This window comes from Mammaliicoccus sp. J-M41 (assembly GCF_022385935.1).
Taxonomy (GTDB): domain Bacteria; phylum Bacillota; class Bacilli; order Staphylococcales; family Staphylococcaceae; genus Mammaliicoccus; species Mammaliicoccus sciuri_A.
In genome coordinates, this window is sequence record NZ_JAJNIR010000016.1 from 1 (window position 1) to 50,909 (window position 50,909).

General features: G+C 33.3%; 40 protein-coding genes, 4 pseudogenes and 1 riboswitch. Of the genes and pseudogenes, 20 read left to right on the forward strand and 24 right to left on the reverse strand.

The window, feature by feature from the left end:
- The 4 genes and pseudogenes from LQ686_RS07635 to LQ686_RS07650 all read right to left on the reverse strand — a co-directional run.
- Positions 1 to 705 (reverse strand): annotated as a pseudogene (locus LQ686_RS07635) (IS3 family transposase); the annotation flags it as partial.
- Positions 706 to 819: 114 nt separating this feature from the next.
- Positions 820 to 2,178 carry a branched-chain amino acid transport system II carrier protein gene (gene brnQ / locus LQ686_RS07640; protein WP_119493918.1) on the reverse strand — a complete coding sequence of 453 codons (1,359 nt, stop codon included), beginning with the start codon at positions 2,176 to 2,178 and terminating at the stop codon, positions 820 to 822.
- Positions 2,179 to 2,431: 253 nt separating this feature from the next.
- A complete protein-coding gene (locus LQ686_RS07645; protein ID WP_119593839.1) occupies positions 2,432 to 3,709 on the reverse strand; it encodes a hydroxymethylglutaryl-CoA reductase, degradative in 1,278 nt (425 codons plus the stop codon).
- Entirely contained in the window at positions 3,709 to 4,866 is a 1,158-nt protein-coding gene (locus LQ686_RS07650) for a thiolase family protein (RefSeq protein ID WP_119593841.1), read from the reverse strand. Before LQ686_RS07650 ends, LQ686_RS07645 begins: the two co-directional genes overlap by 1 nt.
- A 102-nt stretch (positions 4,867 to 4,968) precedes the next feature.
- On the opposite strand from LQ686_RS07650, the gene LQ686_RS07655 reads away from it, so the two are divergent.
- A complete protein-coding gene (locus LQ686_RS07655; RefSeq protein WP_119593843.1) occupies positions 4,969 to 6,138 on the forward strand; it encodes a hydroxymethylglutaryl-CoA synthase in 1,170 nt (389 codons plus the stop codon).
- Between the two features lie 225 nt (positions 6,139 to 6,363).
- Here the strand turns inward: LQ686_RS07655 and LQ686_RS14355 are convergent.
- Positions 6,364 to 7,750: pseudogene (locus tag LQ686_RS14355) on the reverse strand (MFS transporter).
- A gap of 163 nt (positions 7,751 to 7,913) precedes the next feature.
- Here LQ686_RS14355 and LQ686_RS07665 point away from each other — a divergent pair.
- A complete protein-coding gene (locus LQ686_RS07665; RefSeq protein ID WP_025907524.1) occupies positions 7,914 to 8,657 on the forward strand; it encodes a glycerophosphoryl diester phosphodiesterase in 744 nt (247 codons plus the stop codon).
- A 98-nt stretch (positions 8,658 to 8,755) separates the two neighbouring features.
- On the opposite strand, the gene LQ686_RS07670 is transcribed toward LQ686_RS07665, so the two are convergent.
- Together LQ686_RS07670 and LQ686_RS07675 are read right to left on the reverse strand one after the other, a co-directional pair.
- Entirely contained in the window at positions 8,756 to 10,099 is a 1,344-nt protein-coding gene (locus LQ686_RS07670) for a dihydrolipoyl dehydrogenase family protein (protein WP_103361658.1), read from the reverse strand.
- Positions 10,100 to 10,119: 20 nt separating this feature from the next.
- Positions 10,120 to 10,557 (reverse strand): MarR family transcriptional regulator, encoded by a 438-nt coding sequence (locus tag LQ686_RS07675; RefSeq protein WP_049320318.1) that lies wholly within the window; start codon positions 10,555 to 10,557, stop codon positions 10,120 to 10,122.
- Between the two features lie 196 nt (positions 10,558 to 10,753).
- Between LQ686_RS07675 and LQ686_RS07680 the strand changes: the two genes are divergently transcribed.
- Complete coding sequence (locus tag LQ686_RS07680; protein WP_025907530.1) at positions 10,754 to 10,939, forward strand: hypothetical protein; 186 nt, start codon at positions 10,754 to 10,756, stop codon at positions 10,937 to 10,939.
- Between the two features lie 48 nt (positions 10,940 to 10,987).
- On the opposite strand, the gene mecA1 is transcribed toward LQ686_RS07680, so the two are convergent.
- Entirely contained in the window at positions 10,988 to 12,988 is a 2,001-nt protein-coding gene (gene mecA1, locus LQ686_RS07685) for a PBP2a family beta-lactam-resistant peptidoglycan transpeptidase MecA1 (protein WP_107572959.1), read from the reverse strand.
- Positions 12,989 to 13,278: 290 nt separating this feature from the next.
- Here mecA1 and LQ686_RS07690 point away from each other — a divergent pair.
- From LQ686_RS07690 to fadH, 7 genes and pseudogenes are all read left to right on the forward strand, one after another.
- Positions 13,279 to 15,104: pseudogene (locus tag LQ686_RS07690) on the forward strand (APC family permease).
- Between the two features lie 522 nt (positions 15,105 to 15,626).
- The gene (locus tag LQ686_RS07695) at positions 15,627 to 16,775 is read left to right on the forward strand and encodes an ROK family transcriptional regulator (RefSeq protein ID WP_107596591.1); all 1,149 of its coding nucleotides are present in this window, start codon (positions 15,627 to 15,629) and stop codon (positions 16,773 to 16,775) included.
- 157 nt (positions 16,776 to 16,932) lie between these two features.
- A complete protein-coding gene (xylA, locus tag LQ686_RS07700; RefSeq protein ID WP_025907538.1) occupies positions 16,933 to 18,255 on the forward strand; it encodes a xylose isomerase in 1,323 nt (440 codons plus the stop codon).
- A 5-nt stretch (positions 18,256 to 18,260) separates the two neighbouring features.
- On the forward strand, positions 18,261 to 19,751 hold the full coding sequence (gene xylB, locus LQ686_RS07705) for a xylulokinase (RefSeq protein ID WP_025907540.1): 1,491 nt from the start codon (positions 18,261 to 18,263) through the stop codon (positions 19,749 to 19,751).
- A 20-nt stretch (positions 19,752 to 19,771) separates the two neighbouring features.
- Entirely contained in the window at positions 19,772 to 21,226 is a 1,455-nt protein-coding gene (xylE, locus tag LQ686_RS07710; RefSeq protein WP_025907542.1) for a D-xylose transporter XylE, read from the forward strand.
- Between the two features lie 220 nt (positions 21,227 to 21,446).
- Positions 21,447 to 22,787, forward strand: a complete 1,341-nt coding sequence (locus LQ686_RS14265) for a hypothetical protein (protein WP_308447182.1) — start codon at positions 21,447 to 21,449, stop codon at positions 22,785 to 22,787.
- 184 nt (positions 22,788 to 22,971) lie between these two features.
- Positions 22,972 to 23,736, forward strand: coding sequence for a 2,4-dienoyl-CoA reductase (fadH, locus tag LQ686_RS07720; protein ID WP_048540465.1), 765 nt, complete (start codon positions 22,972 to 22,974; stop codon positions 23,734 to 23,736).
- Between the two features lie 53 nt (positions 23,737 to 23,789).
- Here the strand turns inward: fadH and nadA are convergent, their stop codons facing one another.
- From nadA to LQ686_RS07735, 3 genes are read right to left on the reverse strand one after another with little or no spacing between them, the layout of a single operon-like run.
- Positions 23,790 to 24,890, reverse strand: coding sequence for a quinolinate synthase NadA (gene nadA, locus LQ686_RS07725; RefSeq protein WP_070369363.1), 1,101 nt, complete (start codon positions 24,888 to 24,890; stop codon positions 23,790 to 23,792).
- Entirely contained in the window at positions 24,891 to 25,724 is an 834-nt protein-coding gene (nadC, locus tag LQ686_RS07730) for a carboxylating nicotinate-nucleotide diphosphorylase (protein WP_119593888.1), read from the reverse strand.
- Positions 25,675 to 27,249, reverse strand: a complete 1,575-nt coding sequence (locus LQ686_RS07735) for an L-aspartate oxidase (protein ID WP_107634185.1) — start codon at positions 27,247 to 27,249, stop codon at positions 25,675 to 25,677. The genes nadC and LQ686_RS07735 overlap by 50 nt, the downstream gene beginning before the upstream one ends.
- Positions 27,250 to 27,337: 88 nt before the next feature.
- Between LQ686_RS07735 and LQ686_RS07740 the strand changes: the two genes are divergently transcribed.
- The 5 genes from LQ686_RS07740 (at position 27,338) to LQ686_RS07760 (ending at position 33,573) form a co-directional block, all read left to right on the forward strand.
- A complete protein-coding gene (locus LQ686_RS07740) occupies positions 27,338 to 28,429 on the forward strand; it encodes a cysteine desulfurase family protein (RefSeq protein WP_239733248.1) in 1,092 nt (363 codons plus the stop codon).
- Position 28,430: 1 nt separating this feature from the next.
- The gene (locus tag LQ686_RS07745; RefSeq protein ID WP_103361838.1) at positions 28,431 to 28,949 is read left to right on the forward strand and encodes a transcription repressor NadR; all 519 of its coding nucleotides are present in this window, start codon (positions 28,431 to 28,433) and stop codon (positions 28,947 to 28,949) included.
- A gap of 177 nt (positions 28,950 to 29,126) precedes the next feature.
- Positions 29,127 to 31,463 (forward strand): immune inhibitor A domain-containing protein, encoded by a 2,337-nt coding sequence (locus LQ686_RS07750; RefSeq protein ID WP_239733255.1) that lies wholly within the window; start codon positions 29,127 to 29,129, stop codon positions 31,461 to 31,463.
- A 143-nt stretch (positions 31,464 to 31,606) separates the two neighbouring features.
- Positions 31,607 to 32,119 (forward strand): YfiT family bacillithiol transferase, encoded by a 513-nt coding sequence (locus LQ686_RS07755; RefSeq protein WP_239733249.1) that lies wholly within the window; start codon positions 31,607 to 31,609, stop codon positions 32,117 to 32,119.
- A gap of 146 nt (positions 32,120 to 32,265) precedes the next feature.
- Positions 32,266 to 33,573, forward strand: a complete 1,308-nt coding sequence (locus tag LQ686_RS07760; protein ID WP_345772676.1) for a CitMHS family transporter — start codon at positions 32,266 to 32,268, stop codon at positions 33,571 to 33,573.
- An 81-nt stretch (positions 33,574 to 33,654) separates the two neighbouring features.
- Here LQ686_RS07760 and trhO read toward each other — a convergent pair whose 3' ends face one another.
- From trhO to LQ686_RS07780, 4 genes are all read right to left on the reverse strand, one after another.
- Positions 33,655 to 34,602: an oxygen-dependent tRNA uridine(34) hydroxylase TrhO gene (gene trhO / locus LQ686_RS07765; RefSeq protein ID WP_239733250.1), complete on the reverse strand. Its 948-nt coding sequence runs from the start codon at positions 34,600 to 34,602 to the stop codon at positions 33,655 to 33,657.
- A gap of 237 nt (positions 34,603 to 34,839) precedes the next feature.
- Positions 34,840 to 35,259 carry a MarR family winged helix-turn-helix transcriptional regulator gene (locus LQ686_RS07770; RefSeq protein ID WP_239733251.1) on the reverse strand — a complete coding sequence of 140 codons (420 nt, stop codon included), beginning with the start codon at positions 35,257 to 35,259 and terminating at the stop codon, positions 34,840 to 34,842.
- Between the two features lie 248 nt (positions 35,260 to 35,507).
- Complete coding sequence (gene spn / locus LQ686_RS07775) at positions 35,508 to 35,840, reverse strand: SPIN family peroxidase inhibitor (protein ID WP_107565939.1); 333 nt, start codon at positions 35,838 to 35,840, stop codon at positions 35,508 to 35,510.
- Between the two features lie 96 nt (positions 35,841 to 35,936).
- Positions 35,937 to 36,428, reverse strand: a complete 492-nt coding sequence (locus tag LQ686_RS07780) for a GNAT family N-acetyltransferase (RefSeq protein WP_025907567.1) — start codon at positions 36,426 to 36,428, stop codon at positions 35,937 to 35,939.
- A 173-nt stretch (positions 36,429 to 36,601) separates the two neighbouring features.
- Between LQ686_RS07780 and LQ686_RS07785 the strand changes: the two genes are divergently transcribed.
- Positions 36,602 to 37,426 (forward strand): class I SAM-dependent methyltransferase, encoded by an 825-nt coding sequence (locus tag LQ686_RS07785; RefSeq protein WP_239733252.1) that lies wholly within the window; start codon positions 36,602 to 36,604, stop codon positions 37,424 to 37,426.
- 25 nt (positions 37,427 to 37,451) lie between these two features.
- A complete protein-coding gene (locus LQ686_RS07790) occupies positions 37,452 to 37,922 on the forward strand; it encodes a peptide-methionine (S)-S-oxide reductase (RefSeq protein WP_025907571.1) in 471 nt (156 codons plus the stop codon).
- 213 nt (positions 37,923 to 38,135) lie between these two features.
- Here LQ686_RS07790 and LQ686_RS07795 read toward each other — a convergent pair whose 3' ends face one another.
- The 5 genes from LQ686_RS07795 to fni form a co-directional block, all read right to left on the reverse strand.
- Positions 38,136 to 39,212, reverse strand: a complete 1,077-nt coding sequence (locus tag LQ686_RS07795; RefSeq protein WP_037589206.1) for a phosphomevalonate kinase — start codon at positions 39,210 to 39,212, stop codon at positions 38,136 to 38,138.
- A gap of 12 nt (positions 39,213 to 39,224) precedes the next feature.
- Positions 39,225 to 40,208 carry a diphosphomevalonate decarboxylase gene (gene mvaD, locus LQ686_RS07800; RefSeq protein ID WP_204168531.1) on the reverse strand — a complete coding sequence of 328 codons (984 nt, stop codon included), beginning with the start codon at positions 40,206 to 40,208 and terminating at the stop codon, positions 39,225 to 39,227.
- A gap of 5 nt (positions 40,209 to 40,213) precedes the next feature.
- The gene (gene mvk, locus LQ686_RS07805; protein ID WP_037589207.1) at positions 40,214 to 41,137 is read right to left on the reverse strand and encodes a mevalonate kinase; all 924 of its coding nucleotides are present in this window, start codon (positions 41,135 to 41,137) and stop codon (positions 40,214 to 40,216) included.
- Between the two features lie 118 nt (positions 41,138 to 41,255).
- Positions 41,256 to 42,230 carry an SMP-30/gluconolactonase/LRE family protein gene (locus tag LQ686_RS07810; RefSeq protein WP_204195776.1) on the reverse strand — a complete coding sequence of 325 codons (975 nt, stop codon included), beginning with the start codon at positions 42,228 to 42,230 and terminating at the stop codon, positions 41,256 to 41,258.
- A 199-nt stretch (positions 42,231 to 42,429) separates the two neighbouring features.
- Positions 42,430 to 43,476, reverse strand: coding sequence for a type 2 isopentenyl-diphosphate Delta-isomerase (gene fni / locus LQ686_RS07815; RefSeq protein WP_239733253.1), 1,047 nt, complete (start codon positions 43,474 to 43,476; stop codon positions 42,430 to 42,432).
- Positions 43,477 to 43,677: 201 nt separating this feature from the next.
- Here fni and LQ686_RS07820 point away from each other — a divergent pair, with 201 nt between their 5' ends.
- Entirely contained in the window at positions 43,678 to 44,589 is a 912-nt protein-coding gene (locus LQ686_RS07820) for an osmoprotectant ABC transporter substrate-binding protein (protein WP_107572955.1), read from the forward strand.
- 228 nt (positions 44,590 to 44,817) lie between these two features.
- Here LQ686_RS07820 and LQ686_RS07825 read toward each other — a convergent pair whose 3' ends face one another.
- Positions 44,818 to 46,062 (reverse strand): Glu/Leu/Phe/Val family dehydrogenase, encoded by a 1,245-nt coding sequence (locus LQ686_RS07825; RefSeq protein WP_210136199.1) that lies wholly within the window; start codon positions 46,060 to 46,062, stop codon positions 44,818 to 44,820.
- A 675-nt stretch (positions 46,063 to 46,737) separates the two neighbouring features.
- Here LQ686_RS07825 and LQ686_RS07830 point away from each other — a divergent pair.
- Positions 46,738 to 47,661, forward strand: coding sequence for an AEC family transporter (locus tag LQ686_RS07830; RefSeq protein ID WP_058592100.1), 924 nt, complete (start codon positions 46,738 to 46,740; stop codon positions 47,659 to 47,661).
- Here LQ686_RS07830 and LQ686_RS07835 read toward each other — a convergent pair.
- Together LQ686_RS07835 and LQ686_RS07840 are read right to left on the reverse strand one after the other, a co-directional pair.
- Positions 47,658 to 48,965, reverse strand: coding sequence for an NtaA/DmoA family FMN-dependent monooxygenase (locus tag LQ686_RS07835; protein WP_103362037.1), 1,308 nt, complete (start codon positions 48,963 to 48,965; stop codon positions 47,658 to 47,660). The two genes, LQ686_RS07830 and LQ686_RS07835, sit on opposite strands and share 4 nt — an antisense overlap.
- Before the next feature lie 30 nt (positions 48,966 to 48,995).
- On the reverse strand, positions 48,996 to 49,748 hold the full coding sequence (locus LQ686_RS07840) for a 3-oxoacyl-ACP reductase (protein WP_239733254.1): 753 nt from the start codon (positions 49,746 to 49,748) through the stop codon (positions 48,996 to 48,998).
- Positions 49,749 to 49,857: 109 nt separating this feature from the next.
- Positions 49,858 to 49,959: riboswitch (TPP riboswitch) on the reverse strand.
- A gap of 134 nt (positions 49,960 to 50,093) precedes the next feature.
- Between LQ686_RS07840 and LQ686_RS07845 the strand changes: the two genes are divergently transcribed.
- Positions 50,094 to 50,684 carry an FAD/NAD(P)-binding protein gene (locus tag LQ686_RS07845; RefSeq protein WP_107565932.1) on the forward strand — a complete coding sequence of 197 codons (591 nt, stop codon included), beginning with the start codon at positions 50,094 to 50,096 and terminating at the stop codon, positions 50,682 to 50,684.
- Positions 50,685 to 50,819: 135 nt separating this feature from the next.
- Here the strand turns inward: LQ686_RS07845 and LQ686_RS07850 are convergent.
- Positions 50,820 to 50,909 (reverse strand): annotated as a pseudogene (locus LQ686_RS07850) (IS6 family transposase); the annotation flags it as partial.

Sequence of the window (50,909 nt, forward strand, 5' to 3'; positions counted from 1 at the left end):
GTAAATAAGTGATATCTGTTAAAAGTACTTCTAAAGGTTTCTCTGCTTTGAAATTTCTATTCAATAGATTATGTGTCTTATAATATGGATTTCCTGGTCTTTTCGATTTCTTCACGCGTACTTTACAATTTAATTTATGTTTTTGCATAATCCTTTGTACTTTCTTGTGATTAATTGGTTTATTATTTTTTCTATTTAATAAGGCAGCTATTTTTCTATAGCCATATGTAAAACGATGTTTCTTACATAGTTCTATAATTTCTCGTTCATCCTCAGATATACTGAAATCTTTGTTTTTCCATCTGTAATAATTTGATTTTGGAATATCTAAAGTTTCTAAAATGAGTTTCACTGTATATTTAGATTTTAATTCATTTACTAATTCAACAACTACTTCTGGGACCACTTCCTTTCCAATTCCTTGTACTTTTTTAAAATTTCATTTTCTACTTCTTTGCGCTTTAATTGAAATTTGAGCGATTCAACAGTACTTAACTCTTCTATACCTTTTCCATAAGAATATTGTTTACCCACTTGTTGATTAAACCTATGTGTTTCACCATCTCTATACCATTTCCACCACTTATTAACTTGAGATTCATTTTTAATATTTAAAGTATCCATTATTTCTCTTGTGCTAAATCCTTTGAGTTTCATTTCTACTACTTTATATTTTGTTTCAACTGAATATGCCACTCTTTTCATAGAAAAAACACCTCCGTATAAATTCATTTTAATATGAATTCAACGAAAGTGTTTTTATTTTACTCCCACATCCTGGGGTTAATGCATAGTCGAGGTAACTTGCTTTTGTCTGAATTATGTTGTTTTGTATGATGATTTCTTAAATTGATATACGATGAAGCCGATGATAAATCCGACAACGGCTGGTAATACCCAACCCATTCCAATCGTGAAGAATGGTAAGAATTTTTCGCCAAAAATGATAACTGCATGTGCAAAACCTGTATTTGCGATGAATTCAGGACTTGCTTTAATACCATCAACAAATGAAGCGATCATTGTAAAATATGTCGTAAATTGATAAATGATTTTTGAATGATTAAAGAATGAACTGAATAACGTTAGCAAAATAATTGTAATCGCTAAAGGATATAAAAACATTAATACTGGTGTAGAGTATTCAATAATTTTTGTTAAACCAACATTAGCAAAAATACATGAAATAATACTTACAACTGTTGCAAACATTAAATAGTTTTGCTTTGGAAATAGTTCTGTGAATGTTTCTGAAAAGGCTGTGATTAGGCCAATAGCAGTTTTTAAGCAAGCTACGATAATGATGAGTGATAGTAATATGATGCCGTAATCACCTAAATAATATCGTGCGATTTGAGCTAAAGCTATGCCACCATTTTCACTCGCTTTAAAATGACCTAAACTCATCGTACCCATAAATGCTAATAAACTATAAATAATACCCATTAAAATAATACTAATCGTACCAGATTTGAATGTTTCTTTCGCAATATGATTTGGGTTTGTAATACCTAACTTTTTAATAGTTGATACGATAATAATACCGAATGCAAGTGCAGCTAAAGCATCTAGCGTATTATAACCATCAATGAAACCTTTTAATAACGCGCTGTTTTCATAATCAGGACTAATATTAGCATTTGATACTTGTCCAATTGGATTAATAAACGCTAATAAAATCAATAAGCCTAAAAGGACTAAAAATACAGGATTTAAAAATTTACCGATATATTCTAGAATTTTTGAAGGTTTTTTTGAGAAAAACCAAGCAACTAAGAAGAATAAAATACTAAATATCGATAAATATAATGTGACAGATGAATCTGAAATAAACGGTGTAAATGCAATTTCAAACGATGTCGTTGCAAGCCTAGGTAAAGCATAAAAGGGACCAATTACAAGATAAAGTAAAATCGTGAATATATAAGCATATTTGCGATTTACACGTGTCGTTACTTCAAAAATACCATTCGTCTTAGAAATACCAATTGCGATAATTCCTAAGAATGGTAAACCAATCGCAGTAATTAAGAAACCAATATTGGCCGTTAAAACATTTGATCCTGCCAGTTGACCTAAATGAATAGGGAAGATTAAATTTCCCGCTCCAAAAAACAAGCCAAAAAGTAATGATCCGATATATATATTTTCTTTAAAAGTAAGTTTATTTTTCATGATGATAAATTTCTCCTATTTTTTTAATCAACTTCACTATCTTAATGTGTTTTGTAAGAAGATGTCAAATTGATATTGAGGATATACAAAGAAAGAGCCTAGGACAAGGATGAATACTGTTCTAGGCTCTTTTATGTTTACTTTTGTGGCGCTAACGATCAAGAAACGAAAACAAGATCGTTAGAAATTCTAACGTCCAAGAAAGCGAAACAAGATCGTTAGCGCACCGAATCGCATATCTAAGCTCACCAAATTTCTAGTTATTTCTCATCTCATAAAGTAATCCTTGTGCTGCTTCTAGGTTTGGTTTATCCATATTTTTAAGTGCTTCTGTTATTAGTTGGATTTCATTACCTTTTGCACCGATTTTAATTGCTAATGATTTATAGTGTAGGTTCATATGACCATGTTGTATACCTTCTGATACGAGTGCACGACATGCTGAAAAGTTCTGTGCAAGTCCGACTGATGCTACAATATGCGCTAATTCTTGTGCTGTTTTAACGCCTAGTAAGTCTAATGTAACTTTAGATATTGGTAAGAGGTCTATGCTTCCGCCAATAATGCCAAGTGTTAATGGTAATTCTATTGTACCTACTAAAAATTCGTTATTTCTATCATATTTCCAAGTTGTTAAACTTCTATATTGTCCGTCTTTACTTGCATAAGCATGCGCACCTGCTTCAACGCTTCTCGTATCATTACCTGAAGCTAATACAACAGAGCTAATACCATTCATAACACCTTTATTATGAGTCACTGCTCTGTATGGGTCGATGTGCGCTAATACAGATGCTCTCTCCATACGGTGTGCGACTTCTGCACCGCTTACTTCACCTTTTTCTAAGTCTGAAACGGCAATTTTACCTTCGATGCGAATCACAGATGTTGTTGAATAGTTTGAAAGGATACTCATTAATACGTTTGTATCACTTAATTGAGTTTCTAAATAGTGTGCAATACCTTCAAGAATAGTATTGATAATATTAGCACCCATTGCATCACGTGTATCGATATGAACTTTTAAAGAAAGCATGCCTTCTTCAGGGAATTCATCCGTTTCGATTTTGCGGTAACCGCCACCTCTTTTAAGGATAGAAGGGTAGACTTGATCGGCTACTTGGTGTATATCTGATTCTAAATTTAGTATATCCTTAGATAGTTGAGCAGTATCTGTAACATTATCAAATACGATTTGACCTATTTTAATATTGTCACTTTGAACAACTTTAAGACCACCAGATTTGTTGAAAAGTTTAGAACCGAAACTTGCTGCTGCGACTACTGAAGGCTCTTCGACCATCATAGGTACAGCGTATGCTTTATCTTCTACTATAATTTCAGGTAAGACACCTACTGGTAGCGTACCTTGACCAATGACATTTTCGATTAAATTCTCTAAAAGTTCTTTATCTATTTCTGAATTGTTAAGTAATATTTGCTCAGATTCTTCTTTAATCCAACCATGATCTTTTAATTGTTTGATTTTCTCAGGTCGTGATAAGTGTCTGAAATCTTTCGTTAAAGGTTTCATTAAAGTCCTACTCCTTTTTCTATCATTAATGCTATACCTAAGCCACCACCGATACATGCAGTTGCAATACCCGTTTGCTTATCTTCTTGTTTTAAGGCATGTGCAAGTGTTGTAACTAATCTTGAGCCAGTTGAGCCTAGTGGGTGACCTAAAGCAATCGCGCCACCATAAATGTTAAATTTCTCATCTGGAATGTTAAGGTTCTTTTTAACAGGAATGCTTTGTGCTGAGAATGCTTCTGTCATCTCAACTAAATCGATATCTTGAATTGTTTTTCCAGTCTTGTTTAATAGTGACTCTACAGCATAGAATGGTGCATAACCCATATATAATGGATCACAGCCGATTTCAGCGTGTTGTCCGACAGTTGCTAAGATTGTGTAGTCATGTTCTTTCGCGTATGATTCACTCATTAAAATTAAAGCAGAACCACCGTCGCTTAAAGCTGAAGCGTTACCCGCAGTAACTGTACCGTCTTCTTTGAAAATTGTCTTTAATGTTGCAAGATCTTCTATTGTACTTTCAGGTCTGATTAATTCATCTGAAGTTATTGTTTCACCATTAACATCTTCTAATGGAACAATTTCTTCATTGAATTTACCAGCTTTTGTTGCTTTATCAGATTTTAAATGTGAATTTAATGCAAACGTATCTTGTTCTTCACGGGTAACTTCATATTTAGTTGCAATTGCTTCTGCAGTTAAGCCCATCGCCATATTATGAAAGACGTCTGTTAAACCATCATGCATGAAACTTTTAACAGGTGCGTCGCCTTTTTTAAGCACAAGGTCTGGTGTGTTTGTCATGCTTTCGATGCCGCCTACAGCAACAACATTTGCTTCTCCAAGTTGAATAAGTTGTTTCCCTAAAATGATAGATTTAAGTCCTGATCCACAAACTTCGTTTACTGTCATACCAGGTGTTTCATATGGTAAACCAGCATTTACAGCAATTTGTCGAGCAGCATTTTGTCCCGTACCTGCTTGAACAACGTTACCGAAAATTACATTTTCTATATCTTTAGGATCTAGTTGGATTTTATTAATTGCAGATTTTAAAGCAGCAGTCCCTAATTCTACTGCAGAGTAGTTACTCAATTTTCCTCTGAATTTTCCTACAGGTGTTCTTTGAGCACTTACGATTACAACTTTATTCATATTTTATGTTCTCCTTAAAAATTTATTTATTAATAATTGTCAATATTTAATGTAGTTTGATATCATTCAATATATAAAATAACATATTGAGAGGAAATTATTATGGCAATAGGTATTGATAAATTAGATTTTTACATCCCAAGTTTTTATGTAAGTATGGAAGATTTGGCAAATGCTCGTGGAGTAGATCCAAATAAATTTAAAATTGGTATCGGTCAAAATAAAATGGCCGTTAATCCAGTAAGCCAAGATATTATATCAATGGGGATTAACGCTGCTCAAGATATATTATCTGAACAAGATAAAAAAGATATCGACATGGTGATCGTAGCGACTGAATCAGGCGTTGATCACTCTAAAGCAGCATCAATAGAGATTCATAACCAATTAAATATTCAACCATTTGCACGTTGTATTGAAATGAAAGAAGCATGTTACTCAGCTACAGCAGCTATCCAACTTGCTAAAGACTTCTTATCAAACAATCCGAGTAAAAAAGTACTTGTAATCGCATCTGATATCGCACGTTACGGATTAAATTCAGGTGGAGAACCTACACAAGGTGCAGGAGCAGTCGCTTTACTATTGAGTCATAATCCTAGAATTTTAGAATTAAATGACGATAGCGTTGCATATACAAATAATGTATATGATTTCTGGAGACCAACATCTGAAAAATATCCTGTCGTAGATGGTGCTTTATCTAAAGATGCATACATTGAATCATTCAACACAGTTTGGAATGAATACGCTAAACGTACAGGTCATAAAGTAAATGATTTTGAATCATTCTGTTTCCACGTTCCATTTACTAAAATGGGCGAAAAAGCCTTCAAGACTATTTTAAACGAAAACGTAGAAGATTCAATTAAAAACAGATTAATGGATGCATATCAAGATTCTGTACTATGGAATAGAGACGTAGGAAATATTTATACAGGTTCATTGTATTTAAGTTTAATTTCTTTATTACAAAACCATACATTCCAAGCAGGACAAGAAGTATGTCTATTTAGTTATGGTTCAGGTGCAGTAGCTGAAATATTTAGTGGTTCAATCGTAGAAGGTTATGATAAAGCGCTAGATAAAGAAAAACACTTAGACATGCTTGCATCAAGAGAACAATTATCTGTAGAAGAATACGAAACTTTCTTTAATAGATTTGATAACCAAGAATTTGACTTCGAACGCGAACTCAGACAAGCCCCATATTCAAAAGTATACTTACACAGTATCGCAGATCACATTAGAACATATAAAACAGAAGAATAATAAATAAAGCCTAGGACATCTCAAGACGTCCTAGGCTTTTCAAATTTTTAGGTGTATTTTTTGAGTATGAGTTGTAATACTGAAAAGATGTGAGTTAAAGGTGTGATAAACTCACGAGATCGTAAAAGATATGAGTTAAAGATGCAGTAAACTCACGAGATAGCGAAAATTGAACTTCATAAGTAACAAAGCCTAGGAGGTTGTCCTAGGCTTTTGCTTTTTGTATTAAACTTTTTCAATATATTGATCTTCGTGCTCGACATCTTTACCTACTGGTTCCCATTTAATATAAGTAGTAATGATTAGCCCAACTATAGGCACTAATGCTAATAGCAGCATTGTCTTATTTAATCCTAAGTTAGCTAATATAATTGGAAAAATAAATGTACCAAACATACTACCGAATCTACTCACGGATTCAACAAAGCCTGTTCCTTTACCTCGTAGAATTGTAGGGTATGATAGGGCGGCAATTGCTTTACCTTGAGTTCCTGGTCCACCTGAATGTCCAAATAGGAAAAATGCCACCATTAACGCAATCAACCAAGTATAGGTATGTCCATAAAATAAACCTATAATAATCATGGCTGTCCCTACAATGCTAAACCCAGCAATTGTTAATTTACGTGCGCCATATTTTGTTGTGAGTAATGCACCAGTTAAACCGCCAATGATACCCGCGATATTAATGAGTGCAGTACCTGATAAGGATTCGATTTTGTTTTCTCCGATTATATAAATTGCGATTAAAGGAATATATAGACCGATTGCATAGTACTGCATACCTTGTAATGTTGCAATGGAAGTCGCTAATATTGTTCTTTTACGATAGCGTTTATTAAACAATGTACGTAAAGGATTTTTAACTTCTGTTTTACTAAATGATTCATCTTCACCTTTATTAGGTTCGATATTCACATTGATGTTGTAGTTCTTTACTCGCTTCTGTTAAGGTTTTATTTTTCATTGACCATGATGGGCTTTCGCTTAAATAAAATAATCTTAAAACGAGTATAATCGTTGCGAACACTGCGCCGAGTGCTACGGAATAACGCCATAACCAAGCACCTGTACCAAGAGAATATAACAAAATAACGATAAGAGCCGAAGATACAACGGCGATATACCAAACGACTTGCCAATAGTTGACGTTACGGCCTTTATCTTTTTTATTACTGATTTCTGCTATAAAAGTAAAAGCAACTGGGCTATCCATACCAATTGCAAATCCCATCAATAATCTGAAACATAATAAAATAGCTGGTGCAGGTGATAACGCGGCACCAATCGCCCCGATAATTAAAGAAATCAATGAGACAGATAGAATTAATTTACGACCTAATTTATCGGCGTAAAATCCACCAATTGCAGCACCAAATAATGCACCGAATGGCATTGCTGTCATAATGAATGATAAGTAAGTCGGAGAAAGTTTGAATTCTTGAGTAAGTTGATCAGTTGCTGTACCTAAAATTGTTAAATCATAAGCATCTAAAAATATTGTGCCTAATACGATAATTAATAATAGTGACGTACGCTTTGTCGTCTTACGTTCGTTCACATAATCGATAATATCCTGTTTAGTATGTATTGTAATTGTTTCACTAGCCATAACCATACCCTCCTTAAAAAATCTACACACATTTTGTTGGCAATAAACAGACCAATAATGTGATAATACAGGTATGCTGATTCTACGGATGTTTGTTGTAAATATATACCCTAAGAATCAAAAAATTAACAATTTAAAAATAAAAAGCGCAAGGAGAGGTAATATGCTAACAATATATGGACATAGAGGATTACCAAGTAAAGCTCCAGAAAATACAATAGCATCTTTTAAAGCAGCTTCAGAAATAGAAGGTGTAAAATGGCTAGAGTTAGATGTTGCCATTACAAAAGATAAACAATTAATCATCATTCATGATGACTATTTAGACCGTACAACAAGTATGTCCGGGGAAATAACAGCATTAAACTATGAAGAATTAAAAGAAGCATCAGCAGGATCATGGTATGGTGCGAAATTTAAAGATGAACGCTTACCAACATTCGATGATGTGATAGAAATAGCAAATGAATATAACATGAACCTAAATGTAGAGTTGAAAGGCGTCACTGGCGCGAATGGACTCGTTCTATCTAAAAGTATGGTAAAGCAAGTTAAAGAAAAATTAGCAAACTTAAATCAAAATCAAGAAGTACTCATATCAAGCTTTAACGTCGTACTCGTTAAACTAGCAGAAGAAATCATGCCAGAATATAAAAGAGCTGTCATCTTCCATACGACATCATTCAAAGAAGACTGGAGAACATTGTTAGACTATTGCAATGCGAAGATAGTGAATACAGAAGATGCCAAACTCACAAAAGCAAAAGTAAGAATGGTCAAAGAAGCGGGTTATGAATTAAACGTTTGGACCGTAAACAAACCAGCACGCGCAAACCAATTAGCAAACTGGGGCGTTGATGGCATATTTACAGATAGCGCAGATAAAATGGTGCATTTGTCTGAGTAGAGAGACTAAATAGTTTCTGGCACTAGATTTTCCAAAACAAAAACAGAGGTAAGTCTTCCGTATTAGTGACGGTAGTCTTACCTCTGTATTTATATATCTTACATCATTGCTACTTTTAATAAATCTAGCACGCCGCTTGATGATCCTGGGAATGCAAAGATGAGTTGATTGAGGTCTTTGGCTGTTAGTTTTTGGTTAACGATAAATGTGAGTAGGTTGATTAAGTTTGCTGCATCGTCTGCGTAAATTTCTGCACCAACGAGTTGTTTGTCTGCATTTATTATAATTGTCATTTCTGCTTCTGTTTCATTTTTATATTCAAATACCATTTGTTTACCAAATGGTATGTCTTTTATTGTATATGCTTCGCTTTGCTCTGCATCTTTAACTGTAACACCTATTTGTGAAAGTCTTGGTAATGAGTATAATACTGATGGTATCACTGGATATTGAATTGGGTTTGGATTGATACCTAATATATGAGTCGCGATGTAGTTAGATTCAAATGTTGCTGTTGGTGTTAATTTAGGGATTGTTTTATCTAATACATCTCCGCTTGCATATATGTTGTGTATGTTTGTTCTTAAATAATCATCAACTTGAATACCTTTTTCACTATATTCGATGCCTAATTCGTCTAGTCCTATATTTTGTACATTTGGTTTACGTCCAGTAGCATCTAGAACATAGTCAGTATCAACGCTAAGTCCTGTTTCTGTTGTTACGTGATAACTGTTACCAGTTTGTTGTACTGATTGAACATTTTCATTGAAATGGAATTGTACGCCTTCAGATTCAAGTTTATGAATTAATTTCGCGATGTGTTTTTCATTAAATCCATCTAATGGTTTATCTGTATGGTGGATGACATGAACTTCAGCACCTGATTTAATTGCGATTGAAGCGAATTCGATACTAATAATACCAGCACCAATAAATGTGATGCTATTTGGCATTTTATCTAAAGATAAGAAGTCACGACTATCATGTGTTAATGCGCTACCTTCTATATCTAATTTATTACTATGTTGTCCTGTTGCAATGACGATGTTTTCAGCTTGAATAGGCGTACCTTCAACATCAACTGTATGAGCATCTACTAATTTACCGGCACCCATTATAACTTCGATACCTTGTTGTTCAAACATAGATTTAAGCGTATTGGAAAGGGGATTTATGACAGCTTTCTTATATTGCATCAAGTTCTCCCAGTTTACATGTAATTGGTCAGATTCAATAATTTGAGGATAGTGACTAGCTTCTTCTAATACTTCATAAGGTCCTTCAAGTAAGATTTTGGCATTACAACCGTAATTTGTACATGTACCAGCTATCGTGTCTTTTTCTATAATGGCTACAGATTTGCCTGCATGTTTTAACGTTAACGCAGCGTGCCATGCAGCATGACCACTTCCTATAAATACAACATCAAATTTTTTCATAGTTTATCACCCTTTATATGTTATTTATTTAATTGCTTTCTTAAAGTTGTTTCTAATTGATCCATAATGTCTTTCGTTTGTTTGTATAATTCTAAATTCATATCTTCTGATACACATTTAGAGATAGCATCGTAAATAGGTTGCTTTTGATCTTTCCCTTTTTGAGTTAACGAAACAATTAATTGTCTTTTGTCTTGGTCTGATTTTTGTCGAGTGACCCATCCTGATTGTTCTAATCTTTTAAGTAGTGGGGTAAGCGTGTTGCTTGAAAGGTCCAATTTATGACCAATTGAATGTAATGTTTGAGGATTTTCCTCCCATAATGAAAGTAAGACTAAATATTGTGAGTAAGTTAAACCAAATGACTTAAGCTCTTTTTCATAAAATTGGGCAAATAATCGACTTACATTATATGCTGAGAAACAAACTTGATTGGCTAGTTTCATATTGTAATCCATAAAATACTCCTTTCTATCGTGTGCGATTGATTATATATTAAATTATCGTGCGCGATTAATCAAATGTGGTGCTCACAAATTGAAAAAAGGTACTAGAATTGATAACTTGTAATTAATACAAAGTAAAGATTGTCCTTTTACAGAAATTGTAATAATATAAATTTAAAGATGAACATGTAGTCGTGGAGGGATGGTTGTGAGTGAAAATCATGACAAAGATATTAACGAGGAAATAGAGAAAGAATTGCTAGAATATCTAGAGAATAAAGACGAAATTGAAGCAGCAAAGCCTAAAAAGAAAAAATATATGAGCATGGTATTTCTATGCAGTTTAATCATTGCGTTGCTATATATTTCTAGAATTGTTATGAATATTTTTTAAAGACATAAAAACAGAGCAGCATCCAATCGCGGATGCTGCTCTGTTTGTTTATTTATCAATACGATACGTTTTCTTACCGTTATCATATAAATCGTCATACACTTTTCCAGATATTTTGGCATTGTAACTTGCCATGCCTTTATCTTGTACATCTTTCACATTAATAGCCATCATCATATTTGGATTATTTTTATCATATGAAATGAACCAACCTATTTGTTGTCCTGTCTCACCTTGTTTCATCTTGAGTTCAGCTGTACCTGATTTACCAACTAAGTTGGCATATGATCTATAAATATCTTCTCTATGTGTTTTGTTAACGACTTGTTGCATACCGTCTGTTAACAACTTAATATTTTCCTGGGAAATGATGTTCTTCTTCCAGACTTTATTTTTCGTATCTTTCAGTACATGTGGTGCATTCACATTACCTTTGTTCTCTAATGCGCTGTATATTGAAAGAATTTGAACAGGATTGATTAATATTTCACCTTGGCCATAACCTGAGTCAGCTAACAATATTTCATTATCTAAGTTCTTATTTGAAATTTGTGCATTGTAGAATGGATAATCACTCGGGATATCTTCACCAACACCAAGGCGTTTCATTCCTTCTTCGAATTTTTTGCTGCCTAATTCAAGTGCAACTCTCGCAAAGAAGATATTATCTGATGATTCAATAGCTTGTTTTAAGTCAATATCGCCATTCACGACCTCATATCTTGTAACGTTGTAGTCACCCCAAGATTTATCTTTTTGCCAACCTTTTCCATTAATTTTATAACTTGTTTTGCCGTCTAATGTCTTATTGTTTAAGCCAATCATGGCTGTTAATATTTTTTGAGTCGAACCCGGTGATGTCGTAATTTGGAACTTATTAAGGAGTGGCTCTTTATCATCTTCAGTTAATTTCTTATAATCTTCATCGTTCATTCCATTCATAAATGGATAAACATCATAAGATGGCGTGCTGACAAGTGCTAAGAGTTCACCAGTTTTTGGATGAATAGCAGTCCCCGAACCGTAGTCATCTTTCATGTTGTTATAAATACTTTTTTGGACTCTAGCATCAATGGTTAATTTAATATCTTTACCGTCTTTTTTCTTTTTCTCGATTAATGTATCTATCACTTTATTTTGATCATCAATAATTGTGACACGGTATCCGTCTTTATTTTGAAGTTCTTTATCGTATAGTTTTTCGATACCTTTTTTACCAACGATGGCATCCTTTTTATAACCTTTAAATGCTTTTTGCTTCAATTCTTCTGAATTAATAGGGCCAACGTATCCAAGTAAGTGCGTTGTTGCTTCTTCAAACGGATACTCTCGACTTTCTGTTTCCTGTGATGTGAGATGATACTTTTCAACAAAATTCTTTAAATCTTGATTCATATCTTGAACAGTCTTGAGAGGGACGAATGTATCATCTTTAACCCAATCCTGTTCTGTTTGTTGTTTAATATACGATTCTGAAAGGTCTAACTTTTCAGCGATTGCTTTGTAATCACTTGTGGAAACATTATTAGGAACAATACCAACTTCATGTGCTGTTCCTGTAGTGGCTAACTCTACATTGTTTCGGTCTAAAATCTTACCACGTTCTGATTTCAATGGTTCAATATTGATGGATTGATTTTTCTTCATGCCTGGAATAATGACACTTTGATTCCAATCCAATTTCCAATCTTTATCTTCTTTAATAAAGTTTAATTTAACGTCATGATTAATTTTGCCGTAATTCGTTTGCAGTTCATACTTTGCTGTGACTTGCTTTTTGTTTTTCGAAACCTTTTTGATATCACGATCTTTAATGTTGATATCTTTGACGCCGAGACTGTCATAAATCTTAATAGGGCGGTCTGTCATTTCTACTTCACCATTATCGTTTTTAGATTGGTAAGTACTATTTTTAAAGACTTGCTTAACGTTTTTATCTTCAATGGCATCAATTGTTTCGTTTATTTTCTTATCTTTAGATGCATAAAAGAATACGCCTGAACCAACAGCGATGATTACAATCACGATGGCGATGATTAATTTTTTCATAAGAATCCTCCCAGAATTAGGACTAAGAATGAGTGTTTCAGTTATTCAAGTTGTGAATACAAATATAACATAAATAATCAATTTACCCTTATTATGAAAGTTTATTAATGGAGTAATATACACTTTAATTAAGAGTTATTTTATTAATAAAGAGAAATAATACGCTTGAAAGATGGTTGCTTATATATACTTTTAAATTTGATGAGCGTATAAATATATATATGCTTTTGATGTCATCAATCGTTAACGTTTTATTCAATTTATTAAATATGATTAGGAGATTAGATATGATATTTTCTCAAGCTAAAAGATTACTAATAGGTAAACCAAAGAAAAACAAAGAGTTACAAAATGAAAAGATTAGTAATACAAAAGCGTTAGCCATACTTTCATCAGATGCATTGTCCTCTGTAGCATACGGACCAGAGCAGATTTTAATTGTGCTCTCAGTGTTAGGTGCTATAGCAGCTTGGTATACACTACCGATTACGGCATTTATTTTGATACTGTTAATCACATTAGTGCTGTCATATAGACAAGTTATTTACGCTTATCCTCATGGTGGTGGTGCTTATACCGTTTCAAAACATAACTTAGGAGAAAAATGGTCGCTACTAGCAGGTGGGTCGTTACTTGTAGACTATATATTAACAGTCGCTGTTAGTATTTCATCAGGTACTGATGCATTTGTAGCCGCATTTCCATCTTTATATGAAAAACGAATTTTAATAGCATGTATTTTAGTCGTATTGATTTTAATTTTGAACTTAAGAGGTTTAACAGAATCTGCAACGTGTTGTCGTATCCCGTATATTTATTTATATTTGGTTTGATTATGCTTATTGTTGTTGGTGTATGGAAAGTAGCAACTGGCCAAGCTGAACCACAAACAATATCCGTTGTCGGTAGCTCAGTACCGGGTGTAACGTTCTTTCTATTACTAAAAGCATTTTCATCTGGTGCATCATCTTTAACAGGTGTTGAAGCGATATCGAACTCAGTTAAAAGTTTCAAAGATCCCGCACCCAAAAATGCAGTTAAGACTTTAATCGCAATGGGAAGTATTTTAGGGTTTATGCTTGTAGGTATGGTCTATTTAACTTATTTCTATGGCATTATGCCACAAAGAGAAACGACTGTATTATCTCAACTTGCGAAACAAGTCTTTGGAGAAAATGTGATATTCTACTTTATTCAAGGTGCAACAGTACTCATTCTGATATTAGCGGCTAATACTGGATTTACAGCATTCCCACTACTCGCAGCAAATATGGCTAAAGATAAGTACATGCCACATATGTTTACAGTTCGTGGTGATAGATTAGGTTATTCGAACTCTATTATTATATTAGGTGTTTTAGCAATATTTTTAATAATAGGCTTTAACGGCAAAACTGAAAACTTAGTTCCACTATATGCAGTGGGGATGTTCATTCCGTTTACGTTAGCACAACTCGGTATGATGATAAAATGGATCAAAGAAAAACCGAAACATTGGAAAAAGAAATTAGCAATCAATACATTAGGTACTGTTATAACATTTACAATATTTATGATTTTACTCATAACAAAAATGCCACACGTGTGGCCAATCTTAATCTTTTTACCGATCGTCGTATTGATGTTTGTTCGAATTCATAAACACTATATAAATATCGCGAAAGAATTACACGTTTCAGAATCACACAAAAGCACTACAACAAAAAGTAAGAACTTAGCCATTATTCCAATAAGCGGTATCACAAATGCAGTAGATAAATCTATCGCATATGCAAAATTAACATCTGACGATATCATCGTTGTACACGTAGCAGTAGGTGAAACAAATGAGAAGAAATTACAAGCGAAATGGAAGTCATTGTACCCAGATATACGACTTGTCGTATTGCATTCAGAGTACAGAGACGTCATTAAACCTATCACGCGTTTTATAGATAAAATTAATCATAAAGCAACAGCAGAAGATTATTTAATAACTGTTATCATACCGCAATTTATTACAAATAGAAGATGGCATAATTTATTACACAATCAAACAAGCTTTATGTTAAAAGTGCATTTATTCTATAGAAAGAATATCGTCATATCAACGATACCATACAAATTAAAACATTAAACTGAAAATCGTTTGTATTTTACACCTATATATTTAAAAAAAGCAGAGGAAACAATCAAAAGATTGAATATTTCCTCTGCCTTTTTAATGCAATAAAACTGAAATTAACCGAAAGTTTGAATGCAAGTCTTGATTAAATCAATAATGCTTGTAATAACACCAGCGATATCCATTTGCAAAACCTCTTTCCTTTTAAGATACATTAAGTATAAATAAACTTAACCCATTTATGTTAAAAGTTTCCTATAAAGCCAAAAATCATACATAACTGCCAATGAGTTAAAAAACAACGTACAAATATGCACAAAAATCCATCATTTAGGGAATGTGAAGAGTTTTAAACAGTTTGGAAAAAAAGAAGATTAAAGAGAAAAAGAGTTGAGAAAACATATAAATTGGACATTCTAATATTTGAATGAGCATTTACAAGTGATTTGACATTTTCTAATTTGTGTTAAAATAATTGGTATAAATGACAATATAAATAATAACAATTCAAAATAACTTATGGGGTATGCAAATATGGAAAATATTTTAAACATTAATGATAATGAAAAAAGAGTGCTAAGAGAAATATATAATCATCATAATATTTCACGTACTCAAATATCCAAAAACCTTGAAATTAATAAGGCAACTATTTCTAGTATTTTGAATAAATTAAAAATAAAATCTTTAGTTCGTGAAGTTGGAGAAGGGGATAGTACAAAAAGTGGGGGAAGAAAGCCTATTCTTCTTAAAGTAAACCATCTTTATGGCTATTTTGTTTCTTTAGATCTAACTTATAGTTCAGTTGATATTATGTATAATTATTTTGATGGAAATATAATAAAACATCAATCATATGAGTTACCAGATGATAAAGCTAGTAGTATATTAAAAGTGTTGAAAGAAAATATTGATATCAGTAATAAATATGAAACTTTAAATGGTTTATTAGGAGTATCAGTCTCTATTCATGGTGTTGTAGATAACGAACAAAATATTACTTATTTACCATTTCATGATACAGAAGATATATGTCTCTCTCAAGAAATCAAAAAATTTGCAAATGCTCCAGTTGTAATCGAGAATGAAGCAAATTTATCAGCATTATATGAACATAATTTTAATCGTAATAATGCCCACAAAAATCTTATTTCTTTAAGTATACATAAAGGGATAGGTGCTGGCCTTATCATTAATGACCAATTATATAGAGGGGAAAATGGAGAAGCAGGAGAAATAGGCAAAACACTCATGTCGAAAATGGTTGATAATATAGAAACTTTTCACAAAGTTGAGGATATATTTTCACAAGAAGCCCTTTTACAGAATATTAGCATGCAGATGAACGAGCGTATAACTTTGAAAGAGCTAATAAAGTATTATAATGACAAGAATCCAATTGTAATTGAAGAAATGAAACAATTTATTAGTAAAATTGCAGTTCTCATACATAATTTAAATATTCAATTTAACCCCAGTGCGATTTATATAAATTGTCCATTATTTAATGAAATGCCTACAATTTTGGAAGAAATTAAGAATGAGTTTAAACGATATGATCGTAATGATATTCAAATTCAGTTAACATCAAATGTGCAATTCGCTACTTTATTAGGTGGTACTTTATCAATAATGCAAAAAATATTAAAAATTGATGACTTATACTTAAATATCAGATTATAAATAATATATCCACATAAACCGTACTAGATAAGCTTCTAGTGCGTTTTTTTCATGATATTTATATAGTAAGCGTTTACATATTGCAATAAGTGTGCTATATTATCTCTAAAGTTAGTTTGTTTATTAAACTAACCAACTAAAATCTAGGAGGATTTCCATGACATACTTTAACGTTGACAATATAAAATACGAAGGTTCTAAATCAAATAATATTTATAGTTTCAAATACTATAATCCAGATGAAAAATTAGGTAATAAGACTATGGCAGAGCATTTAAGATTTAGTGTTGCATACTGGCATACTTTTACTGCTGACCTATCGGATCCATTTGGTGTTGGTGCAGCTGAACGTGATTGGGATAATCTGGATGAGATGGGGAAAGCTAAAGCTCGAGTTGAAGCAATTTTTGAGTTTATGGAAAAATTAAATATTGAATATTTCTGTTTCCATGATGTAGATATTGCGCCAGAAGGTAAGAATTTAAAAGAATCTAATGAAAATTTAGATATAATTGTAGATTTAATTCAAGAAAAAATGAAAAGTACGGGTAAAAAATTATTATGGAATACGACTAATAACTTTACACATGAACGTTTTGTACATGGTGCAGCTACTACTTCTAATGCTGAAGTATATGCATACGCGGCAGCCAAAGTGAAAAAATCATTAGAAATTGCTAAAAAGCTTGGTGCAGAAAACTTTGTATTCTGGGGCGGCCGTGAAGGTTATGAAAGTTTACTAAATACTGATATGAAATTAGAGTTAGACAATTTAGCTAATTTCTTTAAAATGGCGAAGGACTATGCTAATGAAATAGGCTACGAAGGACAATTTCTAATAGAACCTAAACCAAAAGAACCAACTTCTCATCAATATGATACTGATGTTGCTACAGGACATGCCTTTTTACAAAAATATGGTTTAGATAAAATATTTAAATTTAATATTGAAGCAAATCATGCAACATTAGCTGGCCATACATTTCAACATGAATTAAGATATGCGCGTGATAATCAATTATTAGGTTCAGTTGATGCAAACCAAGGGCATCCGTTATTAGGATGGGATACGGATGAATTTCCAACTGACGTTTACGATACGACTTTAGCGATGTATGAAATATTGAAAAATGGTGGATTAAACCCTGGTGGATTAAACTTTGACGCTAAACCAAGAAGAACATCATTTAAACAAGAAGATTTAATCCTTACGCATATTGCGGGTATGGATACATTTGCATTAGGTCTTAGAGTTGCTCACAAAATGATTGAAGATAATTTCTTTGAAAATATTATAAATGATAAGTATCAATCATTTAATGAGGGAATCGGTAAACAAATAGTTGAAGGTAAAACTTCATTTAAAGAATTAGAAGAATATGCTTTAAACATTGATAAAATCGAAAATGAATCAGATCATCTAGAAGTGATTAAGACTCAAATTAATCAATATATTTTAAATATTAACAATGGAGATTGATAATTATGGAATATGTAATTGGCATCGATATCGGTACGAGTGGATTGAAGTCAGTTCTTGTCAATAAAGAGGGATTAGTTGCTGATTCATATAGTGTTAACTATGAAACATATCATCCTAAGTCAGGTTATAGCGAGATGGACCCTAATATTTGGTATGAAGCGACAATTGAAAGTTTAAAATATTTATTAAATAAGTATGGAGAACAATCGATTTCAGGTATCAGTTTTTCAGGTCAGATGCACGGTTTAGTAGTAGTTGATGAAAAAGGAGAAAGTATAAGACCAGCAATTCTATGGAATGATACGCGTACTTCACAAGAAGTAGAAAACATTAAAAATGCTGTAGGATTAAAGCAATTACTTAATTACACTCAAAATACAGTACTTGAAGGATTCACACTACCAAAGTTAATCTGGTTGAAAAATCATGAACCTGAAAACTACAATAAAATTTTTAAATTTATGTTACCAAAAGACTATGTTGTCTATAAATTGACTGGAAATATATATACTGAACCATCAGATGCTTCTGGTACTATATTGTATAACATAAAATCGGAAGAATGGTCTGAAGAATTACTCAACACTTTACGAATCAATCCAAATATTTGTCCAAAAGTGATTGGATCACATGAAAAAAGTGGTGTATTAGTCGATAAACTGAAAGATCAGTTGAATATTAGTGTGGATATTAATGTCTATCAAGGTGGAGCTGATAATGCTTGTGGTGCGCTTGGTTCAGGTATTACAGATGAATCAAAACAGCTTGTAAGTATTGGAACTTCAGGTGTGGCCTTATCTATAGAGAATGATACGAATTATCAAAATGATGGTAGCATGCATTATTTTGCTCATTGTGTTCCTAATCAAAAATATATAATGGGTGTCACGCTATCAGCTGGATACAGTTTGTCATGGCTTAAAAATTTAATAAGTAAGTCGGATGATTTTAGTGTATTTCTAGAAGATTTTTCCCAGTCTAAAATTGGTGCAAATGGATTATTATATACACCATATTTATTGGGAGAACGTACGCCATATAATGATGCAGTTGTAAGAGGTAGCTTTATAGGATTAGACGCTAATACAACTCAATTAGATATGAAGCGGTCTGTTATTGAAGGAATAACTTATTCTATTAATGAAAGTATAGAGATTATGAAAAATAATAACATCGCTATTCAAGAAATTGTATCAATTGGTGGTGGTGCTAAAAATAAAGAATGGTTACAAATTCAAGCAGATGTCTTCGGCGTAACGATTGTTACACGTACTGAAGAGCAAGGACCAGCTTATGGTGCCGCTATGTTAGCAGCTATGGGAGAAAAATGGTTTAAATCATTTAAAGATCTAAATGATGCTTGGATTGAGTATAAAGAAAAAATAGTACCAATTACTGAACATATAAATTCTTATCAAACGTTATTTAACATTTATAAAAATGTATACACTGCCACTCAGCCAATAACAAAAGATTTAACTCAATTTAAATAGCATATCAGGGAGATGGGGTAATGAGTAGTTATGATAATAAGAAGTTTATCTTTAAGATTGCTTTAATAGCAACGCTTGGTGGATTATTATTTGGTTATGACACAGCAGTAATTTCTGGTGCAGAACAATCATTACAAAAATACATTACAGCAGATTATGGGAGTTTCATTCATGGTATAACAGTTTCTAGTGCCTTAATCGGCTGTATTATAGGAGGATTACTTTCTTCTAATGTTTCGAAAAACTTTGGAAGAAAGAAATCTTTACAAATAGCTGCAATTTTATTTATAGTTTCTGCAATTTTATCTGGTTATCCGGAGTTTCTATTCTTTAATCGTGGTGAGGCTTCTCTTGGATTACTTGTTATGTTTAATTTATATCGTATTATAGGTGGAATAGGTGTTGGATTAGCATCAGCAATATCACCAATGTATATTAGTGAAATATCACCTTCATCAATTCGAGGTAGGCTAGTATCTTGGAATCAGTTTGCAATTATATTCGGTATGTTAGTTGTATATTTTGTAAATTACGGTATTACATTTGGTAGAACACAAAATTGGATTGATATTATTGGTTGGAGATATATGTTTATTACCGAAGCAATTCCAGCTATAGTATTTTTCATTTTATTATTTTTAGTACCAGAAACACCAAGGTATTTAATTTTAGCTAATAAAGATAAAGAAGCATTTTCAGTTTTAAGCAAAATATATACATCCAAACAGCATGCTAAAAATGTACTGAATGATATATTAGCTACAAAAAGTAAAAATAATGAATTGAAAGCACCATTATTTAGTTTCGGTAAAACTGTTATTTTTACAGGGATTTTACTCTCTATTTTCCAACAGTTTATTGGAATTAATGTAGCACTATACTATGCACCTAGAATATTTGAAAATTTAGGTGTTGGTAGTGATGCATCAATGATGCAAACAGTTGTTATGGGATTAGTTAATGTAATATTTACTTTAGTAGCAATAAAATATGTCGATAAATTTGGTCGTAAACCGTTACTTATTATAGGTTCAATAGGAATGGCAATTGGTATGATTGGCATGAGTGTCTTAACAGCCAGTGGTATATTTGGTATTATCACATTGCTATTTATGGTTATTTATACAGCTTCATTTATGATGAGTTGGGGTCCAATTATTTGGGTGTTATTATCTGAAATATTCCCTAATAGAATTAGAAGTGGAGCAATGGCAATAGCGGTAGCAGTGCAATGGTTAGCGAACTTTACGATTACTTCTACATATCCATTCTTAATGGATATTAGTGGCACAATGACATATGGATTTTATGCAGCAATGAGTATATTATCTGGTATATTTGTTTGGAAATTCATTCCTGAAACTAAAGGTAAGACATTAGAAGAACTAGAATCTATTTGGCAAAAGGATAGAAAAACAAAAGCAGATAATAGCGAGTCTAAAGTTTTTACAGAATCTCTACAAGAAAGAAATTAAACATGTAGATTATAAAAACCACTAAAGTTCTGATTGAAAAATCATTTACTTTAGTGGTTTTTGAGATTTAAAATATAACGATTATATTAAAAGTATCAGTGAAATATCTCTGAATACATTTCAATTTACATTGTATTTGTTACAATAGTAAAGAACATGTATATAACTTATTTAAAATTATTTAGCGAATATATTATAAATTAACAAGGGAGTGATTCTTTTGAAGAAGCAGCTGTTCTCTGGTCTTGTACTTATGTCGGTTGTGATATTGAGTGGTTGTACGATTAGTATTGGTGGAGGTTCAAATGATGACAAGTCATCTGAAAATGCTCAAAAGGGTGAATCACAAGATAATCAGTCTAATGATTCATCAAACAATGAGGATAATAGTAATGAAAGTGGCATTAAAGATGAATCGAATATCACTGAACAACAGAGTATTGCGATGGCTATGTTAGATCCTAGTGTTGAAGATGATATTGTAACAGGTGATGAATTATTATCTGGAAAATATACGCAAACTTTTGGAGCTGGTGAGAAGAAAGAACGTAATATTGATACGTTAGAACTTGCTGAAAGTCCGGAACTAAATAAGATGAAAAACAAACCAAATGGTATGAAGTTCTATAGTTTGAATGCTACTAAAGGTAGCTATGCGACAATAGTCGGTGTAAATAAGGATGAAGTTGTATATATTAAAACACAAAGTGCTGTTCAAGATTTTAATGATGTCATAGATAATGGAACAGTAGATCGTTTGAACATTGCTGATTTATATAAGAAATATAAAGATAATCGCAAAGTTTCTAATGTAGCAAGTAAGATTGAGTATGTAGATCCATTACCTTCTAGTGATGATGATTCAGATGAGGATAACAATTCTAACGAGAATGTAAATAGTGATGAATACTACGCGAAGGTATGGTTAACGGCTTTACCGAGTTATCGAAATATGGATGAAAGTGAAATGAATGCAGAGCTTGAATTTAATAATCTTGAGGGTGAGTATTTAAATCCGTATAACAAAGCAAATACGGTGAAATATCCTAAAGGTGTGTATCGTTTGGCAGGTTATCCTACTGCTGCTGGACATGTTGTATATAAGAATAATGGAGATGGTACGATTTCTATTTATAATGTGCCTTCACATTTTCATGATGAAAGATGGACAGAAGATGATGATTACTCTCAAAAAGAGTCTGAAAAGATTTTAAACAATCCGAAAGTTGTTAAGCTTTATGATGCGTCTGACGAACAAATAGAAAGAACTGTGAAAATGTTTGATGGATCATCTTCTATGGATGATGATGTTTCAGATGAGGATAGTAATTCTGAAAAAGTAACACGAGAGAATGTTATTGATAAAGTAGAATCGTATGAAGGTGAAACGTTAGATACAGATAAATATACGTTTAAAGAGCCTGAGAAGACAGATGAAGGTAAATGGGGCTTCTCATTTGAAGATAAAGATGGCAATTTAGCAGGTTCGTATATTATAGATGATGACGGCAAAGTGACTGAGTATGATGAAGATGGAGAAGAAGTCGGATCAGGATATTAATATATTGAAAGACCTTTGAGCGTAACGTTCAAAGGTCTTTTTATTATACTAATAAATATTTTTTAAAGCTTTATGTAATGTGTAACTTCTGTTTAATTGTCCTTTATTGCAACTTATTGTACACTGTATGTAAGCGCTTACTAAATGCAAGTATTTTAATATAGTAAATATGAGGAGAATATATATGAAGGATAAAGTGATCATTGTAACGGGTGGTAGCAGTGGTATGGGTAAAGCGATGGCAACGAGATTTGCTGCAGATGGTGCAAAAGTTGTCATAACTGGACGCTCACTTGAAAGACTTGAAGAAGCGAAAAAGGATATAGAACAAGAAGAAGGACAAGTATTATGTATTGATATGGACGTACGTGATCCAGAACGTGTTCAGTATACAGTAGATGAAACGATTAAAACATTTGGTAAAATAGACGGATTAGTCAATAATGCAGCAGGAAATTTCATTTGTGCAGCTGAAGATTTATCTTATAACGGTTGGAATTCAGTTATTGATATTGTATTAAATGGGACTTTTTATTGTTCGCAAGCAGTAGGTAAAGAATGGATTAAGAGTGGTCATAAAGGTCGTATATTGAATATTGTAGCAACATATTCATGGACAGCTGGTGCAGGAGTTATACATTCAGCAAGTGCCAAAGCAGGTGTGCTTGCTATGACGAGAACATTAGCAGTTGAATGGGGAAGTAAATACGGTATTACGGTTAATGCTATTGCACCTGGACCGATTGATAATACGGGTGGTGCGAAGAAATTAACGTTATCTGAAGATGCTAGACAACAAACATTAGATAGTGTTCCTGTAGGTAGAATGGGCCAACCTGAAGAAATTGCAGGATTAGCAAGATTTTTATTCTCAGATGAAGCGGCTTATATCAATGGCGATTGTATCACAATGGATGGCGGTCAGTGGTTAAATCGAAATCCATTTTAATATTAAATAACCTTTCACCTCGAATGTATTATAGGTGAAAGGTTATTTTTTTATTAAACGATACTTAACATACGTTCTAATGATTGTTTCGCAAAATGCGATGTTTCTTTATCTACTTTAATAATGTTTGATTGATCTCCGGCAATGATTTTATCTAAGCACCATGCGAGATGAGGTAAGTCAATTCTATTCATTGTTAAGCATGAACACATAAGTGGATTAAGTGATTCAATTGTAATATCTGTATATGTTTCTTTTAAACGTTGCACGAGGTTCATCTCAGTACCAATCACCCAGTGAGAACCTTTTGGCGCATTTTTTATTTTGTCGATAATATATTTAGTTGAACCTGCATAGTCTGCCATTTGGACAATATCAAATTGACACTCTGGATGTACAATAACATTCACGTCTGGATCTTTTTGTCGCGCTTGATCTATATGAATGGGGTAGAACTTTTCATGAACAGAGCAATGTCCCTTCCATAAGATGATTCTAATATCTTCATCACGACCGTCGAAGTCCAGTTTCTTTTGTATAGGATCCCAGACAGCCATTTCTTCAAGTTTAATGCCTAATTTATAAGCGGTATTACGACCTAAATGTTGATCAGGCAAAAATAATATACGTTTATCTTGATCTAAAGCCCATTGAATCACACTGTCAGCATTACCACTTGTCACACATGAGCCACCATTTTCTCCGACGAATTTTTTGATTGCAGCAGTCGAGTTCACATAAGTAAGCGGTAGAATATTATCACCTAAACGATTCGTTAATATATCATAGCCATGAAGCGCTTGTTCAATATTCGCCATATCTGCCATAGAGCAACCTGCAGATAAATCAGGTAAGTAAATATCTTGATTATCGTCAGTCAAGATGTCAGCAGTTTCAGCCATAAAATGCACACCATTAAAGACGAAATATTGAGCCTTTGTATTCTCTTTACAAATACGTGCAAGTTCAAGCGAGTCACCCATAATATCAGCAAATTGAGCAACTTCATTTTTTTGATAGTGATGCGTTGGCATAAATAAACGATCACCTAATGAAGTTTTAATGGATTTGATTTTGTCTTCAAGTTCTTGATGAGACATTTTTATGTACTTTTCAGGAATAGATTGGGCATTCTCAATTGTGAGATTAAACATTTATATAACCACCTTTGCAGAGATATCTAATGCATGTTGCTCATAAAATAACGAACCTATAGAAATATAATCGACGCCCGTTTCAGCGTAGTCGACAACATTTTTAATATTGATGTTACCGGATGCTTCAGTTTGTATATGTTCAGGCACTTTCGCAATATGTGCTTTTATCCATTCCGGTTTGCAATTATCAAACATAATGATATCCACATTGGATAAAATGGCTTCATCTAAAGCTTGTTCATCTTCAATTTCTATTTCGATTTTATCCATTGGTCCGATATGTTGCTTAGCTTTAGCAACAAGTTCACGAATCGATGGACTGAAACTGATATGATTGTCTTTTAACATTAATCCGTCATTAAGCGTTCGACGGTGATTATAGCCACCACCAATAAATACTGAATATTTCTCAAACATACCTAATCCTGGCGTTGTCTTTCTCGTATCTACAATCTTGACGTTTGTATGCTGAACTTTTTGGACGATTTCATGTGTAGCTGTAGCGATACCGGACATTCTTTGAATTAAATTTAAAGTGATGCGTTCCATCGTCAAGAGGGTCGAAATACTACCTTCAATAACAGCGAGCTTCTGACCTTTCTCTATGAACGTACCTTCTTGAACGAACAAATTGGTCGTAATAGCATCATCAATCAGTTTAAAACTTTCTTGAATGATCATTTCACCACAAAATATGCCTTCTGATTTACTTAAAAGTGTTAATGTACCTTGTTGAGTGGCGTCGAATAAGCTTGAAGACAAATCACCATAATGGTTATCTTCAAGGTAAAATTGTTTGAGTTTTTCTTGGACGTATAACTTGTTTAACATGAATTGAATCCTCCATTAGTATTTCGATATCAGTATATTGCAGTATTGGTTCAGTATTCGGATAATCTAATCTGTAGTGGACACCACGTGATTCCGAACGACTTAAAGCCGATAAACAGATCATTTCTAAAGTCTTTACTTCTATATATTTCTGCCAATCTGATTGAGTCCATTCAGCTAAAGTCATCGCATTACTTAGACAATTTTGTATGTTATTTAAGTAAGCTGTGATGTCTGGACCATTACGCTCTATACCTAACACTTTAAAAGTTTGTTGACGAAAACCTTGTATGTCTTCATCACTTATTTTAGGAATATGTCGTTGCTCAGATTCACTAATATGAATATCTCTTATTTCAGATTGATGAATAGTTTCTCCGCAAAGATGTCCCATAACAAGTGCTTCAAGTAAGGAATTACTTGCTAGACGATTTGCACCATGAAAATTCGTATTACTCGCTTCTCCTATAACGTAAAAGTGGCTCAAGTTCGTTCGACCATAAATATCAGTTTTTACGCCACCCATTGTATAGTGAGCGCCAGGAGTAATAGGAATGAGGTGGTTCGCATATTCATCTGGAAAATGTTCAATGACATTTTGATAAATCGTTGGAAATCTGGTAGAAAATGCTTCAACTTGTTCAATATTAATAAAGCATTGATGACCAAGTTGTTGTTGCTGAAAGATGGCTCTACTTGTCACGTCTCTAGGAGCAAGACTTCCTAAAGAGTGTTTGTCTTCCATAAAATGCTCCCCGAGGCTATTGACTAAAATACCACCATGACCTCTTACTGCTTCAGAAACTAGACCGTATGTTTGTCCAGGCGTACCGAGTAAAGTGGGATGAAATTGAATCATTTCCATATGCCTTAATGGAATGCCGTGATGGTGCGCGATAACATGCCCTGAACTTATTGAACTGGATGCGCCTGAATGTGTAGGGAATAAATTGCTGTAACCACCTGTAGCCAAAATGACATCCTGGGCTATGATATCAAGTTGTTGTCCATGTTTATTAAGTGCACGTACACCACAAACAGCATGTTCAGTATCTTTCAACAAATCGATTACTTCAGTTTCTTCATAAATCTTAATATGCTTGGATGATAATTGATTCATCAAATGATGCGTTAAATATTTACCCGTCTGATCTCCACCAATATGTAAAATGCGTGGTCGACTGTGCGCACCTTCCATCGCAAAATCTAAAACATGTTGATTTGTAATCGTATCAAAATTCAATCCATTTTGTATGAGTTGCTCAATGTAACGATGACTATGTTGGATGATGGATTGTATAACATCAATATCTCCAATTTCATTGCCAGCTTTATACGTATCTACAATATGCGCATGGCCATTGTCATGTTCGTATTGAGAACAACAAATCCCACCTTGAGCTAGTGAACTGTTATGTTGATTTAGTTTATCTTTCGTAATGCAATAAATTTCAGTTTGCTCATTAAATGACTGTATAGCTGCTAATGCAGCGATGCCAGAACCGACTACAATTACTTTTCTCAAAGTTTACACCTTACTTTACATATATGTTATCATTTTATATACAATATATTGACACAAGAGAGCGTAAATAACAAGAGGGGGATTATAATTGATTTATTTAGATAATGCATCAACTACAATGATTGATAGCCAAGTGATGGATGTCTATCAAGATATACAACGCGAAGCATATTACAATAGTGAAAGTTTACATATAGGTGGTGTACATACTAGACAGTTGTTGGAGGAGTGTAAACAATTTATAAAGGATTACTTTTCAACAGATAAAGAAGTGATTTATACAAGAAGCGGTTCTCATGCAAATGAAATTGCGATACATAGTTTTTTGAAAGAGAAGGAGGGCGGTAAAGTACTCGTTTCACCTTATGAACACCCCTCTATACATGCCGCTTTAGAAGCTTATCAAGATGAATTTGATATGATTATGTTGCCTTTAGACAATAATGGAGAAATAGATTTAGAACAGATGACTGACTTAATGACAGATGAAGTTGTACTCATCATTGCACAACATGTTAATTCTGAGACTGGATATACACTACCAGTTGAAGAAATAGGTCAAATAGCGCTGGATTACAATGTTCCAATGCATGTTGATGGCGTACAAGCAGTTCATAAATTAAATGATATTAATGTAAAATTATTCAGTTCATACGCTTTTTCAGGACATAAGTTTCACGGTACAAAAGGATCAGGTGTTTTAATGATGAATCATGAGTATGTAAAGCCTTTAAATCAACATTATTTTCATGAAATGTATACACAAAATGGTACAATAGATTCACCAAGTATTATCGCGATGACAAAAGCATTATCAATGTCACCAAGTATTGACGAGATGCATACTTTACAACAATACTTCATTGAACAATTAAATGACTTATCATTTACACCTATTGTTTACAAAGCGCAAGCACCACATATTATTGCAGTATTAACACCGATTTATGAAGGACAATATATTATGCAATATTTGTCGAATAGAAACATATGTGTTTCAACAGGTACAGCATGTGGTCATGGCGCATTGTTAAGTAATGGTTTACAAGTTAAAATAGATTCAATACCTGAGAAAACGTATGACCAATATATACGATTATCTATTGGGAAATTTACGACTAGAAATGACATAGATACTTGTTTGCACCATTTAAAAACAGCTATCAGAGGAGATCAGTGAAATGAATAACCCTTTTAAAAGAAGAGAACAAATTTTACAATTACTCGAGTCTTCAGATGAACCGATTAGCGGTAAACAACTGAGTCAACAATTCGATGTTTCGAGACAGATTATTGTGAAAGATATTTCTATATTGAAATCACAAAATTATAATATTGATTCAACAAGTCGTGGTTATGTTGTTAATAATGAACAATGCGGTAAAAGATATAAACGTGTCATTGTTTGCCAACATGATAATGACCGAATGGAAGAAGAGTTGAAGCTTATATTGGATAACGGGGCAATGATTGATGATGTTGCGATTGATCATCCTGTATATGGCAGTATTAAAGCGGATTTAATGATTGAAACGTACGAAGATTTATCGAAATTTATTAGTGAAATGGAAAAGTTTGAAGGACAAATGTTAGCGCACTTAACAGATAATCTTCATTTACATACGATTTCTGCACATACTGAAAAGATTTTAGACAATGCTGTACGAGATTTAAAAGAACACCAATTTATTGTAGAATAACCAACAATATACCTCCGTATAATTTACTTAGAGTAAAATTATACGGAGATATATTATTTAGATATATTAAAAATAAAAATTAGAATTTTTTGAATTCTCACTACTATTTTATGGGAATATGTATATAATGTATATAGATTAGATAAATAAGGGGGATTTTTAAAAGTGAATTTATTTATGAAAAAGTTATCAGTTGCTTCATTAAGTGCTCTGATTGCACTACCTGCATTTGCTACTCAAGCATCTGCAAATAGTGTCGCACCAAATGAAGACAGGTTACTCGAAACATTAGAAAAAGAAGGTGTCATTGAATCAACTGAAACACCTGAGCAGAAAAATGAAAAAATCAGAGAGTATATGGATGGCAAAGGTGAACAATATCATCAAAAATACATACCCAATAAAGGGCTTTTTGATAAGAAGTACAACAAGGGGAACAATGGTAAGCGTTTAGAACCATTAAATAAGAATCAAAAAGAAATGTATAAAAAGAAAAACAATGGCAAACGTGTTGATAATGTTGAAGAAGAAAAATATAAAGGTAAAGTACGACAAGATAAAGTGTTAGTATTAGCGATGGAATTTCCAGATTATCCACATAGTTCGATTACGAAAGATGAAACAGATATGTACTATGATGATTATCCAGTTTCGCATTTTCAAGATATGGTATTTGGAGAAAATGGCTATAAAGGTCCAAATGGCGAGAATTTAATGAGTATGAAACAGTATTACAAAAACCAATCTGGCGGTAGTTATGATATAGATGGAAAAGTGCATGGTTGGTATAAAGCTAAACATCCTGCAAGTTATTATGGTGGAAATGTGCCAGACGAAAGTGGCAGCGATGGTAAACCGAAAGAATTGATTAAAGAAGCGTTAGAACAAGCAGCGAAAGATCCAGATATTAATTTAAGCGATTATGACCAATGGGATCGTGATGATATTGATGGTGATGGTGTTTATGATGAGAAAGATGGCATCATCGATCACATTATGATTGTACACTCTGGTCCTGGTGAAGAAGCGGGTGGCGGTAAATTAGGAACAGATGCTATTTGGTCACATAGATGGTCACTCGATTTTGATGATAAAGGTGAACCTTATACAATTCCTGGCACTGATTCTGGGCTTGATCAATTTGATGGAAAATTAGCAGCAATTGATTACACAGTTCAACCTGAAGATGGTGCAGCAGGTGTGTTCTCTCATGAATTCGGACATGATTTAGGATTACCAGATGAATATGATACAGAGTATTCAGGTAAAGGTGAACCCGTATCATTCTGGTCTATTATGTCATCAGGTAGTTGGGCAGGAACTGTTCCAGGTACTGAACCGACTGGATTTGATCCATACATGAAAGAAATGCTTCAACAATTACATGGTGGTAATTGGCAAACAGGTAATGAAATCAACGCATCTGAATTTAAGGGTGAAACGTCAGAACTTATAGATGAAGCATCTACTAAAGGGACAAACAATGATGCAATAAAAGTTAAACTCCCTGATAAATCAACTTTAATTCAAAAGCCAGTTCAAGGTAAGAAAGCATACTGGAGTGGTGCAGATGATGATTCACAATATTCAATGGAAACAGCATTAGATTTAAGTTCTGCTAAATCAAGTACGTTAAAATTTAAGACTTGGTATGATATAGAACAAGGATTTGATTATGGTTATGTTCAAGTATCTACTGACGATGGTCAAAATTGGGAAAACGTAGCAGGTAATATTACGAATAATGATGACCCATCAGAGAGTGGTCAGAACCAAGGAAATGGTATTGATGGTCAATCTGAAGGCTATGTTAATGCTAAATTTGATTTATCGAAATACGATGGTAAAAAAGTAAAATTAAGATTCTTATATGTAACAGATAAATTTGAAACAAACCCAGGTTGGTTTGTCGATAAAGTTAGAGTAACTTCAGAAGGTGGACAAAACATCTTCAGTGATAATGCAGAAGGTAAATCAAAATTTGATTTACAAGGCTTTGAACAAAGTGATGGTAATAGATATGATGAGAACTACTATTTATTACAATGGAGAAACTTTACAGGACCAGATAAAGGATTACAACACATTAAACGCGGTGGCGGAACAATGTCTTACAACAAAGGTTTAACAGTTTGGTATGTTGATAAGAGTTTCTCAGATAATAACGTAAGTTCACACCAAGGACAAGGCTTCATAAGCGTTGTAGATGCTGACCAAAATGCATTGAATTGGAAGAAGAAAGGTGTAGCTGATGATCCAGCAACAACACAATTCCAAATTAGAGACGCAGCATTTAGTTTAGATCACCAACCTAAATTGAAATTGAAAAACGAAGACGACTATAAACTACATGATAATAAAACGAAGAAAAATCCTGTATTCGATGACAGTCAAGATTACTCAAACCAAGGACAAAAAGATGCAGGTGTATTATTACCGAATCATGGCTTGAAATTTGAAGTATCAGCAAAAAGTAAAGACAACTCAGTCGGTAAAGTGAAAATCACAAAATAAATAATGAAACAGGAACGCCAATGGGTGTTCCTGTTTTTTGGAAATTAATCAATTACTCTACGAGGTGACCTGTTTAATTTTCATTCATCGTAAATATAACCTATAATGAAGATGAATTTAATCTAATGAAAAGGGTGATTATTGTGGATGTAAGATTTCCGATTGGAGAATTAGAATTACCTGAAAAAGTAACAATGAATGATATTAATCAGTGGTTAGATGAGATTGGTAACTACGCAAATCGATTAAGAAAAGTTGTTGATGGATTAAACGACGAAGCATTAAAGAAAAAACACAGAGAAGGTAGTTGGACAGTTAGACAGCTTGTCCATCATATAGCCGATTCTCAACTGAATATGTATCAACGTTTGAAGATTGCTTTAACCGATGATAGAAAGCGGACAATAGTTGGTTTTGATCAAGAAAAATGGATTGAATTACCAGATAATGAATTACCTATCGAATGTTCTCTTAGAATGTTAGAAGGTATTAACGAACGGATTGTTGCTGTAGGACGAAGTTTAACTGAAGAACAACTGAAAAGCGCATTCATTCATGAAGATAATGGTGAAACAACAGTAGCCTTTAAACTCGCAAAGTTATCATGGCATGAAGAACATCATTTAGCACATATTAAATTAGCTTTAAATAATTAATCACAATACCGTCCAAATTATATTTGGATGGTATTTTTTATATTAAAATATGGTAATTAATATTCTGAAAATTTTCAAAATAGTCTATTGCGAATATTTATAAAAACGCTTACAATAATAAAATACAATAGAGGGGGTACTACAACATAAATTTGGCAATACTTGGATTTATAATGGTTATCATTTTTATGATTCTCATTATGAGCAAAAAGATGTCAGCTTTAGCAGCATTAATTATAGTGCCAACAGTTTTCGGACTGATTGGGGGATTCTATTCTAAATTAGGCGAATATATGGTGGATGGACTATTAACAGTGGCACCAACGGGTATTATGCTCGTATTCGCAATTTTATACTTTGGGATTATGATTGATGCAGGATTATTTAATCCTGTCATTGAAGCAATTATGAAAGCAGTTAAAGGAGATCCAGTTAAGATTACAATTGGAACAGTCGCTTTAGCTTCATTAGTTGCATTAGATGGAGATGGCACGACAACTTTTATTATTACAGTTACGGCTATGCTTCCTTTATATAAGAAAATGGGCATGAACTTATACATATTATCAACCTTAGCATTGCTATCTATTGGCGTTATGAATATGACGCCATGGGGTGGTCCAACTGCAAGAGCGATTTCTTCACTACAGTTAACGACTGAAGAAGTATTTACACCGATTATTCCAGTAATGATAGCTGGCATACTATTCGCTGTATTTGCAGCTTACGTATTAGGTGTTAAAGAAAGAAGAAGAGTCGGTATTAAAAATCATTTAAGTTTAACACTTGATGAAATGCATAATTCTAATGGTACAGATGAAGATGAAAAAGCATTATTAAGACCGAAAATTGTGATTGTTAATGCACTTTTAACAATATTATTACTAATCGCATTGATTACAAGTTTCTTACCAATTCCAGTATTATTTATGATTGGTTTTGCAATTGCATTACTAATCAATTATCCAAGCCTTGAAGTGCAGTCTGAATTAATTAAACGTCATGCAGGTAATGTATTAGCAGTTGTAGGTTTAGTGTTTGCGTCTGGAATTTTCACAGGAGTTATGAATGGTACTGAAATGGTAGATGAGATGGCAAAAGCGTTAGTAAATGTTATTCCTGAATCAATGGGTAATCATTTCGCACTTATCACAGCAATCTTAAGTATGCCATTCACATACTTTATGGCCAATGATCCATTTTATTATGGTATTTTGCCAATTTTAGCAGAATCTGCCCAACAATTTGGTGTCGCAAAAGCTGAAATGGCAAGAGCATCGATACTCGGACAACCATTACACGTATTAAGTCCACTATATGCTGCAGGTTATTTATTAGTCGGTATGTTAGGCATAGATTATGGTACAAACCAAAAAGTTGTTATGAAATGGGCAATAGGTTCCTCAGTATTTATGATATTTATTGCTGGAATAATAGGTGTTATTTCGTTTTAATTAATGTTACATAATTTCCATAGGCATCACCAAACCCCCTTACTAGTGGAATAGTAAGGGGGTTTATTTAGTGATATTTATTTATACTAATGCTTTAAAGTTTTCTAAGCGGTTTGCTTTTTCTTCTTCGCTAATGTTGTGTGCTTTTACGTAACGGTTTCTTTCGTGTGATGCACATTCGTGTGAGCATGCACCTAGATATTTGTGTTCGTTCTCTTCTGTAACTAAGAATTGACGGTTACATTCTGGGTTACTACAGTTAATGTATCTTTCACATGGTGTGCCGTCGAACCATTCTTTACCGACTACTGTTTTTTCGACTTGGTTTACGTCTACGCTAATTCTTTCATCGAATACGTACATTTTGCCGTCCCAGAATTCACCTTTAGTTTCTGGATCTTTACCGTAAGTTGCGATTCCGCCTTCTAATTGGCTTACGTCTTCGAAACCTTCTTTTAATAAGAAGCCTGAGAATTTTTCACAACGGATACCGCCTGTACAATAAGTGACGATTTTCTTATCCATAAATTGTTCTTTATTCTCTTTAATCCAGTCTGGTAAATCTCTGAATCTTGTAATATCTGGACGAATTGCACCGCGGAAGTGTCCTAAGTCGTATTCGTAATCATTTCTTGCGTCAATGACAATTGTATCTTCTTCTAATAAAGCTTCTTTAAATTCTTTTGGTGATAAGTAGTTACCAATTAATTCTCTAGGATCTACATCTTCTTCTAAGTCTAATGCTACGATTTCTGGTCTTGGACGCACGTGCATTTTTTTGAAAGTATGTCCTTCAGCTTCGTCGATTTTGAATGTAATGCCTTCAAATCTTTCGTCTGCTTTCATTTGTTCCATGTATTTATCTGTGTCAGCTTTCGTACCTGAAAGTGTACCGTTAATACCTTCAGTTGCTACTAAAATACGTCCTTTAAGTTCAAGGTCTTTACAAAATTCTAAATGCTCTGCTGCAAAAGTTTCGGGGTCAGTAATTGTTGTATATTTATAAAACAATAGTACTCTATAATCCATTTTCTTATCTCCTCTAATTCTCTTTTTTATTTATATGATATGTCAATTTGAAAGTATCTAGTTGATATGGAACAATTTTTATATGAATGCACATTTTTATCCTCATTATATTGTATCAAAAAAGTTGCATTTTTCAATTGTTTGATTTTGTAAAATAATATGAAATCGTTTTTATCTTTCATTTTTGTGAATTCGAGGGTGAAAAGGAGTTATATTGACTGATATTTAATGAGAAAGTTAAACTTGTAATTCGCCTTCTTTAATTTCTTTTGTGCGATCGCCAAAGTGGTTGTCTAATTTAGTTAAAGTGGATATAAAGTTCATAAATTCATCATCAGGTATTATTTTTAATAAGTAATCTAAATTTGTGATACATATCTTATTCAATTCTTTAATTTTTTCACGACCAACGTCTGTGATAAAGACATGAATTTTTCTATTATCTTCACTATCCATTTTCTTTTCTACAAAGCCTTCTCTAATTTGTTCGTTTAGTAAACGACTTAAATTTCCTTTATCCGTTTCTAAGGATTCGGCAAGTCCAGCTAATGTCATACCTTCATTTTCAATAATAAAATACAATAAGTTCAGGTAATTTAATGAATAACCATTATTATTAGCAACATGTCCACATAGAAATTTAAAATTAGTATTCAATCGTAAAAGCTTAGTTTTAAAATCTTGTAATAAATCTTCTTTCTATATTTTCCATATTGTATTCCTCCATTAAATTAATTAATGCATTAAGATTTTATCAAACTTTCAATCATTAAAAAAGTAAAATTTCCTAAATAGTATAAAAAAGTTTAGTTATTAAGTACAATTAAATGATTATGAATCATAATATGTAAATTCACATAAAAAAGTTGAATAGCATGTATAATGCCATTCAACTTCATTATTTCTTATCTCCAACCTTTATGATTTCTGTATTTATAAAAAGCAGAAACATCAATATTTTGTTTTTCAGCAGTTTTAATAACTTGTCCTACATTTTTAAAGCCTAATAATTTAAAATAATCAATAAGTTGCTGTTTAGTTAATGTGTCAGTATCTTTGTTTAATAGAGCTGCTAAATCTTGATCAGTATGGAATGATAAGCGCGCATCATCATGAAGCGTTAATCCATTTTGAGAATACGTTCTAGCATCAGCATGATGAGAATCAGTAACACTCACCGCACCAAAACCTAAAATAACAGCAGATAAAGTAACAGGAATTAATTTTTTGAATTTCATATATAACCATCTCCAATCATTTGATGAGTCGATTATAATATAAAAATTCCCAAAAAATAGGCAGTTAAAAGTTATTTAATAATAGTTAAGAATGAGTTAAGAAATAGGGGAGAATAAATCCTTCTCCATTAATTTTGTTAAATCACCATCGTTATTTATTTCTACGCCGGTATCTACAAAGCCTAATTTAATATATAGCTCATATGCAATTTGATTTGGAATATCTACCAAGAGTGCAATGTGTTTTATATGTGGCATATGTTCTGATAAGTATTGATTGAGTTGTTGTAAGCTTTCTTTTGCGTAGCCTTGTCTTAAATAGCGTTTATCTGTTGATAATGATCTTACAAAAATTGTGGATTCATCTGGTGTTGAAAAGTACTTTGTAAATTCGCTATGTTCATGCAAGACGAAGAATACAGCCAGATTATCATCTTCTGTTAATCCTAATATGCAATGTCTATTTTTATTTTGTGCTGCCAGTTCAATATTTTCTTTCGGTGTTTTTGTAAACTGAAGTTGTGAATTATCCATTTGATATGACTGCACTTTATCATAATAATTGTCGTTATATGCAATTAACTTCATAGTAGACCTCCAATATGTATTCTAGATTAAATCATCTCTTTTATGTCTGTTAGATTATTTATTGTATTTTATCATAATTTGAATAGCCTTCCTCAAAAAGAATAAAAAGTTTAAGTTGACATTTTTTTACAATTTGTAATAATAAATTTAAAATTCTAGTGGGAGGCTATGATATGTCAGAGTTAAAAGGAATTCCTGAATCTATGTTAATACCACTTGCTGTTAAGGCGAGAGAGACTTTAAGTGATATGCCAATTATTAATGATCCTTTATCTGTTAAAATAATAAAAGAAATAGATAATCCTGTACTTGATACATATGTGGACTGGCTATCACAGCTTGGTATTAGTATTAGGACAGAAATTTTAGATGAAATTGTGATTAACTTTATTAAACATGCTAATCATCCATTTATTATCAATATTGGATGTGGATTAAATACGCGTCTCAGTCGATTGAAATTGAACAATATTCCTTGGATTGATATTGATGTACCTGAAAGTATAAATCTTAGAAAACGATTTTTTAATGAAACTTATTTTTATAAAATGATTAATAAGTCTATGTTTGATTATAGTTGGATTGATGATGTTAAACGTAATGTACATTTTAAAGAAGATAGTGATATTTTAATAATATTTGAAGGTGTGTTAATGTATTTTGAGAAAGTAGAAGTTGAAGCTGTATATAAAGAGATTGCTCGTTTATTTGATAAGCATCATTTAGTAATTGCTTCAGAATTTTGTTCAAAATTTATGACTAAACATACAAATAATCATCCATCTGTCTCTAAACTTTCTAGTAAACCATTATTTAAGTTTGGTTATAATAATGTCGCAGAGTTAAAAGACATTTTGCCTGACAGTTGGAAAGTGGTTAAAGAATATAATTATTTTGATAGATATTCTCATAGATGGCGCTATTTGAAATGGTTTAAGTATATAGTCTATCTTAAAAATCGATTTAATAATAAAATTGTAATAATCAAAAACACTTAATATAAAAGTGTAGTGGGAGTTGGCAATGGAAACGATATATTTAGCAGGCGGTTGTTTATGGGGCGTGCAAGCTTTTGTAAAGACGTTACCTGGCGTAATTGAGACAGAAGCGGGTAGGGCGAATGGAAGTAGCCGTACACTTGAAGGTGAATACGATGGTTATGCAGAATGTGTAAAGACTGTATTTGATCCTGCAATCGTTAGTGTAGAAGATTTGATGGCATACTTGTTTGAAATTATAGACCCATATAGTGTGAACAAACAAGGTGAAGACGTTGGGTTGAAATATCGAACAGGTGTCTATAGTGAAGAAGAGTGTCATTTAGAAACTGCACGTCAATTTATAGCAAATAGAAGTGATGCAGACCGAATTGCAGTTGAGGTTAAAGCTTTGGAGAATTATGTACGAAGCGCAGAAGAACACCAAGACCGTTTAGCAAAATGCCCAGACGATTATTGCCACATTTCCCAAGAAATGATGAATAAATATAAATAAAAGAGGTATGGGAGTTGGGGTAGAGGATTTGAATTTATTAAGACTGACCAAACAAGATAAATATGAGCGTTCAATATTGCAAGACGGCCATAACTAGCAACATAGAGCCGTCGAATATTGCAAGACTGGCCTAACTAGCAACATTCCCATGTTTCCCCATATATCATTGCACAAAAAAGCTAGGACTTGTTCAAAGTCCTAGCTTTTCTCATTTTATTGTCCGTGATAAATACTAAAGTTCAGTGGCTTAATGCCATTGCTTGACCATTCATTGTATATTTTTTGTTTATTTCTATCGTTTTCTACAATTGTGATACCGCAGTCGCCGCCGCCAGCTCCTGATGTTTTACTTGCGCCACCGTATGATTCTCCGATATCGCATAATTTTTTTAGATGTGGTGTTTCGATATCTATTGTAGCGAATGAATCTAAATATTGTATAACGGTACGATTCTTTCTAATAGTATCTTGAACACCTTGTATATTGTTTGTCTTAAATGCTTTAATAAGTTGTTCGACATATTTCTGAGATTGATCTAAAAATTGTGTATATATTGTTGGATCTGCTTTTAAGCGTTTGACTTCACTTACTAAATGATGTGAAGAAGCGGGTGAGCCTGTCCAACCGATTAATACTTCCATATGCTCTGGTGCTTGTAGTGGTTCGATGTGTAAGCCTGGCCAGTTTTTATAAAGGACGTCCATTACAGATGTTTCTTCTATTTGTTGTTTAACCCAAACGTGATCAAAAGTACTATAGACTAACCAACCTGTATAAACACTTACTGCAATATCACCGCAAGAACTTAAACTTTGTAATTTCATATTAGCGATAACAGCTAATTTATAAATAAATAAATTTGATAATTGTAAGTTATAGAATTCGTTTAGAGCTTTGATAACAGATACTAATACGGCTGCACTAGAACCTAAACCATATTTATGACCGGATGCATCATCAAGGTTACTATCAATCGTTAAGTTATAATGTCTTAATGTGACATTGGAACTTTTAGCAAATTGTTCAAAGACTTCTATAGCTTGTGTAATATATTTAAGCTGATCTGCAGCATCATTATCAGAAATGATGATTTTGTCTTGTTCTCTTGTAAATGTAATCGGCTCATGATGTAAAGTCTTAGAATGGATAAATCCTGATGATGAATTCGTATCTTCAATTGTTGCCGTCACAAATCGATCAACTGCAATTAAGACAGATTTATATCCAGGCTCTGTTACTGCATATTCTCCAGCAATATACAGCTTTCCTGGCGCTTTGACTTGAATCATTATATCTCTTCCTTACTCAATAATTTCAATTCCTGTGTTTGTAATATCACTCGCAATAACTTGTTCTTTATTAAAAGATTTAAGTAAAGCGTCTATTATAAATTGCTGGTTTTTCTTTTCGACTAATATTTTAACATTTGGACCTGCATCCATTGTAAAATAGCACGGATATCCAGCTTTTCTACATTGATGTACAATGTCCATAACTTCATAACTTTCTGGTACTAAGTATGTGAAAGGTGGCTGTGCACCTAAATTAGTAGCGTGCATGCGCAAGCAATTTTCTTCGATGACTTCACCTAAATGTTTGAAGTCTTTGTTACGTATGGCTTCTTTAACTGATGCAATATCTTCATCAACATGATCTAACCAATATTGGTAGAAACGGGATGTGTCTCTTGTATGGGACATGCCTGAACGACTAGATACTTTTTTAGATTGGTTATTGATGACCACAAATACCATTGATAAATCTTCTTCCCAACCTTGTGCATCAATTGCGTGTGCATATGACGTTTCGTCGTCATGACCTTTTTCCCATTCAGCAAATCCACCAAAAATACTTCTAGAAGCTGAGCCTGAACCTCTTCTAGCTAATCTTGATAAATCTTTTTCAGACATATTTAAGTTAAGTGCTTCGTTACATGCTGCAGCAAGGGCTGCAAATGCGCTTGCTGATGAAGCAAGACCTGCTGCTGTAGGAACATAATTGACACTTTCAATATAAGCATAGTGTGAAGTTTGACTACGTTCTCTTACAAGGTTCATAAACTGATAAATTTTCTTCGATTGTTCCTCGTTTACTTCTTCACCATTTAGAACGAGTGTATCTTTCGTATATTCAGGACTAAAAGTTACTTTTGTTTCTGTATAAAATTTATCAAGCGTAACGGATAAGCTATTATTCATGGGGATGATAAGTGATTCATCAGCTTTTCCCCAATATTTAATTAAAGCAATATTTGTGTGCGCGCGGGCTTTACCACTCATATTCAATCTCGTTAACCTCCTAAATTTTCAATCCAAGTATGATGAGCACCGAATTTTTCAGCACTTGTTGCAATTTTTTCAGCAATGTCGAGATTTTGAGCGAGTACAATCATGCTACCACCACGGCCGCCGCCTGTAAGTTTACCAGCAGTTGCACCTTGTAATTTACTTATTTCAAGTAATGCTTCAATATTGTCATGACTAACTGTTAACTTGCGTAAATTTTCTTGTGCACGTTCAAATACGTGTGCTAATTTTGTGAAATCATGATGTTCGATTGCTTCATTAGCGTCATATACGAGCGTACCGATATGCTCTATATACTGCATATATTGTTCGTTATGATCACATAATTGGTGGACATCTTCGACTGCTTGTTTAGTAGAACCTTGAACACCTGTATCTATCACGACCATATAGCCGTTTATGGATAGTGGTTTCAAAGTTGTTACTTTTCCTTGTTGGAACCATACTGGTTTATTAGAGACAATCGTTTGTGTATCGATGCCACTCGGTTTGCCATGCGCGATTTGTTCTGCCCAATTCGCTTCTTCTATTAATAATTCGTCAGAAAGAGGCTCTCCTATATAATCATAACTTGCTCTTACAAAGGCGATAGCCATAGCAGCACTGGAACCTAATCCTCTTGAAGGGGGAAGATTTGTTTCGAATTTAACATTTATAGGCTCTTCGATATGATGTTTATCGATAAATCTTGAAATAACAGATTTAATATGTTCAGGAGCTGTTTGTAACGTTCCTTCATATACATCACTATTAATATATGAAGTATCACCAGCGTTAAGAGACTGGATCGTTACTTTCACTTTACCTGTTGTAAATGGAATCGCTATTGCTGGTTGTCCAAAAGTAACAGCATGTTCTCCTATTAAAATAACTTTCCCATTTGCTTCCCCGTATCCTATTTGTGCCATATTTTCAATCACCTTTAGTATTTCTTATTTTATTTTTTGTTAAACACTTTATTATTATAAAGCTCTGTCACCATATATTCAAAAACTTTAACTAATTAATGTGCAATAATTACAATTTTTAATGAAATTGATAGCTATTATGACCTTTTGCAAAGCCTTTTGCTGTAAATAACCAAGAATCGCCACCACGTTCTATATCATTGGCACAAATGATTAATTGATTTGTACCTGGTATAAATGCAGGATGTGTCGATCTTAACATATGCCCTTGGTCACGACCTGGCATTAATATTTGTCCGATAGGGTAACCACTTTTGTTAAAGACAAGTACTCTACCTTGACCATACATAGCGACATAAAGGTTATCTTCGCTATCAATGCAACAAGAATCAGGACCTTCATGACCTGTAAAATGATATGGAATAGATGCACCAAATGGTTCAATTGTCACACCGTCTTCTTCTAATGAAATACGATGTAATCTATTCGCATTTGTTTCAGTCACCCATAGTACACGTTCATCAGTACTTAATGCAATACCATTTGCTACTGCGATATTTTGAATAATAGGTGTAATCGTTTGATGATCAGGTGAGACATAATATACGCCACCAAGTGGATTCGTAGAGTATCCTCTAAAATCAGTAAAGTAGAATCCACCTTTACTATCAAATACTAAATCATCAACGCAATATTCTGTATCGATATCTGAAACGATACTTTGTGGATTTTTGCCGTCTGTATCAGTCGCAAAAATACCACCAGAACTTTTGAAGTCACCTAAATAAGACATATATAATCGTCCGTCTTTATGTATTTTAACAGAAGCCGGGTTAGTTTTCTCAGATTTAAATACTGTATTAACTTTTTTCTCAGGTAAATCTACGCGGAAAATAGTTCCGCCAAATACTTCACATAAGAAAAGATTATGATTTCTATCAAAGCATAAACCTTCTAATTGAAGACCTTCATCAGAAATTTTGATCCAAGGTTCAGCTGTTACAGTTTGCAAGTGTTGTTCATGTGCAAGTAGTGGGACAGCACTTTTTGAAGCTTCCGTATAATATAAAGATGGTATATGTTGATCAGCCATGATAATCTCTCCTTTAAGTTGTACAATATAGAAAAGTACACATGTACTTTAAAGATGTGTTTAATATATATGTTTAATATTATCACTTTTAACTTACAATGAAAATGAATATTAAATTGCGAAAAATATGAATGAACTTTGAGACATTATAGCCATATAAAAAACAGCTTTTCTAGAAGAGGAAAAGCTGTTTTTCTGATTAAGCTTTTATTGATTTCGCGCGTTGTTCTACATATGTCTGTAATTCTGGAGACAATACATAGCTGACTGATTTTAAATCAGATACGTTTGATGCATTCAATAAATTAGCAATGACATGCATTTGTTCGATAAATTGTTTCATATGTTCAATTGTATCTTCTACGCCATAAGCATCTAAATATTTGAGAACATATCCAGATAAGCCAACAGCTTCTGCACCTAATACAAGAGACTTAATGGCATCGAGTGGGTTTTTAACGCCACCACTGGCTAATATGTGAATATCTGCATTTAATAATTGTGCTTCTAATAAGCTTTGAACAGTACTTTGTCCCCATTGATTTAAGAATGCCATATCTTTTAATGGTCTTCTTTGATTTTCAATGTCCGCAAAATTCGTACCGCCTCTACCACTTACATCTACATATTGAATACCAATATCTTTAACTTTTTGAATCGTTTCAGCACTCATACCGAAACCAACTTCTTTGATGATCACTGGTATATCAATATTATCTTGAATTTCTTGAATGTTTGTTAGCCAATTTTCAAATTCAGTATCACCTTCAGGCATTATCAGTTCTTGAGGTGCATTAACGTGAATTTGTAAGGCATCAGCATTTAGAAGTTCTATTGATTTCTTAGCTTTTGCATATTCAATATCTGCTCCGACATTACTGAATAATAGACCTTCAGGATTTTCATCACGTACTACTGTGAAACTTGATTCAGCGTTAGGGTCTTTTAGAGCTGAATGTGTAGAACCTACTGCCATTGGTATGTTACAAGCTTTAGCTATTTGCGCTAACTCTTTGTTAATAGTTGCTGCTCTTTCACTTCCACCTGTCATCGCATTGATATAAATAGGGTATTTAAAAGTGAAATGCGGAAACTTTACTGATAAATCAATTTGGTTTTTATTAATAGAAGGAATGGATTGATGTATAAGCTGTACTTTATCAAAATCAGTACTAACTGGTGAATACGTATCTAATGCCAGCTGAATATGTTCATTCTTCCTTTTGTTTCTTAATGAGTCGTCCATTCATTTATCCTCCGTGCGTCTATATGTTTAATGATATATTTTATCTTAATACACATTATAGCAGTTGTATAATTGAATATAAACTAAACATTGTTATACAATCCGCTTCAAAATCTTTTTCCAAATACCTGAAAAATCAATCAAACAATTTATGCTAATATTAATACTATACAAATATACATAAAATGGAGGAGAATCTTTATCAAATTTAAAAAACTTACTTTAATTTTAATTTGTACATTATTATTAAGCGGTTGTACTTTACCAGGCTTAGGTGGCGCATCGTCTGATACAGTGAAAATTACGGCGCTTGCTACAAGTGAGTCTCAAATCATGGCGCATATGATTCGCTTACAAATTGAGCATGATACAAAAGGGCAAGTAAAACCGATAATTGTAAATAATCTTGGTTCTGCGGTAATTGAACATAACGCGATATTAAATGATAATGCGCAAATATCTGCGACAAGATATACAGGTACTGATTTAGTAGGTGCTTTAAACTCTGAACCCATTACAAATACTAAAAAAGCTGAGAAAGCTGTTAAAACAGGTTTTCAAAAGAAGTTTGATCAAACATTCTTTGACTCATATGGCTTTGAAAATACCTTTGCATTTACAGTCACTAAAGAAACAGCTAAAAAGTACAATTTAAAAAAAGTTTCAGATTTAGCCAAGCATAAGGATGAACTAAGAGTAGCAAGTGACCCTACTTGGATTAAACGAAAAGGGGACGGCTATCCAGCTTTTTCAAAAGCGTACGGATTTGAATTTAAGGATATTAGAACAATGCAAATTGGACTTGTATATGATGCATTGAAGAATAAGAGTATTGATGCCGCACTTGGTTATACAACAGACGGGAGAATAGCAGCTTATGATTTAGTGACACTAGAAGATGATCGTCACTTCTTTCCACCATATGACGCCAGTCCATTAGCAACAAATGAATATTTGAAACATAATCCAAAAGCTAAAAAATCAATAGAAAAATTGGTTGGGAAAGTATCCACTGAAAAGATGCAAGAATTGAATTATCAAGCAGACGGTAAAAAAGAAGAACCAGCCATAATCGCAGAAAAATTCCTTAAAGCACATCACTACTTTGAATAGTTAATATAGTAAAAAGCAGGAACCATTAGAGCGGTTTCTGCTTTTTTGATACATATTGAGAGTGAAATATAAGGGAGATAGGTGATTCTTGGCTTAATAGAGTCGTTAAGCCAAGAGATGGCTGAAGTCGTGGCTTAAGTACTGAATAAAGCCAAGAGATGGTGAAAGTCGTGGCTTAAGTGTCGAGTAAAGCCATGACATTCACTATTTTCATTAATACTCTATTTATTAAGCCCATCCTCTGAATCGTGTTGCTTCGGCTGTACGTCTAACACCTACAACATAAGCTGATAATCTCATGTCTAGTTTTCTCTTTTGTGAAATGTCATATACTTTGTCAAAAGCTTCGACAATCTTAGTTTTTAATAACTGATTCACTTCTTCTTCTGACCAATAAAGTCCTTGATTGTTCTGTACCCATTCAAAGTATGAAACAGTTACACCACCGGCACTGGCTAGTACATCCGGAATTAAAAGGACATCATTTTCTGTCAGAATACGTGTTGCTTCTTGTGTTGTAGGACCGTTAGCCGCTTCTGCTACTATACTCGCTTTTATGTCTCCTGCATTTTGTGCGGTGATTTGGTTTGCTAAAGCTGCGGGTACTAAAATGTCACAATCAATTCCAAATATATCTTCGTTTGGAATAATGTTATCAAATAAAGGTGTGATTCTACCGTGTTCTTTACGAAGTTCTAATAAATGATCAATATCTAAACCTTCTGGATCATATAAAGCACCTCGACTTTCTGAGATACATACAATTTTTGCACCTTTATCATGTAGGATTTTAGCGATAAAGCTACCAGCATTACCAAATCCTTGTATAACAACTTTTGCACCATTGATATTAATATGCTTACGTTTAGCCGCTTCTTCAATCGTAATTACAGCACCTAATGCTGTTGCTTGTTCACGACCTAGTGAACCACCTAAAGAAATGGGTTTACCTGTAATGAAATTTGGCGCGTTAACTTTATGCATAATACTATATTCATCCATCATCCAAGACATGATTTGAGCATCCGTATATACATCGGGTGCTGGGATATCCTTAGTAGGTCCTACGATTTGAGCAATTGCTCTAACATATCCACGTGACAATCTTTCTAGTTCATTTTGACTCATGCTATGAGGGTCACATTGAATGGCACCTTTACCACCACCATAAGGTAAGTTTACAAGGCCGCATTTTAAAGTCATCCACATTGATAATGCTTTTACTTCATTTTCATCTACATCAGGGTGGAAGCGGACGCCGCCTTTAGTAGGTCCCACTGAACTATTATGTTGAGATCGATATCCTGTAAAAGTTTTTACAGATCCATCATCCATTTTAACTGGAATACGAACTCTTAAAAATCTAGCAGGTTCTTTAATCAATTCAAAAAGACCTTCATCGTACCCTAATTTATATAAAGCTTGTTCAATTATATTTTGTGTAGAAGTTACAAGATTGCTATTTTCACTCATGTTTGACGCTCCTTTGTTGGATAAAATAATGTCTAAAAAAACATATTAAATAAAATTATAATACAAATGAAAATGGTTTTCAATAAAATAAACAGAATTTACTAAAAATTCTAATATGTATAATGATAAATTTTGTTGTATTTTAATGTAATGAGTGTAAGGTGTTGGTAGTAATTGGAAGTCGTGATATAATTTAATTACGAGCATATACAAATATAATGAAACCATTATATTTACTAGTGTGAATGAATCTTGGACAAATGAATTTTCGTACAAGATTCTTCTTTTTTATGTAAATGAAGATGTGTAGAAAAGAGGTTCAGGAAGTCATAGTGTATATTTTATAAATTGAGTAATGAGTGGAATGTGAATATTGGCTGTGATGTGAGTTAAAGTCGGAATAAACTCACGAGATCACAAAAGATGTGAGTTAAAGAGGGAGTAAACACACAAGATCATAAAAGACGTGAGTTAAGTCCCTAATTAACACACGAGTTCCTTAAAAACCCAATTCTCTCGCATATCCGAGCCTCAAACATGATTTAAAGTCTGTATCATTCTCTCATATATAGCGCACGATTATTTGCAATATTAAAAAGACGCCCCCAACAATTTTCTAAGAATGTTATGATATTACTATCAAAAACTTATCTTAAACATCGTGGGGGTGTCTTTTTGTCTGAAATGCTCAATATTTTACTAACGGTTGTTGTACCGATTTTTCTAATGACAGCGTTAGGTTATGTGCTTCAAAAGCGTGTGAAACTTGATTTACGTACGCTCGCAAAATTAAATATCAATGTGTTTGTGCCTGGATTTATTTTTGCCAAGTTTTACAAAGCTGAGTTAGCGGTCAATTTATTATTATTAATCATCGTATTCTTCGTCATATACATAATTGCTTTATATATCGTCGCTTTTGCTATCGCCAAAATGCAAAATTTAGATAAGGGTAAAGAGACGACTTTAACCAATAGTGTGCTCTTCTTTAACTCTGGTAACTATGGTGCGCCGTTAAATGATATTGTATTTAAAAGTGATCCACTTGCAATGTCTGCACAAGTTATTGTATTAACGCTACAAAATGTCTTCACGTTTACATATGGTGTCTTCGCAATTCAATCCGTTCAATTAGGTAAACTTAAAGCATTACTCAATTACTTTAAGATGCCCATTATTTATGCACTCGTTCTTGCTATTATTTTAAACTATAATCATATTCCAATTCCTGAGTTCATGTGGACGACTGTCAGTTATTTGTCTGACGCTATGATTGCGATTGCTTTAATTCTTCTCGGTGCACAAATTGCCAATATTAAACTTAATTTTAAATGGTCATCTTCTTATATTTATATCTTTATAAGATTAGTTGTTGGACCTGCTATCGCATTTGTCATCATAAAATGCATGGGGTTAGATGGCATTATCGCACAAACATTGTTTATAGCTTCAGCGATGCCAACATCCGTGAACAGCTCAGTTATTGCACAAGAATATGATAATTATCCAGCTTTAGCTGCAGAATTAGTCTTCATGTCTACGTTGTTTAGTTCTATTTCTGTTGTTATTGTCATTTATTTATCTTATTTAATTTTTTAATGTACATTTAAAAGCTCTTTAAATGTCTGACTTGAATAAGCTTCTCTATACAGTCCGCGTCGTTGTAATTCTGGAACAATATATGTTACAAAATCTTCAAGACTATGTGGTAAAGTAGGTGGCATTAAATTAAAGCCATCAGCAACTCCAGACTTAAACCAAAGCTCCATTTCATCTACTATTTCTTCAGGTGTACCTATTAATGTAAGATGCCCACCACCTGCATTGAGATAACCTAATAATTCTCTCACTGTAGGGGCGGTATCTTCTATAATTTCTAAAATCGTTTCATATCTGCCTACTGGACCATCGAATGCTTCTACAGGTGGCAGTTCTGGGACAGGTTCATCCAATGCCCATTTCGAACAATCTTGTCTAACAAACGTACTTAATTGTTTAATGGCATTTTCAATTGGTAAAGCTTTATCTAATTTTTCTTTTTTGAGCAGTGCTTCTTCACGTGTTTCCCCAACATAAGTGACTAATCCTGGGAAGACTTTAATATATTTCTCGGGTGTATCACTTGCGCTGATGGCCGTATTTAATTTATTTCTATAAGCTTTCGCTTGTTTCAAGTTCCATGATACTGAATAAACTGCGTCTGCATGTTTGACGGCTAACGCAATACCTTGTTTGGATGCACCAGCTTGCATAGCAACAGGTTTGCCTTGAGGACTACTCGGTGTCGATAACGGTCCATTTACTTGGAAATAATCGCCAGAATGATGAAAAGCATGCACATGCTCATGATTAATCACTTTATTGTTATGACGGTCATGAACAAAGTCTTCTTTATGCCAAGATGTAAATAGTTTGTCCATTAACTCAGCAAATTCTTGTGCTTTATGATATCTAGCATCATGCTGAGGTAAAGCTTTCATACTATGATTTTGAGCTTCTATATCTGTCATAGATGTTACTAAGTTCCAACCAACACGACCATTCGTTGCATGATCAAGCGTTAAAATTTGCCTAGCAGCAGTATAAGGGTTTGAAAATGAACTTGAGATTGTTGAAACTAAACCAATATGTTGTGTCACTTGTGATATAGCAGTCAAGTTCACAATCGGATCTAACCAGAATGCAGGTAATTCACTATCTGACTTTGCAGGGAATGACTGATTATCTGCAAAGAACACGGCATCTAATAAACCTCTTTCTGATAGTTGTGCTAATGATTGATAATAAGAGATATCACCAATCTGTTCGATAGAGGAGTCTTCCATAAGCCATGCAGCTTGATGATGGCCACATCCATATAATAAGACACCAATATTGAGTTGATCACTTCTTAAATTACGCATTTCTATTCTCCTTATCTCTCTCTTGGAATTCTAGTTCATTGTTAAGCCACCATCTACAGTATAATTTTGTCCAGTTATACCACGTGCTTTATCAGTAGCAAGGAAGCTCACCATATTTGCGACATCTTGTGGTGAAGTGACTTTTTTAAGAGGTGTTGATTGAGCAATTAAGTCGAACACTTCAGGTGTTGTTACAGAGCTGGCATCAGTCGTTTTGAGTAGGCCACCAGAAACAACATTGGCTGTAATGCCGTATTGACCTAATTCAGCAGCGATATTACGCGTGAAGCCAATTAAACCAGCTTTCGCAGTTGTATATTCATGATAAGGTACGACAGGATTTTGGAATAAGTTCGTACCAATACTAATGACAGCACCTTGTTTTCTTTCTATGAATTGTGGTGCAACACTTTGCACGATATTAAATGCTGCTTTTAATGTGCCATCAATTTGCTGTTGATAGTCTTCCCATGCAAGATCGACGAATGCTTTTTGTTTTACTGGATCAAATTTAAAGCTAACTAAAGCATTATTGACGACGACATCAATTTTTCCAAAATGTTTCGTACCTTCATCAATTAACTGATCAACTTCAGAGCGATTCGTCACATCCGCTTGAATAGCAATCGCTTGTTCTGCTCCAATTTCATCAACTAACTGTTCTGCTAACGCTTTACTATTATGATAATTAATGATGACTTGATGTCCTTCAGATGCTAATGTACGTGCGATTGTTGCGCCTAATCCTCTACTACTACCTGTTACTAATATTGTCTTTGTCATATGTAACACTCCTATACAGAATTTTAAATAAAAAAATACACAACCTTCTCGTAAGAAAGTTGTGTAAAAACAAAGATATTTATAAAAAGGGCATAGTCATCCCTATAAATTCATTTCACAAACACTTTCCTACGCTAGTACGATCTAGTTCAGGTTCAAAGGGTTCGAGTTCATACTCATCTCAGTTAAAAAAACACCCCTAGTGCATCTATTTAATTACTATCAATGTATAGTTTTTAATAATCGATGTCAAGTTTGTATAACTGTTCAGTTGCAAACGATAGGTAAAATCGGTTATGATGTAAAACTTAATGATTACGATTTAAGGAGAATAAAGGTGATAAGATGAAGTGGACGATAGTAGGTGGTGGCATCCACGCGATAACGATAGCATTAGAATTAAAAGTTAAAGGATTGAAAAATAAAGACTTAACAATTATTGATCCGCATGATGTGTTCTGTCATCAATTTGACCATCGAACGCAAAATATTAGTATGCCTTATTTAAGGTCTCCAATCGTACACCATGTTCACCCAAATCCTTTTCATTTAAAACAATATTTTAAGAAAATGGATTATGCAGGTGGTATTTATGGTAAGTATAAAAGGCCGAAAAGAGATATGTTTATGGACCATACAGCGGAACAAGTTAAATATTATCGATTAACGGAATGTCATATTAAAGACACGGCTGTAGATATAAAGAAAAATCGCGATAAATGGTGCGTCGTTTTAGAATCAGGGGAGATGATATATACACAGAATGTTATCATCGCATCTGGTTGTAACCATAAGCCAAAGGTTCCAGAAATGTATGAGCATGCACAAGATGTACAACATATTTTTGAAGATGTAAATATTCAAAAATATGTTGTTGGAAGTAGGATATCAGCTGCACATTTAGCTTTAAAATTAATTTATCATGATAATGAATAACATGTGCATTTATGGACGAATAAGCCGTTAGAAATTCATGATTTTGATGCTGATCCAGGGTGGTTAGGACCTAAAAAGGTTCTGTTGCAAAGTAAAAAATATAGCTAACCACTAATTTATCATGTCAGTGTTCTCTTAACTTGCTAGCATGATGCTAATTTCGTGGCATGGCGAAAATCCGTAGATCTGAAGAGACCTGCGGTTCTTTTTATATAGAGCGTAAAT

What these genes read in the sequence shown, in the direction of transcription:
- LQ686_RS07645 (WP_119593839.1), bottom strand. Translation starts at nt 3,709, where the DNA reads ATGAAACCTTTAACGAAAGATTTCAGACACTTATCACGACCTGAGAAA.
- LQ686_RS07650 (WP_119593841.1), bottom strand. Translation starts at nt 4,866, where the DNA reads ATGAATAAAGTTGTAATCGTAAGTGCTCAAAGAACACCTGTAGGAAAA.
- LQ686_RS07655 (WP_119593843.1), top strand. Translation starts at nt 4,969, where the DNA reads ATGGCAATAGGTATTGATAAATTAGATTTTTACATCCCAAGTTTTTAT.
- LQ686_RS07665 (WP_025907524.1), top strand. Translation starts at nt 7,914, where the DNA reads ATGCTAACAATATATGGACATAGAGGATTACCAAGTAAAGCTCCAGAA.
- LQ686_RS07670 (WP_103361658.1), bottom strand. Translation starts at nt 10,099, where the DNA reads ATGAAAAAATTTGATGTTGTATTTATAGGAAGTGGTCATGCTGCATGG.
- LQ686_RS07675 (WP_049320318.1), bottom strand. Translation starts at nt 10,557, where the DNA reads ATGGATTACAATATGAAACTAGCCAATCAAGTTTGTTTCTCAGCATAT.
- mecA1 (WP_107572959.1), bottom strand. Translation starts at nt 12,988, where the DNA reads ATGAAAAAATTAATCATCGCCATCGTGATTGTAATCATCGCTGTTGGT.
- LQ686_RS07695 (WP_107596591.1), top strand. Translation starts at nt 15,627, where the DNA reads ATGGAAAATATTTTAAACATTAATGATAATGAAAAAAGAGTGCTAAGA.
- xylA (WP_025907538.1), top strand. Translation starts at nt 16,933, where the DNA reads ATGACATACTTTAACGTTGACAATATAAAATACGAAGGTTCTAAATCA.
- xylB (WP_025907540.1), top strand. Translation starts at nt 18,261, where the DNA reads ATGGAATATGTAATTGGCATCGATATCGGTACGAGTGGATTGAAGTCA.
- xylE (WP_025907542.1), top strand. Translation starts at nt 19,772, where the DNA reads ATGAGTAGTTATGATAATAAGAAGTTTATCTTTAAGATTGCTTTAATA.
- fadH (WP_048540465.1), top strand. Translation starts at nt 22,972, where the DNA reads ATGAAGGATAAAGTGATCATTGTAACGGGTGGTAGCAGTGGTATGGGT.
- nadA (WP_070369363.1), bottom strand. Translation starts at nt 24,890, where the DNA reads ATGTTTAATCTCACAATTGAGAATGCCCAATCTATTCCTGAAAAGTAC.
- nadC (WP_119593888.1), bottom strand. Translation starts at nt 25,724, where the DNA reads ATGTTAAACAAGTTATACGTCCAAGAAAAACTCAAACAATTTTACCTT.
- LQ686_RS07745 (WP_103361838.1), top strand. Translation starts at nt 28,431, where the DNA reads ATGAATAACCCTTTTAAAAGAAGAGAACAAATTTTACAATTACTCGAG.
- LQ686_RS07750 (WP_239733255.1), top strand. Translation starts at nt 29,127, where the DNA reads ATGAAAAAGTTATCAGTTGCTTCATTAAGTGCTCTGATTGCACTACCT.
- trhO (WP_239733250.1), bottom strand. Translation starts at nt 34,602, where the DNA reads ATGGATTATAGAGTACTATTGTTTTATAAATATACAACAATTACTGAC.
- spn (WP_107565939.1), bottom strand. Translation starts at nt 35,840, where the DNA reads ATGAAATTCAAAAAATTAATTCCTGTTACTTTATCTGCTGTTATTTTA.
- LQ686_RS07780 (WP_025907567.1), bottom strand. Translation starts at nt 36,428, where the DNA reads ATGAAGTTAATTGCATATAACGACAATTATTATGATAAAGTGCAGTCA.
- LQ686_RS07785 (WP_239733252.1), top strand. Translation starts at nt 36,602, where the DNA reads ATGTCAGAGTTAAAAGGAATTCCTGAATCTATGTTAATACCACTTGCT.
- LQ686_RS07790 (WP_025907571.1), top strand. Translation starts at nt 37,452, where the DNA reads ATGGAAACGATATATTTAGCAGGCGGTTGTTTATGGGGCGTGCAAGCT.
- LQ686_RS07795 (WP_037589206.1), bottom strand. Translation starts at nt 39,212, where the DNA reads ATGATTCAAGTCAAAGCGCCAGGAAAGCTGTATATTGCTGGAGAATAT.
- mvk (WP_037589207.1), bottom strand. Translation starts at nt 41,137, where the DNA reads ATGGCACAAATAGGATACGGGGAAGCAAATGGGAAAGTTATTTTAATA.
- LQ686_RS07810 (WP_204195776.1), bottom strand. Translation starts at nt 42,230, where the DNA reads ATGGCTGATCAACATATACCATCTTTATATTATACGGAAGCTTCAAAA.
- fni (WP_239733253.1), bottom strand. Translation starts at nt 43,476, where the DNA reads ATGGACGACTCATTAAGAAACAAAAGGAAGAATGAACATATTCAGCTG.
- LQ686_RS07825 (WP_210136199.1), bottom strand. Translation starts at nt 46,062, where the DNA reads ATGAGTGAAAATAGCAATCTTGTAACTTCTACACAAAATATAATTGAA.
- LQ686_RS07835 (WP_103362037.1), bottom strand. Translation starts at nt 48,965, where the DNA reads ATGCGTAATTTAAGAAGTGATCAACTCAATATTGGTGTCTTATTATAT.
- LQ686_RS07840 (WP_239733254.1), bottom strand. Translation starts at nt 49,748, where the DNA reads ATGACAAAGACAATATTAGTAACAGGTAGTAGTAGAGGATTAGGCGCA.
- LQ686_RS07845 (WP_107565932.1), top strand. Translation starts at nt 50,094, where the DNA reads ATGAAGTGGACGATAGTAGGTGGTGGCATCCACGCGATAACGATAGCA.